At 47.2% G+C, this 57671-nt stretch carries 53 protein-coding genes (1 of these 53 running past the window's edge); 27 read left to right on the top strand and 26 right to left on the bottom strand.

All coding sequences use genetic code 11. The features are described 5' to 3' along the window. Positions 1 to 226: the 5' portion of a thioredoxin TrxA gene (trxA, locus tag NB504_RS08650; protein WP_010319293.1), read on the bottom strand. Its footprint begins 101 nt before the window's first position; only the first 226 of its 327 coding nucleotides appear in the window; the start codon lies at positions 224 to 226; its stop codon lies beyond the left edge, outside the window. Between the two features lie 111 nt (positions 227 to 337). On the opposite strand from trxA, the gene rhlB reads away from it, so the two are divergent. Together rhlB and gppA are read left to right on the top strand one after the other, a co-directional pair. Then, on the top strand, positions 338 to 1648 hold the full coding sequence (gene rhlB / locus NB504_RS08645; RefSeq protein ID WP_026027733.1) for an ATP-dependent RNA helicase RhlB: 1311 nt from the start codon (positions 338 to 340) through the stop codon (positions 1646 to 1648). 7 nt (positions 1649 to 1655) lie between these two features. Next, complete coding sequence (gene gppA / locus NB504_RS08640) at positions 1656 to 3149, top strand: guanosine-5'-triphosphate,3'-diphosphate diphosphatase (protein WP_017045714.1); 1494 nt, start codon at positions 1656 to 1658, stop codon at positions 3147 to 3149. Positions 3150 to 3254: 105 nt separating this feature from the next. Here the strand turns inward: gppA and NB504_RS08635 are convergent, their stop codons facing one another. Further along, complete coding sequence (locus NB504_RS08635) at positions 3255 to 3929, bottom strand: 7-cyano-7-deazaguanine/7-aminomethyl-7-deazaguanine transporter (protein WP_258428652.1); 675 nt, start codon at positions 3927 to 3929, stop codon at positions 3255 to 3257. A 391-nt stretch (positions 3930 to 4320) separates the two neighbouring features. On the opposite strand from NB504_RS08635, the gene gmk reads away from it, so the two are divergent. The 5 genes from gmk to NB504_RS08610 all read left to right on the top strand — a co-directional run bounded on the left by gmk (position 4321) and on the right by NB504_RS08610 (position 11381). Next, a complete protein-coding gene (gmk, locus tag NB504_RS08630) occupies positions 4321 to 4944 on the top strand; it encodes a guanylate kinase (RefSeq protein ID WP_258428651.1) in 624 nt (207 codons plus the stop codon). A gap of 103 nt (positions 4945 to 5047) precedes the next feature. Further along, complete coding sequence (gene rpoZ, locus NB504_RS08625) at positions 5048 to 5320, top strand: DNA-directed RNA polymerase subunit omega (protein ID WP_013855406.1); 273 nt, start codon at positions 5048 to 5050, stop codon at positions 5318 to 5320. A gap of 40 nt (positions 5321 to 5360) precedes the next feature. Beyond that, positions 5361 to 7481 carry a bifunctional GTP diphosphokinase/guanosine-3',5'-bis pyrophosphate 3'-pyrophosphohydrolase gene (spoT, locus tag NB504_RS08620; protein ID WP_017045712.1) on the top strand — a complete coding sequence of 707 codons (2121 nt, stop codon included), beginning with the start codon at positions 5361 to 5363 and terminating at the stop codon, positions 7479 to 7481. 207 nt (positions 7482 to 7688) lie between these two features. Then, on the top strand, positions 7689 to 9767 hold the full coding sequence (gene recG / locus NB504_RS08615; protein ID WP_258428650.1) for an ATP-dependent DNA helicase RecG: 2079 nt from the start codon (positions 7689 to 7691) through the stop codon (positions 9765 to 9767). Between the two features lie 219 nt (positions 9768 to 9986). Beyond that, entirely contained in the window at positions 9987 to 11381 is a 1395-nt protein-coding gene (locus tag NB504_RS08610) for a uracil-xanthine permease family protein (protein ID WP_088720728.1), read from the top strand. 103 nt (positions 11382 to 11484) lie between these two features. Here the strand turns inward: NB504_RS08610 and envZ are convergent, their stop codons facing one another. The 3 genes from envZ to NB504_RS08595 form a co-directional block, all read right to left on the bottom strand. Next, entirely contained in the window at positions 11485 to 12789 is a 1305-nt protein-coding gene (envZ, locus tag NB504_RS08605) for a two-component system sensor histidine kinase EnvZ (protein ID WP_013855410.1), read from the bottom strand. Positions 12790 to 12869: 80 nt separating this feature from the next. Further along, entirely contained in the window at positions 12870 to 13589 is a 720-nt protein-coding gene (ompR, locus tag NB504_RS08600) for a two-component system response regulator OmpR (RefSeq protein WP_010319303.1), read from the bottom strand. A 151-nt stretch (positions 13590 to 13740) separates the two neighbouring features. After that, entirely contained in the window at positions 13741 to 14727 is a 987-nt protein-coding gene (locus NB504_RS08595) for a DUF3187 family protein (protein ID WP_258428649.1), read from the bottom strand. A gap of 282 nt (positions 14728 to 15009) precedes the next feature. On the opposite strand from NB504_RS08595, the gene nfsB reads away from it, so the two are divergent. Together nfsB and NB504_RS08585 are read left to right on the top strand one after the other, a co-directional pair. Next, complete coding sequence (nfsB, locus tag NB504_RS08590) at positions 15010 to 15663, top strand: oxygen-insensitive NAD(P)H nitroreductase (RefSeq protein WP_258428648.1); 654 nt, start codon at positions 15010 to 15012, stop codon at positions 15661 to 15663. A 3-nt stretch (positions 15664 to 15666) separates the two neighbouring features. Continuing rightward, the gene (locus NB504_RS08585) at positions 15667 to 15957 is read left to right on the top strand and encodes a putative quinol monooxygenase (RefSeq protein ID WP_013855414.1); all 291 of its coding nucleotides are present in this window, start codon (positions 15667 to 15669) and stop codon (positions 15955 to 15957) included. Positions 15958 to 15964: 7 nt separating this feature from the next. Here the strand turns inward: NB504_RS08585 and NB504_RS08580 are convergent, their stop codons facing one another. Together NB504_RS08580 and NB504_RS08575 are read right to left on the bottom strand one after the other, a co-directional pair. Next, a complete protein-coding gene (locus NB504_RS08580; RefSeq protein ID WP_258428647.1) occupies positions 15965 to 16897 on the bottom strand; it encodes a LysR family transcriptional regulator in 933 nt (310 codons plus the stop codon). Then, complete coding sequence (locus NB504_RS08575; RefSeq protein WP_249929779.1) at positions 16881 to 17645, bottom strand: tRNA (adenine(22)-N(1))-methyltransferase TrmK; 765 nt, start codon at positions 17643 to 17645, stop codon at positions 16881 to 16883. Before NB504_RS08575 ends, NB504_RS08580 begins: the two co-directional genes overlap by 17 nt. Before the next feature lie 181 nt (positions 17646 to 17826). Here NB504_RS08575 and NB504_RS08570 point away from each other — a divergent pair, with 181 nt between their 5' ends. The 3 genes from NB504_RS08570 to NB504_RS08565 are packed head-to-tail and all read left to right on the top strand — an operon-like array spanning position 17827 to position 19334. Beyond that, positions 17827 to 18177 carry a GlpM family protein gene (locus NB504_RS08570; RefSeq protein WP_017048724.1) on the top strand — a complete coding sequence of 117 codons (351 nt, stop codon included), beginning with the start codon at positions 17827 to 17829 and terminating at the stop codon, positions 18175 to 18177. Continuing rightward, positions 18178 to 18282, top strand: a complete 105-nt coding sequence (locus NB504_RS18515) for an NUDIX domain-containing protein (protein WP_158513716.1) — start codon at positions 18178 to 18180, stop codon at positions 18280 to 18282. It abuts the gene before it with no gap. A gap of 11 nt (positions 18283 to 18293) precedes the next feature. Then, positions 18294 to 19334, top strand: coding sequence for an AbrB family transcriptional regulator (locus NB504_RS08565; protein ID WP_094149173.1), 1041 nt, complete (start codon positions 18294 to 18296; stop codon positions 19332 to 19334). A gap of 51 nt (positions 19335 to 19385) precedes the next feature. On the opposite strand, the gene greB is transcribed toward NB504_RS08565, so the two are convergent. Further along, on the bottom strand, positions 19386 to 19868 hold the full coding sequence (gene greB / locus NB504_RS08560) for a transcription elongation factor GreB (RefSeq protein ID WP_010319306.1): 483 nt from the start codon (positions 19866 to 19868) through the stop codon (positions 19386 to 19388). 343 nt (positions 19869 to 20211) lie between these two features. On the opposite strand from greB, the gene NB504_RS08555 reads away from it, so the two are divergent. Then, positions 20212 to 22542, top strand: coding sequence for a Tex family protein (locus NB504_RS08555; RefSeq protein WP_258428646.1), 2331 nt, complete (start codon positions 20212 to 20214; stop codon positions 22540 to 22542). Positions 22543 to 22691: 149 nt separating this feature from the next. On the opposite strand, the gene NB504_RS08550 is transcribed toward NB504_RS08555, so the two are convergent. Together NB504_RS08550 and bioH are read right to left on the bottom strand one after the other, a co-directional pair. Further along, entirely contained in the window at positions 22692 to 23162 is a 471-nt protein-coding gene (locus NB504_RS08550; RefSeq protein WP_094166042.1) for an ATP-dependent Lon protease, read from the bottom strand. 267 nt (positions 23163 to 23429) lie between these two features. Next, entirely contained in the window at positions 23430 to 24194 is a 765-nt protein-coding gene (gene bioH, locus NB504_RS08545; RefSeq protein WP_038148688.1) for a pimeloyl-ACP methyl ester esterase BioH, read from the bottom strand. Between the two features lie 146 nt (positions 24195 to 24340). Between bioH and NB504_RS08540 the strand changes: the two genes are divergently transcribed. From NB504_RS08540 to cysQ, 4 genes are all read left to right on the top strand, one after another. Beyond that, positions 24341 to 25042 carry a phosphoribosyltransferase family protein gene (locus tag NB504_RS08540; protein WP_088731488.1) on the top strand — a complete coding sequence of 234 codons (702 nt, stop codon included), beginning with the start codon at positions 24341 to 24343 and terminating at the stop codon, positions 25040 to 25042. A 99-nt stretch (positions 25043 to 25141) separates the two neighbouring features. Beyond that, on the top strand, positions 25142 to 25729 hold the full coding sequence (gene nfuA / locus NB504_RS08535) for a Fe-S biogenesis protein NfuA (RefSeq protein WP_013855425.1): 588 nt from the start codon (positions 25142 to 25144) through the stop codon (positions 25727 to 25729). 155 nt (positions 25730 to 25884) lie between these two features. Then, positions 25885 to 26430 (top strand): ADP compounds hydrolase NudE, encoded by a 546-nt coding sequence (gene nudE / locus NB504_RS08530; protein ID WP_013855426.1) that lies wholly within the window; start codon positions 25885 to 25887, stop codon positions 26428 to 26430. A 24-nt stretch (positions 26431 to 26454) separates the two neighbouring features. Continuing rightward, positions 26455 to 27282, top strand: a complete 828-nt coding sequence (gene cysQ / locus NB504_RS08525; RefSeq protein ID WP_010319313.1) for a 3'(2'),5'-bisphosphate nucleotidase CysQ — start codon at positions 26455 to 26457, stop codon at positions 27280 to 27282. Positions 27283 to 27363: 81 nt separating this feature from the next. On the opposite strand, the gene NB504_RS08520 is transcribed toward cysQ, so the two are convergent. Genes NB504_RS08520 through gspC form a run of 12 tightly spaced genes read right to left on the bottom strand, consistent with a single transcriptional unit; the run spans position 27364 to position 38587 of the window. Continuing rightward, positions 27364 to 28122 carry a type II secretion system protein N gene (locus NB504_RS08520; RefSeq protein ID WP_258428645.1) on the bottom strand — a complete coding sequence of 253 codons (759 nt, stop codon included), beginning with the start codon at positions 28120 to 28122 and terminating at the stop codon, positions 27364 to 27366. Further along, a complete protein-coding gene (locus tag NB504_RS08515) occupies positions 28119 to 28616 on the bottom strand; it encodes a type II secretion system protein M (protein WP_170907839.1) in 498 nt (165 codons plus the stop codon). The genes NB504_RS08520 and NB504_RS08515 overlap by 4 nt, the downstream gene beginning before the upstream one ends. Positions 28617 to 28626: 10 nt before the next feature. Then, positions 28627 to 29838, bottom strand: a complete 1212-nt coding sequence (gspL, locus tag NB504_RS08510; RefSeq protein WP_208891733.1) for a type II secretion system protein GspL — start codon at positions 29836 to 29838, stop codon at positions 28627 to 28629. Then, positions 29807 to 30826, bottom strand: a complete 1020-nt coding sequence (gene gspK, locus NB504_RS08505; RefSeq protein WP_258428644.1) for a type II secretion system minor pseudopilin GspK — start codon at positions 30824 to 30826, stop codon at positions 29807 to 29809. Before gspK ends, gspL begins: the two co-directional genes overlap by 32 nt. Beyond that, entirely contained in the window at positions 30813 to 31466 is a 654-nt protein-coding gene (gene gspJ, locus NB504_RS08500; protein ID WP_258428643.1) for a type II secretion system minor pseudopilin GspJ, read from the bottom strand. Before gspJ ends, gspK begins: the two co-directional genes overlap by 14 nt. Beyond that, on the bottom strand, positions 31453 to 31815 hold the full coding sequence (gene gspI, locus NB504_RS08495; RefSeq protein ID WP_013855433.1) for a type II secretion system minor pseudopilin GspI: 363 nt from the start codon (positions 31813 to 31815) through the stop codon (positions 31453 to 31455). The genes gspJ and gspI overlap by 14 nt, the downstream gene beginning before the upstream one ends. After that, positions 31799 to 32377: a type II secretion system minor pseudopilin GspH gene (gspH, locus tag NB504_RS08490; RefSeq protein WP_013855434.1), complete on the bottom strand. Its 579-nt coding sequence runs from the start codon at positions 32375 to 32377 to the stop codon at positions 31799 to 31801. Before gspH ends, gspI begins: the two co-directional genes overlap by 17 nt. A gap of 34 nt (positions 32378 to 32411) precedes the next feature. Then, positions 32412 to 32855, bottom strand: a complete 444-nt coding sequence (gspG, locus tag NB504_RS08485; RefSeq protein ID WP_010319321.1) for a type II secretion system major pseudopilin GspG — start codon at positions 32853 to 32855, stop codon at positions 32412 to 32414. 50 nt (positions 32856 to 32905) lie between these two features. After that, positions 32906 to 34126 (bottom strand): type II secretion system inner membrane protein GspF, encoded by a 1221-nt coding sequence (gene gspF / locus NB504_RS08480; protein ID WP_017045694.1) that lies wholly within the window; start codon positions 34124 to 34126, stop codon positions 32906 to 32908. Continuing rightward, a complete protein-coding gene (gene gspE, locus NB504_RS08475; protein ID WP_019282846.1) occupies positions 34126 to 35625 on the bottom strand; it encodes a type II secretion system ATPase GspE in 1500 nt (499 codons plus the stop codon). Before gspE ends, gspF begins: the two co-directional genes overlap by 1 nt. Further along, positions 35622 to 37652: a type II secretion system secretin GspD gene (gspD, locus tag NB504_RS08470; protein WP_094145036.1), complete on the bottom strand. Its 2031-nt coding sequence runs from the start codon at positions 37650 to 37652 to the stop codon at positions 35622 to 35624. Before gspD ends, gspE begins: the two co-directional genes overlap by 4 nt. Positions 37653 to 37690: 38 nt before the next feature. Then, positions 37691 to 38587: a type II secretion system protein GspC gene (gene gspC / locus NB504_RS08465; protein ID WP_235800280.1), complete on the bottom strand. Its 897-nt coding sequence runs from the start codon at positions 38585 to 38587 to the stop codon at positions 37691 to 37693. 337 nt (positions 38588 to 38924) lie between these two features. Here gspC and hslR point away from each other — a divergent pair, with 337 nt between their 5' ends. From hslR to NB504_RS08445, 4 genes are all read left to right on the top strand, one after another. Then, positions 38925 to 39311 (top strand): ribosome-associated heat shock protein Hsp15, encoded by a 387-nt coding sequence (gene hslR, locus NB504_RS08460; RefSeq protein ID WP_026028320.1) that lies wholly within the window; start codon positions 38925 to 38927, stop codon positions 39309 to 39311. Positions 39312 to 39342: 31 nt separating this feature from the next. Next, positions 39343 to 40218 carry an Hsp33 family molecular chaperone HslO gene (gene hslO / locus NB504_RS08455; RefSeq protein ID WP_013855441.1) on the top strand — a complete coding sequence of 292 codons (876 nt, stop codon included), beginning with the start codon at positions 39343 to 39345 and terminating at the stop codon, positions 40216 to 40218. A 337-nt stretch (positions 40219 to 40555) separates the two neighbouring features. Next, positions 40556 to 42184, top strand: a complete 1629-nt coding sequence (gene pckA / locus NB504_RS08450) for a phosphoenolpyruvate carboxykinase (ATP) (protein ID WP_013855443.1) — start codon at positions 40556 to 40558, stop codon at positions 42182 to 42184. A gap of 107 nt (positions 42185 to 42291) precedes the next feature. Beyond that, positions 42292 to 44226 (top strand): AsmA family protein, encoded by a 1935-nt coding sequence (locus tag NB504_RS08445; protein WP_258428642.1) that lies wholly within the window; start codon positions 42292 to 42294, stop codon positions 44224 to 44226. Here NB504_RS08445 and NB504_RS08440 read toward each other — a convergent pair. The 4 genes from NB504_RS08440 to typA all read right to left on the bottom strand — a co-directional run bounded on the left by NB504_RS08440 (position 44187) and on the right by typA (position 48469). Beyond that, positions 44187 to 45119, bottom strand: coding sequence for a bifunctional GNAT family N-acetyltransferase/hotdog fold thioesterase (locus tag NB504_RS08440; RefSeq protein ID WP_081245091.1), 933 nt, complete (start codon positions 45117 to 45119; stop codon positions 44187 to 44189). The two genes, NB504_RS08445 and NB504_RS08440, sit on opposite strands and share 40 nt — an antisense overlap. A 72-nt stretch (positions 45120 to 45191) precedes the next feature. After that, entirely contained in the window at positions 45192 to 45626 is a 435-nt protein-coding gene (dtd, locus tag NB504_RS08435; protein WP_013855445.1) for a D-aminoacyl-tRNA deacylase, read from the bottom strand. Beyond that, entirely contained in the window at positions 45598 to 46512 is a 915-nt protein-coding gene (locus NB504_RS08430; protein WP_258428641.1) for a virulence factor BrkB family protein, read from the bottom strand. Before NB504_RS08430 ends, dtd begins: the two co-directional genes overlap by 29 nt. Positions 46513 to 46645: 133 nt before the next feature. After that, on the bottom strand, positions 46646 to 48469 hold the full coding sequence (gene typA / locus NB504_RS08425; protein ID WP_010319743.1) for a translational GTPase TypA: 1824 nt from the start codon (positions 48467 to 48469) through the stop codon (positions 46646 to 46648). A gap of 500 nt (positions 48470 to 48969) precedes the next feature. On the opposite strand from typA, the gene glnA reads away from it, so the two are divergent. The 6 genes from glnA to add all read left to right on the top strand — a co-directional run bounded on the left by glnA (position 48970) and on the right by add (position 57484). Next, positions 48970 to 50379: a glutamate--ammonia ligase gene (gene glnA, locus NB504_RS08420; RefSeq protein ID WP_017043509.1), complete on the top strand. Its 1410-nt coding sequence runs from the start codon at positions 48970 to 48972 to the stop codon at positions 50377 to 50379. Between the two features lie 172 nt (positions 50380 to 50551). Then, the gene (locus NB504_RS08415; RefSeq protein WP_405054804.1) at positions 50552 to 51109 is read left to right on the top strand and encodes a DUF4124 domain-containing protein; all 558 of its coding nucleotides are present in this window, start codon (positions 50552 to 50554) and stop codon (positions 51107 to 51109) included. Positions 51110 to 51243: 134 nt separating this feature from the next. Next, positions 51244 to 52290, top strand: a complete 1047-nt coding sequence (gene glnL, locus NB504_RS08410; protein ID WP_026027507.1) for a nitrogen regulation protein NR(II) — start codon at positions 51244 to 51246, stop codon at positions 52288 to 52290. Between the two features lie 39 nt (positions 52291 to 52329). Then, a complete protein-coding gene (glnG, locus tag NB504_RS08405; protein ID WP_258428639.1) occupies positions 52330 to 53733 on the top strand; it encodes a nitrogen regulation protein NR(I) in 1404 nt (467 codons plus the stop codon). Positions 53734 to 53814: 81 nt separating this feature from the next. Next, positions 53815 to 56388 (top strand): EAL domain-containing protein, encoded by a 2574-nt coding sequence (locus tag NB504_RS08400; RefSeq protein WP_258428638.1) that lies wholly within the window; start codon positions 53815 to 53817, stop codon positions 56386 to 56388. A 91-nt stretch (positions 56389 to 56479) separates the two neighbouring features. Further along, the gene (gene add / locus NB504_RS08395) at positions 56480 to 57484 is read left to right on the top strand and encodes an adenosine deaminase (RefSeq protein WP_258428637.1); all 1005 of its coding nucleotides are present in this window, start codon (positions 56480 to 56482) and stop codon (positions 57482 to 57484) included. Positions 57485 to 57671 lie beyond the last annotated feature (187 nt).

Below are 57671 nucleotides of genomic sequence, written 5' to 3'. Positions count from 1 at the left end.
TGCCACGAATACCAAACTTAGGTGGAGTACCTGCGTTGTGGTCGATATTTAATTTACCGATAGTCAGTTTGCCTTCGTACTCGCTAGCGATTTCATCCAAAATTGGTGCAATCATCTTACAAGGACCACACCATTCCGCCCAAAAATCAACAAGAACAGGGCCTGCAGCTTTGATTACATCGTTCTCAAAACCATCATCTGTAAGCTGCAAAATCTTATCGCTCATCTTCCACTCCAATATGTTTTTCTGCACTGATTATAAGCTAACCAGTAAATAGATGCTCTATTGGAATGTATTTACTTTCGTATTGCAAGCTTAAGCTGATATTCTATGGCGATGAAAAAGACACATATCACAGAGCAAAAGTTCGCCGATTTGGGATTACATCCTCAAGTTGTTGAAGGATTGGAAAAAAAAGGGTTCGATTACTGTACCCCGATCCAAGCCTTGGCGTTGCCGGTACTGCTCACCGGCCAAGACATTGCAGGCCAGGCCCAAACAGGGACTGGTAAAACGCTTGCGTTTCTCGCTGCTACTTTTAACCACTTACTAACAACCCCTGAACATGAAGGGCGAAAACCGACGCAGCCGCGTGCCATTATTATGGCCCCGACTCGTGAGTTAGCGATTCAAATTTATAACGACGCCGAACCTCTGATTGCCAGCACTGGCATCAAAGCCGCGCTGGCTTACGGTGGTGAAAGCTACGATAAGCAGTTGTCTAAGCTGCAAGATGGTGTCGACATATTGATCGGTACAACAGGACGTATCATCGATTTCTACAAACAACACGTGTTTAACTTGAATAATATTCAAGCAGTTGTGCTAGATGAAGCTGATCGCATGTTTGACCTTGGTTTTATCAAGGACATTCGTTTTCTGTTTCGCCGTATGCCAGAACCTAAAGAGCGCCTGAACATGCTGTTTTCAGCCACGCTTTCTTATCGCGTTCAAGAGTTGGCGTTCGAGCACATGCATAACCCTGAGCACGTGGTTGTTGAACCAGAACAAAAAACTGGCCATCGCATCCAAGAAGAGCTGTTCTACCCGTCTAACGAACATAAGATGGCGCTATTACAGACACTGATAGAACAAGACTGGCCAGATCGCGCCATCATTTTTGCCAACACAAAACACCGCTGCGACTCTATTTGGGGTCATTTAGCTGCAGATGGGCACCGTGTCGGCCTACTAACGGGTGATGTACCGCAGAAGAAACGTGAAAAGATCCTTGAGCAATTTACTACCGGTGATGTCGACATTCTTGTTGCAACCGATGTGGCAGCGCGAGGCTTACACATTCCTCAAGTCACACACGTATTCAACTACGACTTACCTGATGACTGTGAAGACTACGTGCACCGTATTGGTCGTACAGGTCGCGCAGGAGAGAGTGGTCACTCGATTAGTTTTGCCTGTGAAGAGTACGCCATTAACCTAACCGCGATTGAAGAGTACACCGGGCACGCAGTTCCTGTTTCTGATTACGATGCATCGGCGTTGATTGAAGACTTACCACCGCCAATTCGTCTGCGTTCTCGTAATCCTCAGCAGCGCCGTACTAATAACAATGGCCCTCGTACTGGCAACCGTAAGCCACAAAGTCGTCGCCCACGTCAACCGCATCAAAGTAATAAGGGTTCGTAATCCATTTATGAGTAAAGCCGTTTCCTCGCCGCTCTACGCTGCCATCGACCTTGGGTCGAACAGTTTTCATATGCTCATCGTGCGTCATATTGATGGCAGTGTACAAACGATGGCCAAAATAAAGCGCAAAGTACGCTTGGCCGCCGGGTTAGATGATAACAACGCTCTTAGCCAAGAAGCGATGCAGCGAGGATGGGACTGCCTCAGTTTATTTGCGGAACGACTGCAAGATATACCCGCCAGCAATATCCGTATTGTTGGCACTGCCACACTGCGTACAGCCACCAACGTTGAGCTGTTTTTAACTCAAGCCAACCAAATACTCGGCCACCCCATTCAGGTTATTTCCGGTGAAGAAGAGGCGGCCACTATCTATAAAGGAGTGGCGCACACTTCAGGTGGCTTAGGACGACGCTTGGTTGTCGATATTGGTGGGGCCAGTACTGAACTCATCATTGGTGAAGGGTTCGATGCTAAAGCGTTAACCAGTTTAAAAATGGGCTGCGTCACTTGGCTTGAGCGCCATTTTAAAGACAGACAGCTTAACGCGGCTAACTTTAATCGAGCGATCGATGCGGCAAAACAGACGTTAGCGCCTATCCTTGAGCAGTACACACAGTTAGGTTGGGATGTGTGCGTGGGTGCCAGTGGCACAGTACAAGCGTTGCAAGAGATTATGCTGGCGCAAGGGATGGATGAGGTGATCACTCATACCAAACTAAAACGCTTGCAAAAACAAGCGATGCTCGCCGATCACTTGGAAGAGCTTGATATTGAAGGCTTAACTTTAGAGCGAGCGTTAGTTTTCCCAAGTGGCCTCTCGATTTTAATTGCCATCTTTGAACTGCTCGAGATTGAATCGATGACTTTAGCTGGCGGCGCATTGCGTGAAGGCTTAGTGTATGAAATGGTCGAAGAGCTGCGCCAAGATGACATTCGAACGCGTACCATCAATAGCGTCCAGGTGCGATATCAAATTGATGTTGACTACGCCAAGCAAGTGGCTCAACTTGCCCAATCGCTGCTCAAACAGTGTGGGGGGGAAGATTGGATTGCGGAACCGCAAGCTGAAATGCTGCTCACTACCGCTGCACAATTGCATGAAATAGGGTTAGCGATTGATTTAAAAAAAGGCGGTGAACACAGCGCCTACCTGTTACAAAACCTCGACTTACCCGGCTATACCCGTGCACAGAAACACTTTCTAGGCGAAATTGCTCGTCGTTATCGCGAGCAGCTCTCTTCATTGCCAGAGCAGTACGCTCTGTCGGGCAACAGCGCCAAGCGGGTGTTACGTTTACTGCGCCTTGCCGTATTGCTCAGCCATCGTCGTAACGAGGCACTACAGCCTAAATTTACATTACAAGCTCAAGGTGACCAACTGACTCTTCGGTTATCCGCCAAATGGCTAGCGGCCAATCCTCTCACCACCGCCGAGCTGGATATTGAAGCAAACCGTCAAAGCGACATTGGTTGGCCACTCATTATCGACCCATCATAGTTATAAGATGCAGACACATGAAAAAGCCCGAGCAGCACTTGCTCGGGCTTTGATTTTCTATCTTCCTAGTATAATGGCTTGCTACTCCACTACTGAACATTTCAACTACTGAGCATTGATCCCAACGGTTCGAAAATCAGGGTTGACCGCTGTCAGCTTGCGGATCAAGTAATTGAGCAGCACACCGTACATCGGCACAAACAGGCCTAAACTGATCACCAGTTTAAAACCATAATCAACCAAGGCAATTTCGGTCCAATGTTCAGCCATGAACGGATCGGGGCTTTGATAGAAAGCAATCGCAAAAAAAGCGACCGTGTCTAATGCATTACCAAATAACGTAGAACATGTTGGCGCAACCCACCACTGCTTCATCTGGCGCAGACGATTAAACACATGCACATCCATAATTTGCCCGAGCAAATACGCCATAAAACTGGCAGTCGCAATACGCGCAACAAACAGATTAAACTCATGAAGCTGAGCAAGCCCTTGGAATTGACCTTCAAAAAATAGTACCGAGAGTGCATAAGAAACAATCAAAGCCGGTAACATCACTAAGAAAATGATTTTACGAGCCAACGCTGCACCAAAAATGCGTACAGTGAGATCCGTTGCCAGAAAAATGAATGGGAAAGTAAATGCGCCCCAAGTGGTATGTAAACCAAAGACAGTAAAGGGCAACTGAACCAGATAATTGCTTGATGCGATAATGATCAAATGAAATAGCACTAAAAGTGCCAAAGCTTTGCGCTGCTGCGCAAGGGTAAAGTAACTCATTGTGTACCTTTTTAGTTTGTTTTGGGGGCGAGGGAACCCAAATCGAAGAATTAGTCTTACATTAATTTATAGGCTTACCTCGCGATCATATTCAAATCACGAGCTCAGCGGCGGGCGATTATACAGCAATAAACCCCCTCGACAAGCCTTGAAATAAGAGCAAACGTTTACCCATTGAAGAAAATATCACCGTTTTAAAATTCCCCTTTCACAGCTAAAGGCCGACCTTTTTGTTGTAGACATCCATGGGAACGTGCTACTCTTCGCCTCCATTTTTTCTGGCCTTATTTTCATTTTCTAGGATGAAACTCTCTGGGTCAGTGCTATCTTTTAACATGCTGATAGACGCAAATATCAGCATTCAATCCTAACCTAACGTGGAACAGAACAGATGGGCAAAGGTACTCTTTATATCGTCTCTGCACCCAGTGGTGCAGGCAAATCAAGCTTGATCTCTGCGATGTTGGAAACCAACCCAACCTATGCGATGAAAGTCTCTGTTTCACATACCACACGCGGCATGCGCCCGGGCGAACAAGATGGTGTTCACTACCATTTTGTGCAAAAAGAGCTGTTTGAAGAGTTGATGACTAAAGGTGAATTTCTCGAACATGCTGAAGTATTTGGCAACTACTACGGCACCTCTAAGGTATGGATTGAAAATAACCTCAACAAAGGCATTGACGTTTTTCTTGATATTGACTGGCAAGGCGCGCGTCAAATACGCGACAAAATGCCCGATGCAAAAAGTGTGTTTATCCTTCCTCCTTCAAAAGAAGAATTGGAACGCCGCTTGAATGCTCGTGGTCAAGACAGTGAAGCCGTCATTGCTAAACGTATGAATGAAGCTCAAGCTGAAATCTCGCATTACACCGAATACGACTATGTCATCATAAATGATGATTTCGATGTGGCATTAATGGATTTCAGAGCTATTTTACGTGCTGAACGATTGAAGCAAGACAAGCAAGCTGCTAAATATAACAGCATGCTCAACGCGCTACTGGCGGAATAATCACCCGCTCAAACAAGGCAAAGTCTATCGCTAGTATAAACAAAGATTAGACTGTATACTTTCTCGTCATTTAAAAATTTTTAGTTAACTATTTGGAGTTCTCATGGCACGCGTAACTGTTCAAGACGCTGTTGAAAAAGTGGGCAATCGTTTCGACCTAGTTCTGATTGCGGCTCGCCGCGCTCGTCAAATGCAAACTGGCGGTAAAGATTCATTGGTGCCAGAAGAGAACGATAAGCCAACCGTTATCGCTCTGCGCGAAATCGAAGAAGGTCTTATCACGAAAGATGTGCTTGATGCTCGTGAGCGCCAAGAGCAGAAAGAGCAAGAAGCCGCAGAATTGGCCGCCGTAAGCAGCATCGCTCACAACCGTTAATTTCTGCTATTCAAATTCAACAACCTTCCGGGCCTATAATTTGTATCTATTTGATAGCCTTAAAGACGTTGTCCAAGAATACCTAACAGAGCCTCAAATTGAGGCTCTGCGTCAATCTTATGTGGTCGCACGTGAAGCCCATGAAGGGCAAACCCGTTCTAGCGGCGAACCTTACATTATTCACCCTGTTGCGGTTTCTCGAATTTTGGCTGATATGCGCCTTGATTTGGAAACGCTACAAGCAGCGTTATTACATGATGTCATCGAAGATTGCGATGTCACTAAAGACGATCTTGAAGCGCAATTTGGTCACGCCGTGGCGGAATTGGTAGACGGGGTTTCTAAACTCGACAAGTTGAAATTTCGTGATCGTAAAGAAGCCCAAGCCGAGAACTTTCGTAAGATGGTGCTGGCAATGGTGCAAGACATTCGCGTTATTCTCATCAAACTTGCTGACCGCACACACAATATGCGTACCCTTGGCGCATTGCGCCCGGATAAAAAGCGCCGTATTGCCCGTGAAACGTTAGAGATTTACGCGCCTCTTGCTCACCGCTTAGGGATTCATAACATCAAGACTGAGCTAGAAGAGCTTGGCTTTGAAGCATTGTACCCGAATCGTTATCGCGTATTGAAAGAAGTGGTAAGATCCGCTCGCGGTAACCGCAAAGAGATGATCCAACGCATCCACAGTGAAATTGAAGGCCGCTTGCAAGATTTCGGTTTGAAAGCACGCGTGGTCGGCCGTGAAAAGAACCTGTTCTCCATCTATAACAAGATGAAAACCAAAGAGCAGCGCTTTCACACCATTATGGACATCTACGCTTTTCGAGTCGTGGTCGACACTGCAGATACTTGTTATCGTGCATTAGGCCAAGTTCATAGCTTGTACAAACCTCGCCCGGGGCGCATGAAAGATTACATCGCCGTACCCAAAGCGAACGGCTACCAATCTTTGCATACCTCGATGGTCGGCCCACACGGCGTCCCAGTTGAAGTGCAGATCCGCACTGAAGACATGGAACAGATGGCCGACAAAGGTGTTGCTGCTCATTGGTCTTACAAAGGTAATGGCGAACGCACTGGCACCACCGCGCAAATTAAAGCACAGCGCTGGATGCAAAGCCTACTTGAGCTACAGCAAAGCGCTGGCAACTCGTTTGAGTTTATTGAGAACGTTAAGTCGGATCTTTTCCCTGATGAAATCTACGTCTTCACCCCCAAAGGCCGCATCGTTGAACTGCCTGTCGGGGCAACTGCGGTTGATTTTGCCTACGCGGTACACACCGATGTCGGTAATACCTGTGTTGGAGCTCGTGTTGATCGAAACCCTTATCCGTTAAGTAAATCACTGAAAAACGGCCAAACGATTGAAATCATCAGCGCACCTGGGGCTCGCCCTAATGCCGCTTGGCTCAACTATGTGGTCACGTCTCGCGCTCGTACTAAGATACGTCAAGTGCTTAAAACCATGCGCCGTGAGGAATCGATCACACTTGGTAGACGTTTGCTCAATCACGCGCTGGGTGATCTTTCACTCAGTGACATCAGTGACGAGAACATTAAGCATGTGATTGGTGAGCTTAAAATGGCCACGGTCGATGATCTGCTGGCCGCGATTGGTTTAGGCGAACTGATGAGTATTGTCATTGCGCGTCGTCTGCTTGGCGATGCTGATGAGCTGACCGAAGTGGAAAGCAATGATGGCAAACCGAAAAAGAAACTGCCGATCCGCGGCGCTGAAGGTATTTTGCTCACGTTTGCTAACTGCTGCCACCCCATCCCAGACGATCACATCATTGCGCATGTATCTCCGGGTCGTGGTTTAGTGGTGCATCGTGAAACCTGCCCTAATGTTCGTGGCTACCAAAAAGAGCCGGATCGTTACATGGCGGTTGAGTGGTCTAAAGATTACGACCAAGAGTTCATCACCGAACTGAAAGTGGACATGCAAAACCACCAAGGTGCGTTAGCGGAACTGACGAATGTAATCTCGAAAACAGGTTCCAACATTCATGGCCTCTCCACCGAGGAGCGTGATGGACGTTTGTATACTGTCACTGTGCTGCTGACCACCAAAGATCGCATTCACTTAGCAAACATCATGAAAAAAATTCGTGTGATGCCTCATGCACTGAAAGTGCGACGCCGGAAAAATTAAACTATCCAAATAAATAAAACCCCTTGCGGCTAACCACTCATGGGGTTTTTTATTTTCCGACACCCTACCCCCATCTTACATTTTAGGCGTCACTATTCAAATTAGCCGATGGCCTGCCGCTTATCGACCATTACATGATTTTATGCTGTACAAAAAAACAGTTCGATGGTTGAATAATACATAACGATACTGTTAATGAGCCCTGTTATGTCACAGCTACTGTCCGCGATTCCTCTCACCTCACTCTCTGGCGTGGGCGCTAAAGTGGCTGAAAAACTGGAAAAGGTTGGCTTAATCAGTGTGCAAGATCTGCTGTTCCATCTCCCTTTACGTTATGAGGACCGCACACGGATCTACCCTATCGCTAAATTGCATCCCGGGCTTTGGGCCGCCGTGCAAGGTAAAGTCATGGCGGTGGATACGGTTTTTGGCAAACGCAAAATGCTCACAGTAAAAATAAGCGATGGTAACGGCACCATTACGCTGCGTTTTTTTAACTTTACTGCTGGGATGAAAAACAATTTCACTGAAGGTAAGTTAGTGCACGCTTACGGTGAAATTAAGCGTGGTGGATTCGGCCTTGAAATTGTTCATCCTGATTATAAATTTTATGCTCCTCAGCAACAGCCAGATGTCGAAGCTAACTTAACACCCGTTTACCCAACAACCGATGGCCTGCGCCAACTCACGCTACGCACACTCACTGATCAAGCATTAAGTTTACTCGACAAAGCCGCCGTACAAGAATTGCTACCTGCCGGGTTGTATGATCACCAAATTACGCTCTCTGAAGCGCTGCACATCATTCACCGGCCGCCACCGGGCATTAACCTGCAACTGTTTGATGAGGGGAAACATCCGGCGCAGGTTCGCCTAATTATGGAAGAGCTGTTGGCGCAAAACCTCTCCATGCTGGCTGTACGCCATCAAGGCCAGCAAGATATGGCATTGCCACTGGCTGGGTCTGGCACACTCAAACAACAACTGCTTGCACAGCTGCCTTTCTCTCCCACTAAAGCACAAACACGTGTTGTGACAGAGATCGAAGCCGATCTGGCACAAGCTCACCCCATGATGCGTTTAGTACAAGGTGATGTGGGCTCAGGGAAAACCTTGGTCGCTGCATTAGCCGCCGCACGAGCTATCGAACATGGCTATCAAGTAGCATTAATGGCACCGACGGAATTGCTGGCCGAGCAGCACGCGATTAACTTTGCCAACTGGTTTGAAGCAATGGGCATCCAAGTCGGCTGGCTGGCGGGTAAATTAAAAGGCAAAGCGAAAGAAACAGAACTGGCTCGCATTGCCAACGGTGAGGCAAAAATGATAGTGGGTACTCACGCTCTTTTTCAAGAACAAGTTGAATTTCATCACCTTGCGCTCGTCATCATTGATGAACAACACCGCTTTGGCGTCCACCAGCGTTTAGAACTGCGTGAGAAAGGAGCGAAGCAAGGCGCGTATCCGCACCAGTTGATCATGACCGCAACGCCGATCCCACGAACTTTAGCGATGACTGCTTACGCTGATTTAGAAACCTCCGTTATTGATGAACTGCCACCGGGACGAACGCCCATTCAAACTGTCGCAATCCCAGATACAAAGCGTGATGATATCGTCGAGCGCGTACGTCATGCCTGTTTGAGTGAAGGAAAACAGGCTTATTGGGTCTGTACTTTGATTGATGAGTCTGAGGTGCTAGAAGCGCAAGCCGCCGCCGACACAGCGCAAGAACTACAACGCACTCTGCCCGATGTCAAAATCGGTTTGGTGCATGGCCGAATGAAGCCAAGCGAAAAACAAGCGGTGATGCAAGCCTTTAAAAACAATGAACTGCACTTGCTGGTTGCTACAACGGTGATTGAGGTTGGCGTTGACGTGCCGAATGCGAGCTTGATGATCATCGAAAACCCTGAGCGTTTGGGCTTAGCACAGTTGCACCAATTACGCGGCCGCGTAGGGCGAGGCTCTGTCGCCAGCCACTGCGTATTGCTCTACCATGCACCACTATCGAAAACCGCGCAAAAGCGCTTGGGCGTACTGCGTGAGAGCAATGACGGTTTCGTAATTGCTCAGCGAGACTTAGAAATTCGCGGTCCGGGTGAGCTGCTTGGTACCAAACAGACCGGCCTCGCGGATTTCAAAATTGCGGATTTAGTCCGTGACCAAGGTTTAATTCCTGAAGTACAGCGCATTGCTCGCTACTTACACGACCATTATCCAAGCCACGCGACCGCCATTATCGATCGCTGGTTAGGAGAGAAGGACATCTACGCCAAAGCATAAGATTGTTCGTTCTGTATTCCCCTCTCCCTTACACAGCAAAGCAAACGTTTGCTTTCTTGCGTAAACCATCTATAATTTCGCCAATTTTTTTTAGTGAACTACTCACTTATCCAGTCCGAGCAGATTCTGATTAACAGCAATCACAGATGACGTGTCTGCTCCACTTAGTGCTCCCACTCAGCGAACGCTAAGACAACAACGCACCATTAGGAAAACAGTATGACTATCCACAACGCTTCGCGTAAGTCTGATTTGGTTTATCAACTCAACGATAGGCCACCGCTACCCCAAACCATTTTCGCCGCTTTACAACATTTGCTAGCCATGTTTGTTGCGGTCATCACCCCTTCGCTCATTATTTGCCAAACACTTGGGGTTTCTGCCGAACAGACCAACACCATCATCAGCATGTCGCTGTTTGCATCTGGCTTATCCTCCTTTATCCAGATCCGTACCATTGGCCCGATTGGCTCCGGTTTACTTTCTATCCAAGGCACCAGTTTTAACTTTCTTGGGCCAATTATTGGCGCAGGCTTGTCATTAAAAGCGGGTGGTGCAGATATCAGCACTATGATGGCGGCGATCTTTGGCACCATTTTAGTCGCTTCTTTTGCTGAAATCCTATTATCACGAGTGCTGCAATACGCGCGCCGCGTGATCACGCCGCTGGTGTCGGGCATTGTGGTCACCCTGATAGGCTTAACACTGGTACAAGTTGGTTTAGTTTCTATGGGTGGCGGCTATGCTGCGCTCAGCGATGGCACTTTTGGCAGCTTAGACAAACTGGCGCTGGCGGGAACCGTGCTTGGACTTATCGTGCTGCTCAACCGCTCAAGTAACCCATACATTCGCGTAGCATCGATTGTGATTGCAATGTTCGTCGGTTATATCATGGCTTACTTGATGGGGATGGTGAACACTGATTCACTGAGTGAAACCGCCCTGATTGCTCTACCAATACCTATGCAGTTTGGTTTAGGTTTTGATTGGTCACTCTTTATTCCCCTGGTACTGATTTTCTTGATCACCGCATTGGAAGCGATTGGTGATATCACCGCCACTTCTGAAGTGTCGGGCGAGCCTGTCAAAGGGCCGATTTACATGAAGCGTATTAAAGGTGGTGTGCTGGCTGATGGTTTGAACTCCGCGCTGGCGGCGGTCTTTAACAGTTTTCCCAACTCGACCTTTAGCCAAAACAATGGCGTAATTATGCTCACCGGGGTTGCCAGCCGTTATGTGGGTTACTTTATTTCCGCCATGCTGGTGTTGCTCGGCCTGTTCCCAGGCGTGGCAAGCTTTGTACAATTGATTCCTGAACCGGTACTTGGCGGTGCAACCATCGTCATGTTCGGCACCATTGCAGCCGCGGGTGTGCGTATTATTTCCCGTGTGGATCTCGACCGCCGCGCGATTTTAATCATGGCACTGTCGTTTTCGATGGGGTTAGGCATTGCGCAAAAGCCAGAGATTCTGCAATTTATGCCCGAGTTCATTAAGAGCATTTTTTCATCCGGCGTAGCGGCTGGCGGTATCACCGCCATTTTGCTCAACTTGCTACTGCCAGAAAAATTGCCACGCGAAGAAGAAGAACTCGACGAGCTCAAAACCAACTGATTGCATGGATGGGCCCAAAAACTTCGGTCAGCAGCCGAAAAGACATAAACCGCAAACACAATGGGCTCAGTTGAGCCCATTGTGTTATTTAGTGAATAAGCCCCTATTTGGTCGGGAAGCTCAGCTGCGCTTTGAGTCCACCTTCACTGCGGTTACTCACCACAACGCTGCCATGATGCTGACTAACAATCCGTTTCACTATCGCCAAACCAAGCCCTGTGCCTTCACTGCCGCGCGCGGTATCACCACGCGTAAAAGGTTCAAACACTTTACTCACTTGGCTAGGATCAATACCCGGGCCATTATCTTCGACGCAAACCCAAGCCATTTTGTTATCTGCGGTACTGCCCGTGCTCACCTTAACCCAACCATTGCCATAACGAATGGCGTTCACCACTAAGTTGCTCACCGCGCGTTTAATGGCGATCGCATTGCCAAAGGCTGGCTGCATTGGTAAATGCAGCGCGACATCGATTTTGATCTCGTAGCCCCCTTCGGCTGTGGCGACATCATTGGCGATCTCATTGAGATCAACGGCGGTAAAGGTCTGTTTATTGACGGGTTTAAGGTAGTCCATAAACTGACTGATGATCTCGTTACACTCTTCCGTATCACTGATGATCCCTTCGGCGAGATAACTTTCTTCTGGAGACATCATTTCCGTGGCTAAGCGAATACGAGTCAGCGGCGTACGTAAGTCGTGGCTGATCCCCGCCATCAATAATGAGCGATCCTCTTCAAGCGCTTGGATCCCTTTCGACATTTGATTAAACGCCAACGTCACCGCGCGAATTTCAGAAGCGCCTTTGAGCGGCAATGGTGGCGGGTTCTCGCCTCGGCCAACGGCTTTGGCGGCTTTTTCTAAGGCAATTAAGGGACGATTTTGTAGACGAATAAACAGCCATCCCCCTAAGACGATCAGTAACGCCATCACCAAACTATTGTGAAATAGTGGCGCAAAATCCTCTTTTTGCAACTCAGAGAGAGGGATGCGTATTAATGACCCCGGAAAAGAGTCCACTTTCATCCATAAAATATAACTCTCTTTACCCAAAATCATCCGCACATCGGTCGGCGAGCCGAGCTCATTGCTCATCTCCTCGCTCATCAAATCAATGCTGATGGCATCGTGATACTCTTGGGCCATCTCACTCTCTTCACTATGAATGGTGACGCCCAACTGTTCTAACACTCGGCGGCGCTGTAAGGCGTCCATTCCCAGCTTCGATGTATTGTTCGCCGCATCGTCCAGCATTAGGTTGATCTCATGGCCCAAAATCTTATTGAACTGCTGCAAACTGGGCATCAAAGCATAGTTAAATACGGCGTAATAAGAATACACTTGGCTGGCGATCAGCAATGAAAAGAAGAGCAAAATCGATTGAGTAAAGGAACTGCGAATGCGCATAGGAAAACCTGCGATGAACGTACTATCAAAAAGGCGACAAAAAAGCTCCTGTGGGTTAACCGACAGGAGCTGATTGAAATTTAAGACTCTTTACCATCTGGAACGAAGACGTAACCTAAGCCCCATACCGTTTGTATGTAGCGTGGTTTGCTTGGATCTACTTCAAGCATGCGACGTAAACGCGAGATTTGCACATCAATCGAGCGCTCCATTGCGGAGTATTCACGCCCTCTTGCCATATTCATCAACTTATCGCGCGACATTGGCTCACGCGCATTGGTGACTAAGGTCTTCAATACGGCAAATTCACCGGAAGTGAGCGGCATTGGCTCATCACCACGGAACATTTCGCGGGTACCTAAATTCAAGCGAAACTCACCAAACTCAACCACCGATTCTTCAGCACTTGGCGCGCCGGGGGCTTCAATCACTTGGCGGCGCAGCACGGCTTTGATTCGCGCCAGTAGTTCACGCGGGTTAAACGGTTTGGGCAGGTAATCATCCGCACCCACCTCCAAGCCAACAATACGATCCACTTCGTCGCCTTTAGCTGTCAGCATTAAAATCGGCAACATGTTATTGGCGTTACGCAAGCGGCGGCAAATAGACAAACCATCTTCACCCGGCAACATCAAATCCAGCACCATTAGGTGGAAGTTTTCACGAGTGAGCAGGCGATCCATCTGTTCGCTATTGGCGACACTACGCACCAGAAAACCTTGCTCTGACAAGTAACGCTCAAGCAATGCACGTAAACGCGCATCATCATCCACCACTAAAATTTTATAGTTTTCTTGCATCTAAGATCCCACCTAATTCTGAGCTTCAGCCAATATCAAACCGAGCGAGTAAAATGTAACACCGTTGCGGCTAAAATCATGCAAAGAATTGTTAACGTTTATGTCTTTTGTCGCGCTTCGTTGTTAGACACTAAGCGGATGACATCGTTTGTCAGTTCGGCTCTTTATCAAAGCGGCCAAAACGATAGCGATAGCCTAAACCAAAGGCAATATCGGTGCTGTTGTTGGCATTAAACATATTTTCGACCACAGTAACTTCAATCGCTGAATGGCTCATTTGATAACGATACCCCAAAATAAACTCGGTCGATGGTTTAGAAAAGTCATCCTCCCCCGTTGAAAGGCCTTGATAGAATGAGACCTGCCCAATCAGATAATGGCGTTCTAACCACTGATATCGATAACTGGTACCCATCGACCAAGTACTCGAATGATACTGTGTTTGGCCTGGTACATTGGTCGGGTTGCGAAAGGTGATAGCCAACAGCGTATCAAGTGCATGCTTACCTCTTCGGTAGCCATAATTAAGCTGCACCGCTTGTTCAAACTCGGATAGGTTGAATATTCCATGGTGTGGATCGTTGTAATAGAGTGAAACTCCCAATGACAAACCGTGATGAGGCTTATCCACCAGCTGGTACTGTAAATAACTGGTCAACGCACGGCTCAATGTCTCGCCTCGGAACGCTTCCTGATCAATGCCGTACTCTGGCATTTGAATGATGAAGCGATCGTTATCGACATCCTCACGCCCATTTTGATCAATGCCAAACCAGTCATGAAAAGCAAGTGTTAAGCCATCTAAATGATTATTGGCAGCAAAGTTCCAACGATAATTAAACTCAACCTGCCACTTCGAAGTGAGCTGCCATTTACCGCCCATTGCAAGCTGATTCTGGTAATAATCCAAACTATAGTGGGGAGTGATCGCCCAAATGCTGGCGATAGTCGCGCTGGTGTAGAGCTCCACTTCTTCCTCTTGCATCGAAAAGCCGGAGCGAAGTTGTGCAGAAAGGCTATTGGTATGCAGTGGCGATTGCACATAGCTTTGCGCAGGCCCGTAGTCAATGTCCGCCCACGCCGAGTGGATGGGAAGAGAAAAGAGAATAAACCAACAAATGCACTTACACTCCGTCATGCATACTCTCCGGCCAAAGCAACCTTTTGAATATATTAGACAATCATTAACGCTTAGTGAGTGACCATATCCCTTAATGATGATCTACCGTACACATTAAGTGTATGCGCTAATTCAGAAATATCATGAGATAGTGCTAACTTTTTCCGCAAGCTAGAGCGTTTTCAAATTCGGATTATCAAATTTTTTTTGAAAATGAATTAAGCAAGAGGCGGTTTCTTGTTTGGACTCAGTCCGTTATCTTAGCGCCATCTCGAATGTTATCTTCCCTAGGAGGGAAAAATGAATATTGTTCAAGCATCGCAAGCGCGCTATTCCACCAAAGCGTTTGACACCAACCGTAAACTGACTGAACAGCAAGTCGCTGATATTAAAGAACTGGTACGCATGAGCGCCTCTAGCGTCAATTCGCAGCCTTGGCATTTTATTTTGGCGGGTAGCGAGGAAGGCAAAACGCGTATCGCCAAAGCGGCGCAAGGTCAATTTTCCTTTAACGAACGCAAAATTTTGGATGCGTCTCACGTGATGGTGTTTTGCGCCAAAACCGATATTGATGATCACTACTTATTGACGCTGCTGGAAAACGAAGAGAAAGATGGCCGCTTTGCCAATGAAGAAGCGAAAACAGGCATGCACGGCGGACGCAGCTATTTTGTTAACTTGCATCGAGAAACGCTCAATGACGCCGAACACTGGATGCAAAAACAAGTTTATTTAAATGTTGGAACACTGCTGCTCGGAGCGGCTGCGATGGGCATTGATGCTGTCCCCATTGAAGGGTTTGATGCCGAGGTGCTCAACCAAGAATTTGGCCTGACTGAAAAAGGGTTCACCAGCTTAGTAATTGTACCGCTCGGTTACCACAGCGAAGAAGATTTCAACGCCAAGCTGCCGAAATCTCGCTGGCCAGAGCAAACCGTCTTTACTGAGTTATAAGCCATGATCCACTTATTAGCCGAAATCAAAGCCCTTCCCGACTCAATAGAGCGAGTGCAAGCTATGCTTGAAGCGCTGCTTGAACCGAGCCGCAACGAAACAGGCTGCTGCCAATATGAGCTCTATCGTGATAACTCGATTGACGGGTTATTCTTGATGCAGGAGATTTGGTGCTCAGAGGAGAGCTTGCAACAACACCAACAGAGTGCACATTTTCAGCACTTTCAACAACAGCTTAGCGAGCAAGAGGCATTGGAATACCTACAAATCCGCCCGCTAACGTTTGTTGGCTAATGCAGGATTAACTCTCACGCTGTTTGATGGCTGTCAGTACCGCTTGTCGTTGCTGGCAGCCTTTTCCACGAATAAATGCCTGAAAAGCGCGAATGGTTGGAGTGATCAAACGTCGGTCTGCGCACACGATATAAATTGGCACTGGCCCACTTTCCCATTGCGGTAAAATACGTACTAAGCGCCCATCAATAATATCCTGACTGATATCCATTAATGACTTATTGGCAATGCCTTTGCCTTTAACAGCCAATCGATGTACCACGTCACCATCGTTGCATGCGGGGTTTCCTTGCACTACCACACTCTGCGTTTCGCCCTCTCGGCTCAAAACCCACTTATTATGCAGGGTGTCGGCCAGCATATAACAAAGACAATTGTGATGTTGCAGATCGTCAGGATGGAGGATAGGTGGATGCGTTGCCAAATATTCTGGCGAGGCGCACAACACGCGCTCGTTTGATTCACACAGCGGCATTGCAACCAAATTGGAATCAGCAGGATGGCCATAACGAATCGCAATATCCATCGGGTGAGCATACATATCCGCTAAGCGATCGGAGAGATCCAGTTTAATAATGACGTTCGGGTGCAAGGCAATAAATTCATCGATCCAATCCAGCAGTAAATTGCGCCCCAAATCCGAAGGGGCACTGAGGTGCAGCTTCCCCGCCAGTTGACCGCGCGCGCATGCTATCTGATCGAGCCCTTCTTGCAACGTGGCAAGGGCTGTCTGAGTTTTGGCGAGGAAAATCTCCCCCTCTTGGGTTAAGCGCATATGACGTGTCGAGCGGACAAAGAGCGGAAACTGCACCTGCTCTTCTAAACGGCGAATGGCGGCACTGACCGCGGCCGTGGTCAGCGATACGCTGTTGGCCGCCTTAGAAAAACTGCCTTGGCGTGCGGTTTCGACAAACAAGTTCAGATCATTGAGTGCTTTCATATTCTCCGCCTATTGGGCTATTTCCATCGCGAAAATTTCCATGACAAGTGATATTAATCGGCTGATAGGCTTGCCAACACTTTTGCGCGCTAACATCGCCGCCTTGCGCTTTACGCTGATAATGCTGTTGCAATTGCGTCAGATAACGCTGGGCAATCATTTTTTGCTCATCATTGGCCACTTGCCAGATCGATTCGCCGGCCAAACTAAGGAGGGGTAATGTTGGTTCTTTGCCTCGTACTGCAGGCGGATTAATCTGCACGTTCAGCAGCTCGTAGATACGCCGATTCTCTTCCACCAGTTGTTCCTGTTGTAATCTCGCGCCCAGTGTCATCAACTGTTCACGTAAGGTATAGCCGTGATGCACAGGACAAAGCAGAAAATCGAACGAGCGATGCGGATAACGCTCAACCAGCGCGGCAATGAATTCACTCATTAAATCACCGCCAACCCCAGCGATGATCAGTAGATGCGAGCCAGAATGGCTATCAAGCGGCAAATCGCGCACATCAAGGCAATGTGTACGCCAGCGCGGTAACGCCGCCGTTGCAGGGAAATAGCGCGTTAAATCAAGCGTCACCTTTTCAATCAACGCTGGCACAATATCTACAAAATGCACCACACTATTTGGACAGCGCTTCAGTAACGCCGCGCCAAGCAGACCGTGATCGCAGCAGCAATCCCAAATATGATCGTAGTGGCGGTTGATCTGCTGTACTAACTGCGTGAGCCGTTTTCCTAATTTCATCTTTGCCCAACCAAGCCGCATGATACAACACGCCGCCGAATAAAAAGAGTGGCGGCCATTTTACTTGGATTTGAAGAAATGTTGCATAGAAAATAACAAACCCATCAATGAACATTTCTAGTTAACCTGTCAGTGATTTATAGTGAGCAACACTTAATCTATTCTGACAAAAGGAAATGTCATGGCAGCTCTGTTTTTCAAGTGCCTGCTTGGTGCGCTTGCCGTGTTGATCATCGCCCTGCTCTCCAAAAGCAAAAGCTTTTTTATTGCTGGTCTTGTACCGCTGTTTCCTACCTTCGCTCTGATTGCGCATTACATTGTCGGCACCGAACGCACGATGGAAGACCTGCGCACCACCGCGTTGTTTGGCCTTTACTCGCTTATCCCGTATGCGGCATACCTGTTGGCAGTATACTACTTCAGTTATTGGCTACCTCTCACCAGTACACTGGTATGTGCCACTTTGGTGTGGTTGGCATTCGCTGCATTATTGTTAGTAAGCTGGACACGTTTAAACCCTGCGATGGCCTAAATCATCATCCCCGACGGTCATATCGATACGGGAGAAAGCCAAACGCAAGCACTGCAACGTGAAGTGCTAGAGGAACGATGGCATTTACGCTGCACAATTTATTAAGGAAAGGCATAATGTTCGAAAGAGCTTCTTTTACTCTGTTTATTCACATTGTGGTGATCGCAGCTGTTGCGGCAAGTGTGGGAAGCCTGCTCGCCATTCCGCTTTCTGAAATGTTTATTGCCGCAGCTTTAGTCATTGTGCTGCATAAAAAACACCTCTTATCCATTCGCGTTCCTAACGGGTTATTGTTGACGGTGCAAATTGTGCTCGGCATCAGCGTTGGGGCGACCATCAGTTTAAGTCAATTGGGCGAAACCTTAACCCTACCGGTGATTATCGGTTTGGTTTGCTGCTTAAGCTTGCAGATCGCCAGCAGCTTTCTTTGGCTCCGCAAAAGAGAAGGTTGGTCACCGTTTGAATCTCTACTCGGTGCGGTACCGGGCGCGATGGCAGCGATTTTGGTGATCAGCGAATCAAGCCAGACTCCTTCAACCAAAGTGGTTTATTCGCACTCGGTGCGCTTGATGATCCTCACTTTACTAGCTCTTTTTATCTCCAATAGCACGCCCGACGTTGCCCCCGTTGAGAGCAGTTTAACGATTTACGCGTGGTTGATTTTCTTTGCGCTTGCGCTGCTTAGTCTACTGCTGGGCAAAGGCTCGACCTTGCTCGGCATTCCCGCGCCATATATGTTGGCGGCACTGCTGGTCACGGCCAGTTTCAATAGTTTTTCGACAGGCATTGCGCTACAACTTCCAACATGGATGGTAGTATTCGCCACCGCACTGCTGGGCATTTTGATTGGCGCACGCCTTGCCGATACCACATTGCGCGAAGCCATGGCTTATTCGCGCGCGGGTGTGATGGTTACACTGATTGGTCTGCTGGTCGCCGTCGCCGTGTCTGGCTTGTTTGCGTTACTGCTGGATAAATCTTGGGTGGTATTACTTTTAGCTTGGGTCCCCGGCAGCGTAGAAGCGATGACCGCCGTCGCCCTACTTCTGGGCATGGAACCCGCGTTTGTGATGATCAACCACGCCCTACGGCTACTACTGCTCTACTCGCTACCCGCAGTGTTGAAAAAGCCGTTAGAGGCGTTGCGAAGCAAGTGAGATGAGAAAAATGAGCGACCGAGGAATATTTTGGATAACCGAATACTCCGTTCACTGCCCTTTTTCATACTCAATCGAGTTAATAAACCACTCTTTGATACCGGTGGGTGTGGGCACTTGCACCTCGTCATCAACCTCTTTTTTCAGCAGAGCACGCGCCATCGGTGAATCGATGGAGATGTAATCTTTCGCGTCACCGTAAATCTCTTCTGGGCCCACAATGCGAAAGCGCTTTACATCACCCGCTTCATTTTCAATTTCCACCCAAGCACCGAAAAACACTTTCCCCTCTTGTTGAGGCGAATAATCAACTATCGTCACTTCCGGTAAAAATTTTCTCAAAAAACGAATTCGGCGATCAATTTGGCGCAGTAAACGCTTATTAAAGGTGTAGTCTGCGTTTTCAGAGCGATCACCGAGGCCAGCAGCCCAAGTGACTATTTTGGTAATTTCTGGCCGTTTTTCATGCCAAAGATGGTCATGCTCTGCCTTTAATTTATTGTAGCCCTCACGGGTAATCAGTTTGGTCTTCAAGATCTTTTCCCATTACACAGCGCCGCACATTCAAGGTAGCCGCGGGTTATACATTCATCACGATGGCTTGCTACTATACTGTCATTTTCGCTCGGCACCAACTGACTGAACTTATCTTTAGCTACCAAACTCATCTTCAGTTTTAGCGCTGCCAACGCTGAAAAATGACATCAAAATCACACGTGTTACGTGACCTCTTCGGCACAATCGGGTAGAAGGTTATCTCACTAATCTCATAACAGCGCGCCGTTAGACTAGAAATAAGTCTAACGTGCCCCAATAGTTACCCTATTCAAACCACCCTGAGTGGTGGTGCTACTGAACTACAAAAGAGAAACCACGGATGAGCCAAGCTATCTGCAAATTGATCGCACAAGAGCTAAATGTGCGTCTTGAGCAAGTGACAGCGACTGTCACACTTATTGATGACGGAAACACCGTTCCTTTTATCGCCCGTTACCGTAAAGAGGTCACGGGTGGGCTAGACGACACCCAATTGCGTACCTTAGACAGCCGTTTATCCTATCTGCGCGAGCTCGATGATCGCCGCCAAACCATTCTGAAATCGATTCAAGAACAAGGCAAACTCACCCCCGAGCTGGCACAAGAGATCAACCAAGCGGATAGTAAAACTCGCCTTGAAGATCTCTATTTACCCTACAAACCTAAGCGTCGCACTAAAGGCCAAATTGCGATCGAAGCCGGCCTTGAACCACTGGCAGACAAGCTGTGGAATGAAGCGCAAACCGATCCTGAAACCGAGGCCGCACACTATGTGAACACTGAGAAAGGGATCAGTGATATCAAAGCAGCACTGGACGGTGCACGCGCCATTATCATGGAACGCATTGCTGAAGATGCCAACCTGCTGGACAAAGTGCGCCGCCATTTAACGCGCAGTGCCGAATTGGTTTCTCGCGTGGTCGAAGGCAAAGAGCAAGCTGGGGAGAAATTTAAAGATTACTTCGCGCATAATGAAACGCTCAGTAAAGTGCCTTCACACCGCGCATTGGCCATGCTTCGCGGCCGCAATGAAGGCTTTTTAAGCTTGAGCATGAATGCCGACCCAGAGCAAGAAGAGGGCGTGCGCCAATCGTATTGCGAAACGCTGATTGCACAACACTATGGCATTCACTTAAGCAGCGCCCCTGCCGATGGGTGGCGCAAACAAGTGATCAGTTGGGCGTGGCGCATTAAAGTGTCAATGCACATGGAAACCGAACTGATGGGCGCAATGAAAGAGCGTGCCGAAATCGAAGCGATTGAAGTGTTTGCCACCAACTTAAAAGATTTGTTGATGGCCGCACCGGCTGGCCCACGCGCCACTCTCGGCTTAGATCCTGGTTTGCGAACGGGTTCGAAAATTGCGGTAGTGGACGCCACGGGTAAGGTACTGGCGACCGAGACGATTTATCCGCATCAGCCACATAACCAACATGACAAATCAGCGAAAATTGTTGAGCAGTTGGTACGCCAATTTAACGTCGATTTGATTGCGATTGGCAACGGTACCGCATCGCGCGAAACCGATACTTTTGTCGCCGATGTCATTAAGCGCGGCAACCTGAAAGTGCAGAAAATCATTGTCAGCGAAGCGGGGGCCTCGGTCTATTCAGCCTCTGAACTGGCAGCCAAAGAGTTCCCCAATATGGATGTGTCGCTACGCGGCGCGGTGTCGATTGCTCGCCGCCTGCAAGACCCACTTGCCGAGCTGGTGAAAATCGATCCGAAATCGATCGGTGTGGGCCAATACCAACACGATGTCAGCCAGTCGATGCTCGCCAAACGCTTAGATGCGATTGTTGAAGACTGCGTCAACGCGGTAGGCGTGGATGTGAATACTGCCTCTGCCGCGCTGTTAACACGCGTGGCTGGCTTGTCTAACGCACTGGCGCAAAACATCGTTGATTATCGGGATGAAAATGGACGCTTCGCCTCACGCGCTACACTGAAAAAAGTCACGCGCTTAGGGCCAAAAGCATTTGAGCAATGTGCGGGCTTCTTACGCATTATGGATGGTAAAAATCCACTCGATGCCTCTTCGGTTCACCCAGAAGCTTATCCAGTGGTGAAAGCCATCGCCGAAAAAAATAGCAAAGAGATCAAAGCACTGATCGGCAATAGTGAGTTTTTGCGCAATTTACACGCCGTCGATTATACCGACGAGCATTTCGGCCTGCCGACTGTCACTGACATCATCAAAGAGCTCGATAAACCGGGCCGCGATCCACGCCCTGAGTTTAAGACCGCGACCTTTGCTGACGGCGTGACTGAAATGAAAGATCTGGAAATTGGGATGATTTTGGAAGGCGTGGTATCGAATGTGGCCAACTTTGGTGCTTTTGTCGACATTGGCGTTCACCAAGATGGCTTAGTGCATATCTCTGCGTTGACTGATCGTTTCATTGCCGACCCGCGTGAAGTGGTGAAAGCGGGCGACATAGTCAAAGTCAAAGTGATGGAAGTCGATGTACAGCGAAAACGCATTGCACTCTCGATGCGCTTAAACGATGAGCCGGGGCAAGATAACCGCAGCCAACGCTCTGGCGCAACAAGTGGCAACACGCGTTCGCATCAAAACAGTGGCCAACCGCAACGCCGTCGTGAAGAGCCACAACAAAACGCGGCAATGGGTGGAGCTTTCGCCGCCGCCTTTGCTAAAGCGAAAAAATAGCGGCGATACGTAACTTACTGGATAAACGAATCACAGTGAAAAGCACCTAACCGCGTCGCTCATATCAGAGCCGCAAAAAACACAAATCCCCACTGCAGCCAACGCCTAAGTGGGGATTTTATTTATCGCGATAAGTCGCATTCATCGACCTACAACACCGCAATCACTTCAGAAGGCGTATTGGGGGCAACCGCGTGACCATAATAGTACTTAATTACAGTTCGCCGGCGCGCCATTTTGCCTTCGGTTATCGCAGCATCAATAATGTGTTTAGGTAACCTAAACCGCATCGTATAGCTTTTACCTTGATCCTTGCTGTAGGTGGCGAGAGCGAGCAAGTCAAACAGCCTTTCGAGCTCGCTTTTCTGCTCCTCTTGATAAGAAGTCGATGTTTCGTATTCGGCGCCAACCTCATAGCTTGGATGCTCTGAAGGGTCCCATGACGACTGTTTTCGTCTTTTATCATCCGCCTTTACCTTACGCTCAGCGTTGGTTTTAGCCAGTTCGACGGTTGGCATCACAGGGGCGCGGATCCGATTGTCACGCGCGGCCTGTTCCGTTTGCACATTAACCGATGGGGCGATAAGTGGCACACTTACGTTCGTTGGTGACACCATCATAGCCGAAACCTCCTCAGTATCGCCCGCCCCGATAGACCTGCTTTCGCTCAGCACTACTGGGTTAGACTTTATATCGACCAGATTGCTCAAACTTTTAGCAAATTTATTTTTAATTTAACATTTGCACCCAACGACTTGACGTTTCAGGATGCTGCAGATAAAGACAGCAAGCGGGCGAATCCCCATGAGAGAGATCAACGATGTGATTGAGGTGAGCCAACACAGCTGTAGCTTTAAGTAGAAAGACATTGCATGGGTATCAATGCCTTAACGTGCAAAGGCGATGAGCTGCTGGCAAAAATCGTCCAGTTCAGTGATGAACGGTGCGTGGGAGGAATTGCCAAAAATGTACTGCTCGCTATTGGGCAAGGTTTTTTGCAACTCTTGCGCCACCTTAACCGGCACCAAACCATCAAGCCGACCATATAGACGAAGCATGGGAATCGAGAGTGCTGTCAACGGCTGGCGCAAATCCACCTCCGCCAACATGACCAAACCCGCTAACAATGATTGTGGGTTCGGCGCGGGCCGTGATAACACCGCTTGTTTTAGGTATTTGACATCTTGCTTTGCCTGAGGGCTGCCCATCGCTTGCAACGCCATAAAGCGCTCAACAGTAGCCTGAAAATCGTCCATTAACTGTTCAGTAAAGGCACTGAGCACTTGAGGGAGAATGCCACGCCACGGTTTCTGTGCCGCAAATTTGGGAGAGCTCGCCACAGTGACCAATTTGCTCACATAACTTGGGTGATGCAGTGCCATATGAGTCGCCACTAACCCACCCAAAGACCAACCGACCCAAATGGCTTGTTTAGGCGCTTGCATGATTAGCGCTTGCGCGATCTCTTCTAGATCAGCGGCGTGGCTAGCGGCGCTGTGACCATAACCAGGCAAATCAACCACGTGCACACGAAAATGTCCTTTAAGCACATCGACCGCTTGCTGCCATACTGCACCATTCATCCCCCAACCGTGCACCAAGACAAGATCATCGCCCTCGCCTGAGGCTTGCCAATATAACGCTGTGGCCATGCTCACAAATTCTCCCACTAAATTCACACTTCTTCGCTGAAAAAATACCGATCATACACTCACTGACTTGAAATCACGGTCAACACAAAGACTGATTCAAGTTGCAAGAGTATAACCATACTTCGTTTCACAGCTTTGGTTGAGTTATGTTATCGCATTGGGTTCAAAAAACCATCACTCGCTTGGTAAGCCGTCAGTGTCTACTGTGTCGTTTACCGATTGAAACTCACCAAACTGGGGCTTGGTGTAAGACCTGCCTAACCTATTTTTCACCGCAACCTCGCTGCCAACAGTGCGGCCTGCCAACGCTTATTACCGTGCCTCAATGCGGGCAATGTTTAGCGAATCCTCCGCCTTGGCAACGCCTATACTGTGTCGGCGACTACATTTTTCCGCTCAGTCACACCATTCATCAACTCAAATATGAAGGTCAATTTTGGCAATCTCGCCATTTGAGTGCCTTACTGACGCCACGTATCGACACTCCCGCCCCGCTCATCACCAGCGTTCCGCTGCACTGGCAACGGCGCTTAAAACGCGGCTTCAATCAAAGTGCACTACTTGCCTCTCAATTAAGTCAACAACTGGGGGCTAGCTGCGATAACCAGTTGATCAAACGCAATCGCGCAACGCCCCAGCAGCAAGGGCTTTCTAAATTACAGCGCAAACAAAATCTCAAACATGCATTCACACTACGGCACCGTCCCACGCACAAGCACATTGCACTTGTTGATGATGTAGTGACCACGGGCAGCACCGTGCAGCAAATCTGTCAATTACTGCTTGAAGTCGGTGTCGAAAGGATTGATATTTACTGCATATGCCGCACTCCTGAACCTAAAGATTAACCAACACGGTTTTATTTAGCGCGTAAAAAGGACTGGATCCGCCGTGTTTCAGGAGTAGAATGGCAAGTAATAACCTATAAATTTACTCAGGTATTCGTCGTGTCAAATTCTATTATTATTACCGAAACAGCCCAAACCCATTTCGGCAAGTTGCTTGGGCAACAGCCTGATGGTACTAACATCCGAGTTTTTGTAGTCAATCCAGGCACTCAAAATGCAGAGTGTGGCGTCTCTTACTGCCCACCCGAGGCAGTGGAAGCGACTGATACTGAAATTGCCTTTGAAGGTTTTTCTGCGTATGTCGATGAACTGAGCTTGCCGTTTTTAGAAGACGCAGAGATCGATTTCGTCACTGATAAAATGGGTTCACAACTGACACTTAAAGCTCCGAATGCGAAGATGCGTAAAGTGTCTGATGACGCAAGCCTGATTGAACGTGTGGAATACGCAATTCAAACTCAAGTCAACCCGCAGTTAGCTGGCCATGGTGGCCATGTCAGCTTGGTTGAAATCACCGAAGATGGTATTGCGATTGTCGCCTTTGGTGGCGGCTGTAACGGTTGTTCAATGGTCGATGTCACCCTCAAAGAAGGCATTGAAAAAGAACTGCTTCAACAATTTGAAGGCGAATTAACCGCGGTGCGCGATGCTACTGAACACGATCGTGGTGAGCACTCTTACTACTAGTGACTCGCTAGATACGTGGATTACAGAAAAACGAAGCCGAGATGAGATTCTCGGCTTTTTTATACTTAAAATCATTTGCCGCGCTCAAGTCCTTTTCAATTAAGGTCATTTTCTCATATAGTTAGAAAAGTCATTTGCCTTACGGGAATTAGTGTATGCCAACCAGAAAACTGCCCGAAATTTTAGCCCAAAGAACGGCAGCTCAATCGACCCTGTTTACCATCGAATCATTAGATTTACGCTTTTCTAACGGCGAACAGCGCACCTATGAACGAATGAAACCGAGCGGCCGGCATGCAGTTATGATGGTGCCAGTAACGGCACAAGGAGATTTACTGCTGGTTCGAGAGTATGCCGCTGGCACTGAACGCTATGAGCTCGGATTCCCTAAGGGTTTGATTGACCAAGGAGAAAGCCCGCAACAAGCAGCAAATCGTGAACTCAAAGAAGAAATTGGTTTTGGCGCAAGCACCTTAACCCCCTTAAAAGAAGTGGTACTTGCCCCCTCTTACTTTTCGAGCAAAATGACACTCTTCTTAGCACAAGATCTATACTCAGAAGTAATGGAAGGCGATGAACCCGAACCTTTAGAGGTCATTCGCTGGCCTCTGGCCCAAGCAGAAGAGCTACTGACTCACCTCGATTTCTGTGAAGCCCGAAGCATTACCGCACTACTGCTTGCTCTGCGCAGCCTAAAATAACAAAGTAGAGCTATAGGATTGATGATGCCAACAGCCAATAATTTATCTTACTTACTGCCTGACGTAATTGAAATCGCTCGCTCTGCCGGGCAATTGATTCTCGATATCTACGAAAAGAAAAACTACGAAGCGTTCACCAAAAGTGACCACACCCCAGTCACCAGTGCCGACCTTGCTGCGCATAAACTGATCTGCGAACGACTGAGTGAACTCACGCCAGATATTCCTGTTTTGTCGGAAGAGGCGGCGGACATTAGCCTAGAAAAACGCAGCCAATGGCAGCGATACTGGTTGGTTGACCCGCTTGATGGTACGCAAGAGTTTATTGCGCGCAGTGGTGACTTTGCCACCATTATCGCACTGATCGAAGAAAACCAACCAGTGATGGGCGTCGTCTATGGGCCCGTTTCTGGCGTGACCTACTACGCCTACGCAGGCAAAGGCGCATGGAAGATCCCCGACATGTCTGAAAGCTTGCGTATTGAAACACACAAGCACGAAACCGTTGGGCAATCCATTGCGATTGCGATCAGTCGCCGCCAAGATATTAACCGTATTACAAGTTGCATGAGCAGCGCATGGAATTATGAGCTAGTGCCGCTGGGCTCGGCAGCGCTGAAAGCGTGTTTAGTCGCAGAAGGTGCTGTCGACTGCTATTTGCGCCTCGGCCCAACCGGTGAATGGGATACCGCCGCCACGCAATGCATCGTAGAAGAGGCGGGCGGACGCATCCTCAACACGCAACTGCAACCGCTGTCCTACAATGAGCGTGAAACGTTAGAAAACCCCAACTTTATTGTGTTAGGGGATGCCGATTTGCCTTGGAATACCATTTTACAAGTCAAACCATAACGGCCATTACCAATAAAAATGCTGATCAATAAACTCAGCATTTTTATTGGGGGTATGAAATGATTACGGTTAAAAAACCAATCAAAGCTGGCCTTGATAATTAAACTGATATTTACCTTGGTTGTCTGGCGCTCCAATCCACTGTAATTGCTCCGCCATTTCGGGTGGGAATTGCGCTTCAGGTTTAAACCATGCTTTCGCACTGTAACTCATGTCTGGTTGCAGCTGCAGGGTAAACTCACTGCTCATTTGCTCACTGTTTTGCTGACCGTTCAATGTCATCTGATTGCTTTGACATTGCAGATCTGCCACTACCGGACCAAGCGAGAGATCTCCTAAAGGTGAGTCAACTCGGCCATGAGTCCACGCAAGTGAGCCTTCGGCAGATTCACACCACGGGCTATCATAGCGGTAATGGTTCAGGGACAACTCGACTTGCCCCTGAAAAGTCACTGGTACAGGCAGCGGAAACAGCGTCGCTAATTTATTAGCCGCGACAGAAACCACAACCTTGTCCGCATAAGGGCCAGAAAACCCCAGACCAAGATTGCCTTTGCCACGAACTCCCATATCACTACCACGTCCAAAGCGTACCGCCACTTCAAACTTGGCCATCAGCAGTTGCGATACTTGGATGTCCCAGCTGAGATCGCCGACATTTTGCCCTTGCCAAAAGAGTTGTTGAGCACTACCAGACCACACCGTACCGTCAACACCAGTGACACGCATGACTTCGGAAGAGGAGAGTTGATTCATCACCAAGGAGGCAGGAATATGCGCGACCACACTGATGAGAAAAACCATTACAAGGAACCCGCTATAGAGCAATTTCTTTTTCACTCACCACCTCGCTTCAGTTGTAAGCGTTTTACTTCGACAACGCCACTTTGCTGAGCACGGTTGATGTCCATAAACTCGACATCGACACCTTGCTGCTCTTTTAGAAAAGCAAGCCAATCCACCAATTTAGAGAAAGGAAGTGGTTGTATCCAAACCTGCATCATTTCATCACGCGGTTGAATACGAATAAGCTCAATTTGAAAACGCTGCACACTTGATGAGATGACTTGATTGAGCGGTTGCGTCGTTGCCACCCCACCACCTTGTGCGCGTAATTGAGTAATGGCATCAGCCTTATCCGTCACCCAATTAAGCAATTGTCTTTCACTGATAATCCGGGCTTGCGCAAGCTCGGTTTTCTGATTAAGTGGCGCTAAAATGCCCCAATAAATGATCGCAACCACACACAACGATACACCACCTAACAGTAATTTCTGTTCACGAGGGGAAAAGGCCGCCCATCGTTGTTGAAGTGCTCTCAGGCTATTTTTCATGTCACTCACCTCACTGGCTTTTCAGTATGAAGGTACCATTGACTACAGAACCCGAGCGGTTTAACTGCCCTTGCTCAACCACAAACTGTTTTTCCAATTTAAGGCGCGCTTGTTCAAAGCTTTCAAAATCATTACTTTGAACTTCAAGGCGAATTTCACCCCGATTGCCATCATATTTAACACTTTGCAACTGCATGTTCGGTACGCTGCCGACACTGCTGGGCAACTTCGACAACCACTCCAACATCGAACCGTTGGCTTCGCCGCCAGAGAGCCGAGCCGCTTCATCATTCATCAGTCTTTTCAGGTAACTGATGGTGGGTATTTTCTGTTTATCAGGGAAAACCGCGCGAAAAACACGTTCACTCTCCGCTCGATAAGCATCGGCTTGCGCTTCGTAGTGCCCTGCTTGCAAAAGATGGTGGCTGGTTGAAATTACAATCAACACCGCGGCCGCTAATGCGCATTTTTGCCATACTTGCCAATGCTTCAAAAACGAGGACTTGGTTTTAAAACTTCCCGTCAGTAAAGTCACTTTGCTCGCTATCGCTTGCTGAGTCAGCAGCGCCATGACTAAATGAGGCTCGGCTTGTTGCCAATGTTGTTCTTCAGCCAGTGTCAGCTCAGGGAGCTGGGTATACGCCTCTAGCGGTAAATAGTGCCCCTCTTGCTTGACCCACTCTGACGCACTAAACAGCGTTAACCACTGCGGTTCAATGCTCACCCCCAAATACTCACCTTTACGGATTAACCATTCTTGGCCGATCTGCAGTGCCGACAATCCCTCTGATGCCGGGATAGCCAACACATCCGGTAATACCTTTTTCACGTCAAAACCCGCGGCTTTGAGCTCATCTAAGCGGGTACGCAACCAAGCACGATCCACCCCGACAACGTAAGCAGTGGAAGCGGTTTTATGCAAAATTGAAAAATGCAGCTCATCCACATCTTGTGCGATCTCATCTTCGATTAGATAAGGCAACATTGACTCTAAGCGACGAGCCGCCCCTGATGGAATCGCGACCTCAGTCAGAACTAAATCACTGGCAGCGAGCAGCACAATCGTGGCGCGTTCAGCCGCATAGCTAGAGAGCTGAGATAGCTGCTCCCATCCGGATATTTCACCACTGGCAATCACTTCTTGCTGCTGTGTTGACCACACCAGCCAAGGTATTTCAGCGTCTTGTTGACTACTCAGCCGAACGGTCAGAAACTCGCTCACTGATCCCTCCAAAGCGACGGCGTATGACCGTTGCGGTTTCTCTATTATCACTAAACAATAAACTGCGAATACGAACTCGCGAGTCATCAACCAAGATTTGAGCATCCAGTTCAAAATAAGCACTATCGACAGCTAGGTACTGTTTCGCTTCTTCTTTCACTTTGCTCTCCACAGCAGCCAATGCGGCCTCTGCGAGAAAATTGTCTACCGAAGCCCAACCATCAAATGGTCGGCTCTCGAGTAAGTTTTTTGCATCCCCTTCACTTAAGTGCGGGCTGAACATCGCCACCAATAACTTGGCATGATCGGGTTCCAATGTATTGATATTCAAACGCCAATCATCAGTGGGGAGAGTGCAGATATAAGGCGCTATTTTATTCATTACATCACCGCTCACCAGCTGAACCGCGCGCAACTCACTGTTATCCGCAAGTAAACTATTCGCCGCCAGATAAGCAGGAGACATTGATTCATACTGGCTGTCTTCTACGCCATAAGAGGACTGCACATCTGAATCGCCATCAATATACTCCCAAGCCGAATCGGCAATCACTTCGGCTTGATAGCTGTCGACCTCAAGCTCTTCCAATAACCGTTGCAACACTTGCACTAAATAGGGTTTTTCGACACTCCCTGCCGCAGGTCTGGCTCTCGAGAGTACATTCAGGTTAAAACAAGCCTGTTTATCAAGGATGCGCCCTTTCAAAGTGCCGTAATCCAATGGATACGTTTGCTCTTTCATCGCCCAAGGTTGACTTAAGTTAATCGTTTCGTTGTCTTTGTAGCTCTGCTCGATAGCGACTTTGGCTAAAGCTTCACTACCCACACTATACCAATAGGCTTGCTGGTAACTAATTTGATTATTCGCTCTTTGAAACTGTGTGAATAAACGTTCAGACATGGTTGCGGCAATCGACACCATAATCGCCAACAACAGCAAGATAACGATTAACGCCACACCGCGTTGGGCTCGATTAGGGTGCGCCATTATTATCAGCCTCTTTGTTGGTCGAATTGATGCCACCACCAGCAGTAAGGTAGATACGCTCAATCTCGCCATAATCTTTCAGCGCCAATTTCACGGCCACCGCCTGTGGGATTTTCAAGGCATCACTCCACTCTTCACTCCATTTATCTTGGTTATAAAAGCGCAGCGATAGTGACTCAACATCATGTAACAATGGCGTGATGATCCCTTCTTGCCCTGCAGGAGTATCAGGATAACGCCACCATATACGCTCTAACACGCCCTCTTTAATTCGGTAGCCGACCTTAGTGACTTCCCCGCGTGGAAATTGCTGCTGTGGGTTATGCCAACCTAATCGTGCAAACAGCACTCCTTTTTGATCGGAGTCGAGCAAGTACTCTTTCCAAATCAGCATCTGTTGACTTGGCTCTTCACCATTGGTGCGAAATTGACGCATTGCCATCTGCCGAAAATCGCCATCCATTAACACCATGGCGCGCTGCAATTCGTTCAAACGCTGGCTACGTTGGGCTGAAATCTCATTACTGCGTTGGACTTGGTTCAATACTTGGTAAGCACCAACGCTCAAACTAGCGAAAATCGCAATCGCCACCAGCACTTCAATCAGGGTAAAGCCTTTGCTTTGTTTATTTGGCGACATAACTTCTCACTGTCACCAAAGGTGATCCTTCTTTTTCACTAGCCACGCTAACATCAAAAGCTTTCAATAAATTATCCGCAGTGGGTACTAAAGTGACTTTCCAATACCAGGTTCGACCCGCCAATACTTCACTGCCATTTTTCGCTTGTACGTTTTTAGGAGTAAGCATCACTTGCGCCATCTGGTTATCGACCACCATGGCGGCAAACGCTTTTTCTTCCAAATAACTCACGGTATTGATGTGTTGGCTGACCGAACGGATCACACTGATGGAAGCGGTGGCAAAAATAGCCAGCGCCACCAAGACTTCTAACAGCGTCATCGCTTTTTGTTTACCCATCGATCGCATCTCCCGGAGCGAACAACGTGATTTCCCCGTTTTCTTTCACTACCACTCGCCAGCCTTGCTCTGCATCTTGCTGATTAAGATGGATGCTCAGGACAAAAGGAGTCAGCTCACCACTCGATAAAATAAACACTTGTGGTGGTAGCTGCTTTTTCTGTTCGTTTTCATCAGCAAACTTATCGTCATCAAACAGACTGCCCGGTTTGAAAAGTCGATCGTCGTTTTTCCATGCACTTCCTCCCAGCTCAAACTGGAGAGATAACCCCTCCGGCAACTGGAGCTGTGAAGCCATTTTCTTGCTCTCTAGCGGCTGCCATCCCTTGTCCTCCATCGATAGGAAAACCAGATGCGATTTTTTTTCATCGACCCGCAAACCAAAATCTTTGCCACTGAGAATGGCTTCTTCATTGCTCAGCTGTAGACGCTGATAGAGGCTCATCGCGTACTGTTTCGCATCATCGTTGTTCGTGCTAGGTAGCGTCGATATAACGGCCACAGCACTGAGCGAGAGCAGCACGAGCACCAGCAGTATTTCGAGTAGGGTAAAACCGCGTTGAGATAGCATCAGATAAATGGGGCGGCTAAGGCCGCCCTCTCTCTTATTGGAAATCTTGCATGTTCCAGTTGCCTATGTCGGCACTGGCGCCTTCGCCACCCTCTTGACCATCAGCACCTAGCGTGAAGATATCAATCGTACCGTTATCACCAGGGCTTAAGTATTGATAAGGGTTGCCCCAAGGGTCATTTGGCAAACGGCGAATATAACCGTTATCGCGGTAGTTGCGTGGCTCAGGATTCGACGGCTTGGTCACTAGCGCTTCTAAGCCTTGATCTGTCGTTGGGTACACGCTGTTGTCTAATTTATACATATCCAACGCATTTTCGAGTGCGACAATATCGGTAATCGCTTTTTGTTGGTCAGCTTTTTCTTTATTACCGAGCAAATTAGGCACCACAAAACTCGCCAAAATACCCAAAATAACCACAACTACCATCACTTCAAGCAAAGTAAAGCCCGACTGTTTATTTGTTTTTGTTCTCATTCCAATCTCCAACATAGTTTGGTCGTTATCATTGCAGAATTCAGTCATGATCAACGACTCATTAAATTATTCATTTCTAAAATCGGCATCAAGGTCGCCATCACGATAAACAGTACCAACCCAGCCATCAATGCAATCAATGCCGGGGTAAAAATACCTAATGCGATGTTGACCGTCGATTCAAAACTCGCGTCTTGGTTATCGGCCGAGCGCGTCAGCATACTTTCGAGCTCACCACTTTGTTCACCACTGGCGATCATATGCAGCATCATCGGTGGAAATAACTTGGTTTGCTCAAGCGCTTTACGCAAGCTCGACCCTTCGCGAACATTGTCAGCCGCCAACAACACTTGTTGCTTAACGTATTTATTGGACATCACATCCACCGCTACACGCATCCCATCCAAAATAGGAATCGCACTGGAGGTACAAATAGACAAAGTTCGCGCAAAACGCGCAGTATTGAGACCGCGAGTGATTTTGCCAATCAACGGCATGCCGATGATTTTTTTATCCCACTTCAACCGCAAGTTCGGCTTGCTTAGCAACCATCGGACGAGATAAATCAAGATCACCAATAGCACCAGCAATTGGACACCCCAATGCTGGATAAAATCACTTGAGGAGAGTAAAAATTGAGTCGACTTCGGTAATTCTTGCCCCATTTGGACAAATTGTCCGACGATTTTAGGCACCACAGCCGCCAGCAAAAAAGCCACAATACACACCGCGAACACCACCAACACCACTGGATAAATCATCGCTTGTTGTAACTTGGAACGCATTTTTTGGCGATTCTCAGCATAGTCCGCTAAACGCTCAAGCACCGAATCCAAATGACCTGATTTTTCGCCCGCTTCAACCATCGAACGAAACAGGTCATCAAAGATATGTGGGTAATCACCTAAGCTGTCTGACAAGGTATACCCCTCAGTCACTTTGGAACGAACAGCGGCCAACATGGTGCGAATACGCGGCTTTTCCGATTGTTCAGATACGGCTTTCAAACACTCTTCTAATGGCATGCCTGACTGCACTAAAGTGGATAACTGGCGAGTAATGAGCGCTAAATCCGGTGTACTGATACCGCGCTTAAAACTCAAAGGCGATTGCTCACGCTGAGCCGCTTTCGCTTGCGTCTCAATGAGTTCAATCGGTATAAGCCCTTGCTCTTTTAAGCGCTGGCGAACCTGCCGAGCATGGTCCCCCTCAATAACACCCTTTTTTTGTTTGCCTTTGGCGTCGAGCGCTTTATATTCAAATGCCGCCATTATGCTTCCTTCGTCACTCGCATCACTTCTTCAAGTGAGGTAATGCCTTTCAGCACTTTATCGAGCCCGTCATCACGAATGCTCGGTGTTTTCGCCCGCACCGCTTTTTCAATCGCTTGCTCTCCGGCTTCGCTATGAATTAAGGCTTGTACCTCATCATCAATCAGCAACAATTCATGTATACCCGTTCGGCCTCGATACCCTTTGTGATTGCATTTGTCACAGCCCTTCGGACGATACAGTGTCAGCGACTCTTTTTTCTTACAATTGAACAGTTTTTTCTGCTCATTATCAGCTTGGTAGGCCTCTTTGCAATCTGGACATAAGGTACGCACTAAGCGTTGTGCCAATACGCCAAGCAGCGATGATGAGATCAAAAAGGGTTCAATTCCCATATCGCGCAAACGTGTTATCGCACCGATGGCGGTATTGGTGTGCAAAGTCGACATCACCAAGTGCCCAGTTAAAGACGCTTGCACCGCAATCTGCGCGGTTTCTAAATCACGAATTTCCCCAACCATGACCACATCCGGGTCTTGACGCAAAATAGCACGTAATCCTCGCGCGAAAGTCATGTCCACTTTAGGATTGACTTGAGTTTGGCCGATACCATCAATATCGAACTCAATCGGGTCTTCAACGGTTAAAATATTACGTTCGTTGCTGTTGAGCTCTTGCAGGCCAGCGTACAAGGTGGTGGATTTTCCTGAACCGGTTGGGCCCGTCACCAAAATAATGCCATGCGGTCGTTTGATTAATTGACGGAAGCTTTCGTGGTTGGCGGCCGTCATTCCTAGACTGTGCAGATCTAAGCGCGTGGCGTTTTTATCTAGCAAACGCATCACCACACGCTCACCGTGAGACGAAGGCATGGTTGACACGCGAACATCGACCGCTCGGCCGCCAATGCGCAATGAAATGCGTCCATCTTGTGGTACACGTTTTTCAGCGATATCAAGCTTAGCCATTACTTTGACGCGTGAAACCAGCAACGGCGCTAATTTACGACTCGGCGCTAACACTTCACGCAGTACCCCATCGACACGAAAACGAATCGACAAGATTTTCTCAAAGGTTTCAATATGAATATCCGACGCACCCTCTTTGATCGCTTCGCCAAGCATGGCGTTGATCAATTTGATGATGGGCGCATCGTTTTCTGACTCTAACAAATCTTCATTTTGCGGCAGCTCTTCGGCTAATGAGAAGAAATCATCACTGTCAGCACCGATATCTTCCATTAATTGTCGCGCTTCTGACGAGTCTCGTTGGTAAGCTTGGGTTAACTTACTTTCAAACTCGGCCAGTGAAATTTCAACCAAGTTGAGCGGCTGTTTCACGACTCGTTTCACTTCGACCAATGACTCGATAGCCAACGGAGCGACATAAAATAACGTCGGTAGCTCGTTGTCTTCTACCAGCTCTAATACCAATTTAAAGCGATTGGCAAAGCTAAATGGTAAACGACGGTAGTGAGGTTGCGACAAAACTTCGGTCATTGCTGTTTTTCCATTTGTTCGATAAAGGCTTGTACTTCCGCAGAATGGGTGCGCTCATCGCCAAACTTAGGCAGCACAGGAATATTGTCGTTCGCCATCAACTTCAAACCGCGATCAGCGTTATAAAGCTGCTCTGCACGAATGTAGTTGTACTTACGCTGAGTGATGCCATCGGCCGTCATGCCATCACGAATGATGGTCGGCTTAATAAAGACCATCAGGTTTTTCTTCTCAACTTGGGTACTGGTCGATTTGAACAAATAGCCTAAAACCGGTATATCGCCTAATAGTGGAACTTTGGATTCACTTTCGACCGCGCGCTCATCAATCAACCCCCCCAGAACTAACATTTGCCCGTCTTGAATGATGACCGATGTGTTTAATTGACGCTTTGCAAAACGCACATCGACGGCACCATTCGCTCCTAATACGTTGGATACCTCCTGTTCAATTTTCAGTTGAACTGAGTCGCCTTCGTTGATTTGTGGTACCACTTTCAGCTTGATACCGACCTCTTTGCGTTCTACGGTTTGGAAAGGATTATCGTTATTTGCGCCCGCGCTCGAACCCGTCAAAACAGGCACCTCTTCGCCCACGATGAAGGAGGCTTCTTCATTATCCATCACCGTAATACTCGGTGATGACAAGATGTTCGAGTTGGAGTCACTCGACACAGCGCTGATAAGGGCCGTCCAGTCGCCCATCACTAAGCTCATGGCTGCACCATTGACCGCACCGAGCGCTGACGCCAAAGTAGAGTAATCCCCTTTGGTGGTAGTGTTTTCATTACGCAAGAAAGTACCATCAGAATTATAAACCGCTTTACTGGTGGTGGTATCTTTGGCTTCTTCTAAACCAATCATTACCTTACCGATTGGCGCGCCCGCGTTGCCATACTGAATTACAGAGCCGTTATCGAGTGAGCCCCATTGCACGCCTAAGTTGATGCCATCCCCTTCAGCCATTTCAACAATCAGCGCTTCAATCAATACCTGAGCGCGACGAATATCCAACTGCGCAACCACATCTTCTAGCTCTTTCATAATGTCTTGCGGAGCGGTAACAATTAAGGAATTGGTCGGCGCATGTGCTGAAATCATCACTTCAGTGCGTTGTGAACTTTGCCCCGTTTTTTGCCCAGACTGTTTTTCGGCCTGCAAGTTGTCAGACACTCCTTTCAGCACATCAACCAAATCTTCCGCTTTCGCATTCTTTAGATAAATGACGCGGTTATTGCCTCTTGTTGCCATCTCAACATCAAGCTGAGTGATCAATCGCTTTAGGCGTTCACGGACTTTAGGATCACCTGAGATCAAAATCGAATTGGTACGATCATCGGCCACCAGCTTAGGCTGCAAAAACTCTGGGGTATTTTTAGCATCCGTAGTTTTGTTTAATGCCTCCACAATACGCACCATTTCAGCGGCAGATGCATTACTTAGTTCCACAACCTCAATGTCTTTGTCACCGGCTTGGTCAACTCGTTTGATGATATCGGCTAAACGGTTGACGACCGCAGCACGACCTGTAATCAAAATGATGTTCGCCGGATCATAATGCACTACGTTGCCCGCTCCTGCGTTATCGATCAACTGGCGTAGCAAAGGTGAAAGCTCTCGTACCGAAACATTCCGCACCGCAACAACGCGCGTGATCACGCTATCACCATTCTCTTTTCCTTCATCGCCAACCACAGGAATCGCAGACGTTTTGGCATCTTTCGACTTGATCACTTTGAGCACACCGTTGTCCATCTCCACCACGGCAAAACCATACACTTCCAATACATTCAAAAAGAAGCTGTAGTATTGCTCTTCATTAAGCGTGTCATAGCTGCGGACATCAACCTTCCCCCGAACTGAAGGATCAACAATGATTGTTTTTTCAAGATTACGGCCCACGATATTGATGAATTCTTGAATATCAGTGCCTTTAAAGCTGGCACTAAAATCGTTTGCCATGACTAACGGCGATGACAACAAGCCACCCATCAATAACCACGTCGTTTTGTTTAACCAATGCTTCACGTCTTACTCCCTAAACTCATGCTCATGCATCAGTCTGTCTAAAATTGGATATAAATGTCATGGGATTGCCCGTCTCTTTCGACTGTTAAGTTCATTTCGGTTAACTCAGAGACTGACTGAAAAATCTTATTCATGGCGTCCGGGTCCGTTAAATCCTGACCGTTTAACGCGATTGCGACATCGCCATCTTGTAGCCCTACCGACTCAAACAACTCAGGAGATTGCCCAGGGCTCACTCTGTATCCAAGCACTTTGTCATCACGTTTCACTTGCGACAGGCGTACATATTTAAAGATTTCTTGCGGATTGCTGGCAATAGCGGCGCGAATGTCATCCAACTTCTCTTCTGCAGACGCTGGGTTATTACCACGCACATTCGATGCAACAACGCGCTCAGGCGTTGCTACACTCGGTTTATGATAGTCAATTCCATCCAACATCAAGGTTTCATCGCGCCCTGAGTTGTCAATAATGACGCGATCATTGAACACCGCTTTCAATTTGACACGGGTTCCTTCAATGACTTCGTTAACACCATAGGTCGCTTGGCTACCGCGATTTGCGATTACCGCTAGACTCTTACTCGGTTCATTGCTAGCCACCACCCCAACCAATAATAAGCTAAGGCTGGTTTTAGGTGCATCTTTGACCACAGGCTGTGCGGCTTCGACCTTCTGCTCGCTATAGCGACCAAATAAACTTCCTTGTTGTAAAGAAGAGAGATCAAGCGAACGCGTCGCATTCGGCGTTGATGCGATTGCTCTTGGAGACCAAGGCGTTATATCAACCGCGTTTTGCTGAATCAGCCACACCATTTTTCCTAGAATCCAAGCCGACGTGACCAGCAATACTAAGGTAAGAAATTGGCTGATTTGTTTCTGCCATTGCGGTATTTTTTGTAGCAAACCTGCTTGCCATAAGCGAGATGAGGTCATACTGCTAAAATCGATTCGCCTCAAAAGATGTCCTTACTGATATTTTCTTACTTCAACCATGATATTTCACATTCATGAGCCGTTAGCCAGACGAAAACCGGCGGATTGGCCTCAAATTATACTTCCATTTCATTTAAACTATGCTTCCATTTAAATGGAACAGATACATAAGACCGCGAAGATCGCGCTACAAAAACACATTAATATATCATAGGAGACATTCTCGTCATTTTTACTGACATTATTTTGTCGGGTAGCTTGAAAATCTGGAACCAAAACACCATTGTAAAGGCCATAAAACGTACAAGACTAACTCCCTTTGAGGCACATTTGTAGTATGAGTTCTGCGACAGAGCAAATAAGATTGGATAAATGGCTATGGGCAGCACGATTTTATAAAACGCGGTCGATCGCACGCAGTATGGTCGATGGTGGTAAAGTCCATTATAATGGCCAACGCACCAAGCCAAGCAAAATTGTCGAGCTTGGGGCAACGATTACCTTGCGCCAAGGCCAAGAAGAGAAAATCGTCACTGTGATCAATCTGTTAGGGCAAAGGCGCAGCGCGCCAGAAGCACAAACCCTGTATTCGGAAACCGCAGCAAGCATCGCCAAACGTGCCCATCATGCCGAGCAACGTAAGCTCAACGCACACAACCCAAGCCCCGAACGCAGACCAGACAAAAAAGAGCGTCGTGACATCATTAAATTTAAACATCAATAAAAGCTGGACCATGTTCCGAGGAAATAGCTAAATGGCAAATAACATTTTAAATCGCTACTTATTTGAAGATCTATCCGTACGTGGCGAGTTGGTACAATTAGACGACGCGTATCAACACATCCTTTCGAGCCAGGAATATCCAGCCCCAGTACAAAAACTTTTGGGCGAACTGCTCGTCGCAACGACCTTGCTAACCGCAACGCTGAAGTTTGAAGGCTCAATTACCATGCAATTGCAAGGCAATGGCCCAGTTTCCTTAGTCGTTATCAATGGTGATAATGAACAGAAAGTGCGTGGTGTCGCACGCTGGAAAGGCGATATTGCCGATGATGCCGACCTACACACTTTGATGGGTAAAGGTCATTTAGTTATCACTATCGAGCCCAAGAAAGGCGAGCGCTACCAAGGTGTGGTCGGTTTAGAGGGTGACAACTTAGTGGAAGTGCTGGAAGGTTACTTCATCCGCTCTGAACAGTTGAAAACACGCCTTTGGATACGCATTGGTACGCAAGATGGAAAAGCCTGTGCCGCTGGCATGTTGCTGCAAACCATTCCGGACGGAACGGGTACGCCCGATGATTTTGAGCACTTAGAGCAGTTAACTAACACCGTAAAAAACGAAGAGCTGTTCACCTTAGAAGCCACTGATCTGTTGTATCGCCTGTATAACCAAGAGAAAGTTCAGTTGTTCACCCCACAACCCGTGGAATTTCATTGTGGTTGTTCACGTGAACGCAGTGGGGCAGCCATCATCACAATAGGCAAAGAGGAAATTTACGACATTTTATCGTCTGAAGGATCCGTTTCTTTACATTGTGACTACTGTGGCACCAACTACTCATTTGAAGAGGCTGAGATCGCAACACTCTACGCACAAGCCTCCTCAGGAAGCGACACAATTCATTAATTTGCATGAATTAACAAGCACGAAGAAAACGTATCAGAGCCAGCTTTATGCTGGCTTTTTTTGTGATCAAAACCCAGCAAAATCAAGCCTTAAACAAACAGAATGGCGTACTTATTTTTTTAAAAGTATTAATCTTATTGATCTAGCGCAAAGGTTTGCGTACGCGATAAAATAGTTGCGCCAATATGTGACGGGACACCTAAAACCACAGGAGTGTCATGGGCAATTTTTGAACTGTGTCCCTGTTTTATCCCCCACCCGTTGCTAGCATGGTGAGCAGATAACAATTACAAACATTATTACAAAATCCCTACAAAATCTCTTACAAGGAGCACCTATGACCGTTATGGAACATACAAAGGCTGCACAACTAGACCTGACCAAATACGGAATAACCAACGTAGTCGAAGTGGTTCGCAACCCAAGCTATGAACTGTTATTTGCCGAGGAAACTCGCCCAGACCTTGAAGGCTACGAAAAAGGCGTCGTCACTGAACTTGGCGCTGTTGCCGTTGATACTGGCATTTTTACAGGCCGCTCACCAAAAGATAAATTCATTGTCAAAGATGACACCACACGCGATACCCTATGGTGGACATCTGAACAAGCGAAAAACGATAACAAACCGATTAACCAAGAAGTATGGAATGATCTAAAAGCACTAGTGGGTCGTCAACTATCCGCTAAACGTCTATTCGTTCTTGACGGTTACTGTGGTGCCAACGCAGATACGCGCCTTTGCGTGCGCTTCATTACTGAAGTGGCGTGGCAAGCGCACTTCGTCAAAAACATGTTCATTCGTCCAACAGAAGAAGAGCTAGCTAACTTCGAACCTGATTTTGTGGTCATGAATGGTGCCAAATGCACCAATGACAAATGGCAAGAGCAAGGCCTGAACTCAGAAAACTTCACTGTGTTTAACTTAACGGAAAAAATGCAGTTGATCGGCGGTACTTGGTACGGCGGTGAAATGAAGAAAGGGATGTTCGCAATGATGAACTACTTCCTTCCACTGCAAGGTATTGCTTCAATGCACTGCTCAGCCAACATGGCTAAAGATGGCGATGTGGCGATTTTCTTTGGCCTATCTGGCACAGGAAAAACCACACTCTCTACCGATCCAAAACGCGCGTTAATCGGCGATGACGAGCACGGCTGGGATGATGATGGCGTGTTTAACTTTGAAGGCGGTTGCTACGCGAAAACCATCAAGCTCTCCAAAGAAGCCGAGCCTGACATCTACAACGCGATCCGCCGTGATGCGCTACTGGAAAACGTCACAGTACGTAGCGATGGTTCGATTGACTTTGATGATGGTTCTAAAACCGAGAATACTCGTGTTTCTTATCCTATCTACCACATCGAAAACATCGTTAAGCCTGTATCGAAAGGTGGTCACGCCAATAAAGTGATCTTCCTATCTGCGGATGCATTTGGTGTGCTTCCACCAGTCTCTAAATTGACTCCAGAACAAACCAAGTATCACTTCTTGTCTGGCTTTACGGCAAAACTAGCGGGTACTGAACGTGGCATCACCGAACCAACACCAACCTTCTCAGCCTGTTTTGGCGCAGCGTTTTTAACGCTCCACCCAACACAATATGCCGAAGTGCTGGTAAAACGTATGGAAGCAGCTGGTGCTGAAGCTTATCTAGTCAACACTGGTTGGAACGGCAGCGGTAAACGCATCTCGATTCAAGATACCCGCGCCATCATTGACGCTATCTTAGATGGTTCGATTGAGAAGGCAGCAACCAAGCATATTCCAATCTTCAATCTTGAAGTACCAACCTCACTACCTGGTGTGAACCCAACCATTCTCGACCCACGCGATACTTACGTGGATCCTCTACAATGGACAAGCAAAGCTGAAGATCTCGCCTCGCGCTTTATCAATAACTTTGCCAAGTATACTGATAACGCAGAAGGTAAAGCATTAGTGGCCGCAGGCCCACAACTCGACTAAAACTGATAAGTCAGTAGCAAGCCCCTTTGATAAGGGGCTTTTTTTGTTGCTGCGTGAGGTAATTTGTTTCACTCTGTCGCAGGTAACGATTTACGAGTAAGGACACCATGAACAAGGCTTTGGCATTGCTGATTGCGATCATCGCGCTATTTCTCACTTTCATGCTAGGTATGTTTGCACTGCTACATACCTCTTATGCTACTCCCGTTGCTCAAACTCTCGTTGAACGACTTTTGAAAGGAAACGTGACGTTTCAATCTCTTCAATACCAGTATCCTTTGCATTTTCAGTTCAACCAATTAACACTGCGGCAAAATAAGCAGCATATCCCGATAGAGCAAGCCGATATTTGGCTCAGCCCACAGCTCATTCGCGACCAAAAAATCGCCGTTGATAGCGTGCTACTTAGTGGTATCAGTCTACAAAATGGCCTTCCTACCGATTTGCGATCATGGCCCATTTCGGTGAGCCAAATCGCGCTCAATCACGCAGACATCGCCCAACAAGGTTGGCTAGCGCGCGGTGTTAACCTACAGATTAAAAATCCACATTGGCCGGATGCTCCAACAGCTCTGCCTTTCGGCGAGATACAACTCTCAGCTGAACAATTTTATTGGCAAGGAGAAGCGCTGAATAACCTACTGCTCGATATGGATTACAAACCTGCCAACAGCACCGTCTATGGGCTCTCGTTGTCATGGCGCGGCGCGGCTATTTCAGGTCAAGCCGAGCAGTATCCTCAAGGTTGGTCGCTGATCAATGTGACACTGGAAAAACTCAATCTTAGCCGAGATATGAGTCATTCCTTACGCCAATCGGGTTGGTTTCAGCTCTTTGACAAAATAGACCATATCAATAGCTTAGATATTTTAAACAGTCAGATCGAGCTTGCGGATATCAGCTTGCGTAACGTCGATATTTCGCTGGAGAACATTTATCCACACAGCAATATTTGGCAGCAGCAACAAGGTAAGTTCTCGCTGCAAGCCGACGATGCAACTTGGCTAGGTCAGCAGTGGGTGGAGCCGACCTTTAGCCTGCGCACCGAGCCGGGTAAACTGATCATTGAGGATTTTAGTAGTGAATTTAAGCAAGGTGATATTCAATGGGCGGGTGTTATCACCCCAACCTCAGCATCGCTGCAACAGCTCACTATTCGCGGTGTAAAATGGGTGAGCGAAAGCAAAGATGATTTTACGTCGCTGAGCCAGCATTGGCCGTGGCTTGATAACCTCACCATCGAGCAACTCACCATCGCCAATAGCCAACTCATTCAATTATTTGCGCCACCTTATTGGCAATTGTCTGGTGTCCATGCCAAAGGGAAGCAGTTAACTCTCGTAAAAGAAAAACGCTTGGGATTGTGGCAAGGCACGCTCAATATCAGCGCAAACAGCGCCAGCTACGATTCACTATTGAGCACGCAAAGCGTCGTTGAGATGCGCAGCGAGCAAGGCCAATGGTACCTAGATCGTTTATTCATGCCGTTAGAAAACGGTTATATCGATGCCACTGCGCGTTGGAATTTCCAAACGTTAAGTCAGCCTTGGCAAACCAACATTCATGCCGATGGGCTACCGCTAGCGGTGCTCAATAAAGTCACCCAGCTTCCCTTTACCATAGAGGGTCTCAGTGAATTGGAAGCGCAGGTCAACGGCCTCGCCGGAGACTACGCCACCTTCGCCCACTCCCTCACAGGTGAAGCAACGCTCAATATTCGACAAGGCATATTAACGCTAAGCGATCCTGAGCAAAACCTCAACCATGAGCCGTTTACGCTCGAAGGTTTAGTCATTCACTCAGACAGAGGGCGGATGATGATTAATACAACGCCGCTGGTTGGAAAGACGCTCAAGGCAAACCTTGATGGTCACGTGGATTTGGTCAAGTTGGAGAAAGGACAACTTAACCTTAACCTCCAACAGATGTGCCGTGAGATGCACTTCGAACTGCTCCACAACACACAGCACACCATCTATTCGTGTGATCCAGAAACCGACACTTACTCAGCCGATGATGCGGCGGCTAACAATGCCTTGTAATTGGGGATCAACATATAGGTTCCCGTAAATTCAACGGCGGGTTTACCGCCACTGGTGATAGTGACATTGACGACGATACGCGCTTTACGTCCACTGGCTAAACGATCTAAATCGCCACTAATGCCATCCAATGAAGTGAAGGCTAAAGGGTTATGCACCACAGGGTGACGATAGCGGATGCGGCTATCAACCAAAACAATATCGCCATTCAGGCTTCGCTCACGCATCAGCAACCATGCCATTCCCCATCCGGTCAAGGTGGCAAGGGTAAATGCCGAGCCTGCAAATAAGGTGTTGTGTGGGTTCAAATTCGGATTGAGCTGAGCGCTGCACTCAAATTGGTAGCCCGTATATTGAGTCACCTTAATGCCCATTTTTTCGCTGATAGGAATGTGCGTGGCCCAGCGTTCTTGCAGTTCAGTACACCATTCAGGTTTGCGAATCACATTGGCCATGGGATCAAGCGGTTTGATCATTTGTTGATGTCGAACCGGACCGCGTTCATCATTGAGCGAGCCCCGGCGTTCAAAACCGTTCTTTTCATAAAATGCAATCGCATCTTCACGGGCGCTACAGACTAGGCGCTTTGCACCTTCTTGACGAGCCAGCGACTCTAGCGCCACCAGCACCAAAGAGCCCATACCTTTATTGCGACGGCTACTTTTAACCGCCATATAGCGAATTTGCCCTTCGCAATCTGGCGTAATGTACAAGCGACCAATAGCAATCGGTCGGTTACGACCATCGACAATCATCCTGTGGTGGCTCATGCCATCATACTCATCACGCTCCGAGCCGATCGGTAAATGCCATGGCTCACGCAGCATTTGCCAGCGAAAATGGTAGTATTTATTCAGTTGGTTGTCGGTACTTGGCGTAATCAGTTTAAACATTTGGTTATCCCTAAATCACAGCCTCTCATACTCCGCATGATCCCAACGAAGGAGGCTCTATCCATTTCTTTATTAAACTTGAAGCCAGAATGTTACTGGGCCATCATTAATCAGCGAGACTTTCATATCTTGTGCAAAGCGGCCACGCTGAGTTGGCAAAATGTGCTCACACAAATCCGAAAAGTAATCATACAGACGCTCAGCATCAGCAGGGTGTGCACCTTTTGAAAATCCGGCACGCGTGCCCTTTTTGGTATCGGCTGGCAATGTAAATTGAGACACCACTAAAACCTGACCGTTCACTTGTTGCACGTTCAAGTTCATTTTTCCTTCTTCATCTTCAAACACGCGGTACTGAGTCACGCGTTCGACTAGACGTTTGGCCTTTGCCTCATCGTCATCTCTTTCGACCCCAAGTAGCACCAGTAAGCCTTGATTGATTTCGCCAACCACTTCCCCATCAACACGTACCGCCGCTTCACTCACTCTCTGGATCAACGCTATCACTCTGATTTCCCTTTATCATTTGCTCGGAGATAGGCAATGAGTTTAGCATTTTTTGCTCATTGCTCCAGTGCTCTTTTTCACCCAAAGTCGCCGTCACCTCCGCCCCAACGAGCACAATCATCCAGCATAAGTAGACCCACACAAACAGGATAGGGATCGCCGCCAGTGCGCCGTAAATCAGTTGATAGGAGGGAAACTGAGTAATATAAGCAGCAAACCCTTTTTTACTGAACTCAAATAAAATAGCCGCCACCATTGCCCCGACCAAGGCGTGTGAAAGATGCACTTTTTTATTCGGCACCAGCAGGTACAAACCGACAAAAGCAGAGAATGACAAAATAAAAGGTAGCCAGCGCAGCAACAAATTATAAGCACCAGAGAGTGCTTCGCTGTCAATAATCTTGAGTGAGGTAATATACGAGGTTGCCGCAATACTCGCGCCGACTAAAATTGGCCCGAGCGTAAGAACCATCCAATACATTGAAAAAGAGAGCACCATGCGCCGTTTGTTTTTAACTCGCCAAATGTAGTTCAAATTCTTGTCAATATTGGAAATCAGCATTAAAGCTGCAACGAATAAAAATGCCCCGCCCACGGCCGTCATCTTACCTGTATTCGCGATAAATTCGAGCAACGCCTCTCGCACTACATCGCCTGCGGCAGGCACAAAATGGGTGATCACAAAATCTTGAATAACCATACCGACATTGGCAAAAATAGAAAATGAGGAGAGAATTGATAACAGCACGGTAAGCATAGGTACGATCGACAACAACGTGATATAAGCCAAATAGCCCGCATTAACATTGACGCGGTCATGATCCATCCGGCTGAGTAAATAACGCGTAAACAGTAAACATTGTTTGCCAAGCTTTTTAATTTTCAAATGCCTTCTCCCTGCTTATTTTTATCATCAATCACCATTCTATACCTAAAACTGACTATATTGCAGATAAGCAAAGGGCGAGAAGTACACTCCTCGCCCTTAGATTAACTCGTTAACTTAGACCATGACGGTATTAGCCACGGCTTGCACGTTTACGATCATTTTCAGTCAAATGACGTTTACGGATACGAATGCTCTGCGGGGTCACTTCCACTAGTTCATCGTCGTCAATAAACTCAAGTGCTTGCTCAAGTGTAAACTTAATTGCAGGTGACAATACTTGCGCTTCATCAGTACCAGAAGCACGAACGTTTGTCAGCTGCTTGCCTTTCAAGCAGTTCACTGTTAGGTCGTTAGAACGGTTGTGGATACCGATCACTTGGCCTTCGTACACTTCATCTGCGTGCTCAGTAAATAGGCGACCGCGCTCTTGTAGGTTGAATAGAGCGTAAGTCAACGCTTTACCTGTCGCGTTAGATATCAACACGCCGTTGTTACGTTGACCAATGTTACCGCCTTTGTGTAGGCCGTAATGATCAAACGTATGGTAAAGCAAACCTGAACCTGAGGTTAAGGTCATGAATTCTGTTTGGAAACCAATCAAACCGCGAGAAGGCATCATGAAATCAAGACGCACACGGCCTTTGCCGTCTGGAGTCATGTTCGTCAGCTCACCTTTACGTAGGCCGATTTTCTCCATCACGCCGCCTTGGCTCTCTTCCATCACATCGATCGTTACGGTTTCGAACGGTTCCATTTTCTGGCCGTCTTCTTCCTTCAAAATAACTTCAGGACGAGAAACCGCAAGCTCAAAGCCTTCACGACGCATGTTCTCAATCAGGATTGATAGGTGAAGTTCACCACGACCTGAAACGCGGAAGCGATCTGGGTTGTCGGTTTCTTCAACACGCAATGCTACGTTATGAACAAGCTCTTTTTGCAGACGCTCAAGGATATTACGTGAAGTCACGTATTTACCTTCTTTACCTGCAAACGGTGAGGTATTGACTTGGAAAGTCATGGTCACTGTCGGTTCATCAACGGATAGCGGCACCATGGCTTCAACACAGTTTTGATCACAAATGGTGTCTGAAATTTTCAGCTCACCTAAACCTGTTACCGCAATGATGTCGCCAGCGTTAGCTTGTTCAACTTCGTTACGCTCAAGGCCAAGATAACCCAGAACTGTACCAACTTTACCGTTACGTTTCTTACCATCAGCACCGACAACTGTTACTTGTTGGTTCGCTTTTACGCTACCACGAGTCACACGACAAACACCGATCACACCAACGTAAGAGCTGTAATCAAGTTGAGAAACTTGCATTTGTAGTGGGCCATCAAGGTCAACTTGTGGTGACTCTACATTGTCAACGATCGCTTGGAACAAAGGTTCCATGTTTTCGCCAACTTCACCTTCGTTAAGTGTCGCCCAACCGTTCAGTGCAGAAGCATAAACCACTTTAAAGTCGAGCTGCTCATCCGTTGCACCAAGGTTGTCGAACAGGTCGAACACTTGATCCATAACCCAATCAGGGCGAGCACCAGGACGGTCAATTTTGTTAATAACAACGATTGGTTTCAAACCGTGAGCAAAGGCTTTTTGTGTTACGAAGCGAGTTTGTGGCATTGGGCCATCAACCGCATCAACAATCAGCAAAACAGAGTCAACCATTGACATGATACGTTCAACTTCACCACCGAAGTCGGCGTGTCCTGGAGTATCTACGATGTTGATACGGAAATCATTCCAGTTAATGGCTGTATTTTTTGCAAGGATAGTGATACCGCGCTCTTTCTCGATATCGTTCGAGTCCATGACCCGCTCTTCCGTATTACCGCGAGACTCTAACGTACCTGACTGTTGCAGCAGTTTATCAACCAACGTTGTTTTACCGTGGTCAACGTGTGCGATGATCGCGATATTTCTTAATTTATCAATCTGTGGAGTAGCCATGGATTTTGCTTCACTTATTAAGGGAGTAACTCGCTTCGGCATGAGGCCGCAACGAGCATAGAACTTGATTAAAAAAACGGTCAATAATGTACCAGATTTTGGCGAAAAACCTAGAAATATGTGATCTATCGCGCTGATTTTCGCTCACCACAAGCTTAGTCCGCTACTTGCTTTAAAACAAATTGCATCAAAATGGACTAAATCAGCATTGACAAGCCTAGTAAACCTAGGCTGAATAGTGTGCGCTTTGGTAGTTAATGGTGCAACATAAAACTCAAGGCACCAAAATAGTGCAAATAAGGATCTTTTTGGTGCAGAGAAGCATTTAAATTCGACAAAGAACAACCAAAGCAATTGAAATTAAAGGATTAATTTAATTGGCACGAATTTAGCTTTATTAGAAACAGCATCGATTAATAAGTTTAGAATGAAATTAATCAATGCTAGTTTCAATTCGATTCGGGCCATTACCGCTTTAATAACACTGGAGGTTATCCAAGATGTCAGTAGAAAACGTTCTATCGCTGATCCAAGAAAACGAAGTTAAGTTTGTTGACCTGCGCTTTACCGACACGAAAGGCAAAGAGCAACATATCTCTATTCCTGCTCATCAAGTCGACGCAGACTTCTTCGAAGAAGGTAAGATGTTCGATGGTTCATCCGTTGCTGGCTGGAAAGGAATCAATGAGTCTGACATGGTGATGATGCCTGATGCATCAAGTGCAGTTCTTGACCCGTTCACAGAAGACGCAACACTTAACATTCGTTGTGACATTCTAGAGCCTGCAACCATGCAAGGCTACGATCGTGACCCACGTTCTATCGCAAAACGCGCAGAAGATTACATGCGTTCAACAGGGATCGCAGACACCGTTCTTGTCGGTCCAGAGCCAGAGTTCTTCCTTTTTGATGACGTGAAATACACCAACAATATGTCTGGTGCCTCATTCAAAATTGATGATATCGAAGCGGCTTGGAACACTGGCGCTGAAATTGAAGGTGGTAACAAAGGTCACCGCCCTGGTGTGAAAGGTGGTTATTTCCCTGTTGCACCGGTTGACTCATCACAAGACATCCGCTCAGCCATGTGTTTGATCATGGAAGAGATGGGCCTCGTCGTTGAAGCTCACCACCATGAAGTAGCGACCGCAGGTCAAAACGAAATCGCCACTCGCTTTAATACGCTAACCACGAAAGCCGATGAGATCCAAATCTACAAATACGTGGTGCACAACGTTGCGCACGCCTTTGGTAAAACAGCGACCTTCATGCCTAAGCCTCTTGTTGGCGACAACGGTTCAGGTATGCACGTTCACCAATCTCTTGCAAAAGATGGTGTAAACCTATTTGCTGGTGACAAGTACGGCGGTCTATCTGACTTAGCGCTTTACTACATTGGCGGTATCATCAAGCACGCGCGTGCCATCAACGCATTTGCTAACCCATCAACAAACTCGTACAAGCGCCTTGTCCCTGGGTTTGAAGCACCGGTAATGCTAGCTTACTCGGCTCGTAACCGTTCTGCGTCTATCCGTATTCCAGTAGTACCAAGCCCGAAAGCACGTCGTATCGAAGCTCGTTTCCCAGATCCAGCAGCAAACCCATACCTAGCGTTTGCCGCTCTTCTAATGGCTGGTCTTGATGGTATCAAGAACAAGATCCATCCAGGAGAAGCGATGGATAAAGATTTGTACGACCTACCAGCAGAAGAAGCCGCTGAGATTCCAAAAGTAGCCGAGTCACTTGAAGTGGCACTAAAAGCACTGGATGAAGATCGTGAATTCCTGACCGCTGGCGGCGTATTCTCTGATGATTTCATCAACTCATACATCACGCTAAAAGCAAAAGATGTAGAACGCGTCAACATGGCCGTTCACCCACTAGAATTTGAATTGTACTACTCGGTATAATTCTTAGCTTTAGTACAAAATGTAACTTAGGTTATGGATTTATTAGGCTCGCCTCGCAGGTGAGCCTTTTTCATATTTGGGGTTAATTCCGGACATCGTAACATTAGCGTTACAACAATAACGGCACTCAAAAGCCGATACCCTTAACGTGAAAATATCTCTATATAGGGGGATGACTGTGAATCTGATCCGAACTTTACTCCTAACACTCATCATGCTTTATTCCGCGACTTCAATTGCACAAAACGTCTATACGTGGGTGGATGCGAACGGCGTGTTGCATCTTAGCGATGTCCCACAGGATAAGAGAGCAAAGCAAATTTCGATTCCTGATTTTCAGGCCGATGCGCCTGAGCCAACCTTTGAAACCTCTCACCCCGTCACTAACCTCACCAAAAATCTGCCACTGGAAAAATCCGCAACCAATATCAACAAAATGGAACCGCTGACCATTGCAATTCGCTCTCCGGCTGACGATGAAACCTTACGCAGCAATGCGGGCGTTATTTCAATCAACGCCGAACTCAATCGCAACTTAACCGTCAGTGAACAGTTGCAATTGGTCATGAATGACAAGGCCTATGGCGCTCCCACCACTCAACCTACTTGGACGCTGAAAAATCTAGATAGAGGAACGCATCGCTTTTTAATTCAAGTAGTTGTAAACGGCAAGATTATTGCATCGTCTAACCCTGTGACGGTGCATTTACATCGAGCCAGCATCAAGTGATGAACTCTTCGCCAATAAGCTCGATATAACAACAGGTTTCACTTTTTCTTCTGACACCGATGCGCCATACTTAGCCATGCAATGCACCAAAGTTGTGCATTGCATCATTTGGGAACACGGACAAGGATGAAAACGTGAATTGTGAGCTAAGCCAAACGATTTTAAATAATATCGTTACCGCCACCTTGATGCTCGATGAGTCTCTTTGTATCCGTTATGCCAATCCAGCGGCTGAACAACTCTTCTCCCAAAGTGCTAAGCGAATTATCAACCAACCACTGTCAAAACTCATCCAGCACGCTTCTCTTGATTTAGCGCTGCTTTCTCAGCCGTTGCAAAGTGGCCAAAGTATTACTGATAGCGATGTTACGTTTGTGGTCGATGGTAAGCCACTGATGCTGGAAGTGACCGTGAGCCCTATATCTTGGCAACGCGAGCTGATGCTTTTGGTCGAAATGCGCAAAATTGGTCAACAACGACGGTTAACACAAGAGCTCAATCAGCACGCCCAACAGCAAGCGGCAAAACTCTTAGTTCGCGGGCTGGCGCATGAAATTAAAAACCCATTAGGTGGGCTACGCGGCGCAGCGCAACTGCTAGAAAAGATGTTGCCGGACCACAGTCTCACTGAGTACACCCAAATTATTATTGAACAAGCCGATCGACTGCGCGCGCTCGTTGACCGTTTGCTCGGCCCACAAAAACCGGGCAAGAAGTGCTCTGAAAATCTCCATGTAATTTTGGAAAAAGTCCGCCAATTGGTTGAGCTAGAAGCCAGCACACACTTGGTGATTGAACGAGATTATGACCCCAGCTTGCCCGATATTTTGATGGATACCGATCAAATCGAGCAGGCATTACTGAATATCGTCAGCAATGCGGCACAGATTTTATCTCATGATCCGCATGGTAAAATCACACTGCGCACCAGAACAGTGCACCAAGCCAATATTCACGGACAGCGCCATAAGTTAGTGGCACGCATAGAAATCAGCGATAACGGCCCAGGCATTCCTACCGAATTACAAGACACACTGTTTTATCCCATGGTCAGCGGCCGTGAAGGTGGAACGGGGCTGGGTCTTTCTATCTCACAAAACCTGATCGATCAGCACAATGGAAAAATCGATGTTGAAAGCTGGCCAGGTCGAACCACATTTACTATTTATTTACCCATTTGACCGATGTCTGATTGGGTTTGCTGCTAAGGAATAAACATTATGAGTAAAGGATACGTTTGGGTGGTGGACGATGATAGTTCGATCCGCTGGGTGATGGAAAAAACGCTCTCATCAGCCAACATAAAATGCGAAACGTTTTCCGATGCCGAAAGTGTGTTACTGGCGCTAGAAAGAGAAACGCCCGATGTACTCGTTTCCGATATTCGCATGCCGGGCATGAATGGTATTGAGCTGCTAAACCAAGTTCATTCACGATCTCCTGAGTTGCCCGTCATAATCATGACTGCCCACTCAGATCTTGATGCCGCGGTGAATGCCTATCAAAAAGGTGCCTTTGAGTACCTGCCTAAACCTTTTGATGTCGATGAAACCCTCACCTTGGTTGAACGTGCCATTGCGCATAGTCAGGAGCAGCGCAAAGAACAATCCAATCAACAGATTGGCGTTGATAGTACACCGGAAATCATTGGAGAAGCCCCTTCAATGCAAGAGGTATTTCGGGCGATTGGCCGTTTATCACGTTCCTCAATCTCAGTATTGATCAATGGTGAATCAGGAACCGGGAAGGAGTTAGTCGCTCACGCGCTTCATCGCCATAGCCCACGCGCCCAAAAACCGTTTATTGCCCTCAATATGGCCGCAATTCCAAAAGATCTCATCGAGTCAGAACTGTTTGGTCATGAGAAAGGAGCATTCACTGGTGCAAACAGTGTCCGCCAAGGGCGTTTTGAGCAGGCCAATGGTGGCACCCTATTCTTAGATGAAATTGGCGATATGCCGCTCGACATTCAAACTCGGCTACTGCGTGTTTTAGCCGATGGTCAGTTTTACCGTGTAGGAGGGCATTCAGCAATCAAAGTTGATGTACGCATTGTCGCCGCCACTCACCAAAACTTAGAAAAACTCGTTCATCAAGGAAAGTTTCGTGACGACCTTTTTCACCGTCTCAATGTCATTCGTATTCATATCCCAGCACTGCGTGAACGAAGCCAAGATATAGAAAAACTGACCAAGCACTTTCTCGCCTCTGCAGCAAAAGAATTAGGCGTAGAAATGAAAACGCTGCATCCTAAGAGCATTGAAATTTTGAATCGTCTTGAATGGCCGGGAAACGTACGACAACTTGAAAATATGTGTCGCTGGTTAACTGTAATGGCCAGTGGCAGCGAGGTGCTACCCAGTGATCTTCCTTCCGAATTATTGTCGGAAAAGAAAAATAGTGACTTTGATGGTGCTATAAGTTGGCAACAACAACTCGCAAGTTGGGCTAAATCTTCATTAGCTTCAGGAGAAACAGAGCTGCTTTCTTATGCACTTCCTGAATTTGAACGTATACTTTTGGAAGCAGCACTTCATCACACCAATGGTCACAAACAAGACGCAGCTAAGGTGCTTGGGTGGGGGCGCAATACGTTGACAAGGAAGTTAAAAGAACTTTACTGATAATTTTTTAATGATCAGGTGCAGTGATTCACTTTCTGGCACAATGCAATCACCCACCACCTTGCGTGTTTTACCGATAATTTGTATGGATGCAGAAGACACGACATGTCATTTACGAATCAAATAACGTTGAAAACAGCCGTTGTTCTACCATTTGTTATGATTTTCCTCATAACGATTGGAGTGATTGTGGGTGTACAAAAATACAGTTATGAAGAGATGGTTGATGACATTAGCAGCAAGCAGCTTTCATCATTAAATGCCAATGTAGAGCAGCGGCTGATCAGTTTTCTCGATGAACCTTTTCAAGCCAGCCTCGCTTTAAGCCACACGATCGGCTTTAGTCAGTTCTATTCTGCGGACGATGTCAGTAAAATAGAAGGATATCTGCTTGCCAGTTTTGAAACGCTTTATCGACCGCTAGAACAAATTGATGTGATCGGATTTGGTGGCGAACAGGCGGAGTACGTGGGCTTTCGCAAAGAGATTGGTGATAGTTTTACCTTGATGGTGAAAGATAATCGAACTCAGCAAAACTTGGTGATCTACTCAGGAAAAACCATCAATCAAGATATTCGCTCCACCATTGCCGATTATGATCCAAGAACTCGCCCCTGGTATACTCCAGTTGCACAAAGTTTAAGCCCAAGTTGGTCGCCAATCTACACTAATGTTGATGAACGCCAAGAGATCACGCTCTCTGCTTTAGCACCCGTTTTCTCTATGAACAAATTCATCGGTGTTTTGGTGACTGATGTGAAAATCGATACGTTCAATGCGTTTCTGGCCTCACTGCAACAAAAAACTCATGCCAACGTGTATATTATTGATCCAGAAAAAAGATTGGTGGCTCACTCCAATACCAGCACCGTTGTCTCTTGGGGGACCGAACTGTCGGCAAAAGGAGAGCGACTACTGGCTATCGAAAATGCCAACCCAGTGATCCAAGCCAGTGCACATTATATTGATAACCATGACAAAATGCTGTCAGCAACACTCAACAAATTCGAAACGGTAGTTGATGGCACCCGCTATTTTAATCATCTCACTCCCTTTAAAGATAAACATGGCATCGAATGGTTTATTGGCGTCTCGATTTCAGAAACCGATCTACTTGGTCGATTGCCAGAAAACCAACAAAACAGTTGGATTATTGGCGGTATTGTCAGCCTTATCGGCATCGGTATAGGGCTCATTGCCTTTAATCGAATCACCACTCCAATTACCGCTACCGCTGCTGCTGCTCAGCATCTAGCACAAGGGGATTGGGAAAGTAACATGCCGAAAGCTGGCAATATTTATGAAACGAGTTTGCTTGTTTATTCATTCAATGAAATGGCCAATAACCTAAAAGCCTCATTTAAGGCACTGCATTCCCAATTGATCTACGATTCCCTAACCAAGCTCTATAGCCGTGAAGGTTTAATTGATAACTTTAGCCAATCAAATCAAATTAATGGCAGCCTATTGCTTATCGGCATCGATAAATTCAGAGATATTAATGACAGCTTGGGACATCAGCAAGGTGACTTACTATTACAAATTATTGCTGAAAAATTACGCACACTATTTGCAAGCACCTCATGTATTGCTCGTACAGGTGGTGATGAATTCGCTATTTACATCCCCTCTTTACAACAAAAGAATGAAGCCCAATCCGCGGCTAACAGCATATTACAAATGTTTGCTGTCCCATTCTCAATGCATAATGAAAAAGTGGTCGTCAATGCCTCCATTGGCATCGTACTCCCTAATGACACACTCCATACTATGGCGCTATGGTTACGTAATGGTAGCATTGCACTCAGCCACGCCAAGCAAGAGCGCTCAAGGATCTGCTATTACTCTCCAGAGATGGACGATGTTTCTCGTAAACGTACGCAAATGCTCACTCAAATTAAGCTTGCCATAGAGAACAAAGAATATATCCCGCATTATCAACCAATTGTAAACTTATCAACGGGAGATATCATCGGAGCTGAAGCCTTGGCACGCTGGGTGACACCAAGCGGTGATATCATTCCCCCCTTGGAATTCATTCCTATCGCTGAAGAAAGCGGCTTCATTGGCCTGATTGGTGAGCAAATCTTGTATCAAGCGTGTTTTGACACAATGCAAGGCATCAAGATGGGTAAATGGGGATCGACGTTTAAAATGCACGTCAACCTCTCAGTGAACCAGCTATCTCAACCTCAGTTTGTTCATGAACTCAAAGCGACTTTGGAAAGAACGGGGCTTGAACCCAATAACCTCGCTTTAGAGATCACAGAATCAAGAATTGTTGATAACGACCCAGTTATTTTAGCAAACATGAACAAACTCAAAGAGCTGGGCATCCATATCGCGATAGATGATTTTGGTACCGGATACAGCTCCCTTTCTTATTTACATCAACTTCCATTCGATTGTCTAAAAATAGACAGGGCGTTTGTATCGCAGCTCGAACAGACAAATCTCAGTAGCTCAGTCGTTGCGGCAATCATCAACATGACTCGTGGGTTTAATGTCGAAATTGTAGCAGAAGGTATTGAAACCAAAGAGCAAGTCCATCTCCTAACCATACTTAACTGCACTCAGGGGCAAGGCTTTCTGTTTAGTAAAGCCATCCCTTTTAACGAATGGTCAACAGATATGGTAAACATAAAAGCCAAATAAACAGAATTGGGTGATTTAATACTCTTTGCTAGCTGACACTGACCACATTGATTTTTATACTTGATGCCATACACACTTTCGGAAAAACATAATGATAACTAAAAATCTACCGCTTACTGATTTGCATCGCCATCTTGACGGCAACATTCGAACCAAAACTATCTTAGAACTAGGGCAACAATTTGGTGTAGCGCTGCCAGCTGGCAACATAGAAGAGCTCACACCTCATGTACAAATCGTCGAAGCAGAGCCATCATTGGTCGCTTTTTTATCAAAACTTGATTGGGGAGTTGCCGTATTGGGTGATCTCGATGCTTGCCGAAGAGTCGCCTACGAAAATGTCGAAGATGCCTTAAATGCTCAAATTGATTATGCCGAGCTGAGGTTCTCTCCTTACTATATGGCTATGAAACATCAACTGCCTATCGCTGGCGTTGTTGAGGCTGTAGTTGATGGGGTACAAGCGGGCGTTCGAGACTTCGGTATTCAGGCTAACCTAATAGGAATTATGAGCCGCACTTTTGGCACCGATGCTTGTCAGCAGGAGCTAGACGCTATTTTGACTCAAAAGCAGCACATTGTTGCAGTCGACTTAGCGGGCGATGAACTTGGTCAGCCGGGCGAGCGATTTATTTCTCACTTTAAACAAGTACGAGATGCAGGACTAAGAGTTACAGTACATGCTGGAGAGGCGGCGGGGTCAGAAAGTATGTGGCAGGCAATTAAAGAGCTAGGTGCAGAACGCATTGGACACGGAGTAAAAGCCGTCCATGACCCTAAGCTAATGGATTATCTTGCCAAACATCGTATTGGCATTGAGTCTTGCCTAACGTCAAACTTCCAAACGAGCACAGTAAACTCTCTTGCTCATCATCCTATAAAACAGTTTTTAGAGCATGGGATACTTGCTTGTTTAAATACTGATGACCCAGCGGTTGAAGGTATTGAACTTCCATATGAATATGAAGTTGCAGCACCTCAAGCGGGTCTTTCTCAAGAGCAGATCAGACAAGCGCAAATTAACGGATTAGAATTAGCCTTTCTTTCAGACTCAGATAAAAAAGCACTGTCAGCCAAAGCCGCTTTGCGTAGCTAAATCTCCTGAACCATGTCTCTCTAGCCGATGTTTAATACATCGGCTTTTTTATACCTAAGACATAGAGACCGAAAAGAATAAGAATAGATTGAACAAAGTGTAGCTACCACACGACGGTCCTGCGAGTGATAAAAAATAAAATGCTCTTTTGCTCAAACGAAAAAAGCCCTGCTATTACTAGCAGGGC

Origin of the sequence: Vibrio sp. RM-69-4 (assembly GCF_024743775.1) — a bacterium.
GTDB classification, from domain to species: domain Bacteria; phylum Pseudomonadota; class Gammaproteobacteria; order Enterobacterales; family Vibrionaceae; genus Vibrio; species Vibrio anguillarum.
This window is presented reverse-complemented; position numbering and strand designations above follow the sequence as displayed.

Bases quoted from the DNA above. Each gene is read 5' to 3' on its own strand.
- rhlB (WP_026027733.1), top strand. From the start codon at position 338: ATGAAAAAGACACATATCACAGAGCAAAAGTTCGCCGATTTGGGATTA.
- gppA (WP_017045714.1), top strand. From the start codon at position 1,656: ATGAGTAAAGCCGTTTCCTCGCCGCTCTACGCTGCCATCGACCTTGGG.
- NB504_RS08635 (WP_258428652.1), bottom strand. From the start codon at position 3,929: ATGAGTTACTTTACCCTTGCGCAGCAGCGCAAAGCTTTGGCACTTTTA.
- gmk (WP_258428651.1), top strand. From the start codon at position 4,321: ATGGGCAAAGGTACTCTTTATATCGTCTCTGCACCCAGTGGTGCAGGC.
- rpoZ (WP_013855406.1), top strand. From the start codon at position 5,048: ATGGCACGCGTAACTGTTCAAGACGCTGTTGAAAAAGTGGGCAATCGT.
- recG (WP_258428650.1), top strand. From the start codon at position 7,689: ATGTCACAGCTACTGTCCGCGATTCCTCTCACCTCACTCTCTGGCGTG.
- NB504_RS08610 (WP_088720728.1), top strand. From the start codon at position 9,987: ATGACTATCCACAACGCTTCGCGTAAGTCTGATTTGGTTTATCAACTC.
- envZ (WP_013855410.1), bottom strand. From the start codon at position 12,789: ATGCGCATTCGCAGTTCCTTTACTCAATCGATTTTGCTCTTCTTTTCA.
- ompR (WP_010319303.1), bottom strand. From the start codon at position 13,589: ATGCAAGAAAACTATAAAATTTTAGTGGTGGATGATGATGCGCGTTTA.
- NB504_RS08595 (WP_258428649.1), bottom strand. From the start codon at position 14,727: ATGACGGAGTGTAAGTGCATTTGTTGGTTTATTCTCTTTTCTCTTCCC.
- nfsB (WP_258428648.1), top strand. From the start codon at position 15,010: ATGAATATTGTTCAAGCATCGCAAGCGCGCTATTCCACCAAAGCGTTT.
- NB504_RS08585 (WP_013855414.1), top strand. From the start codon at position 15,667: ATGATCCACTTATTAGCCGAAATCAAAGCCCTTCCCGACTCAATAGAG.
- NB504_RS08580 (WP_258428647.1), bottom strand. From the start codon at position 16,897: ATGAAAGCACTCAATGATCTGAACTTGTTTGTCGAAACCGCACGCCAA.
- NB504_RS08575 (WP_249929779.1), bottom strand. From the start codon at position 17,645: ATGAAATTAGGAAAACGGCTCACGCAGTTAGTACAGCAGATCAACCGC.
- NB504_RS08570 (WP_017048724.1), top strand. From the start codon at position 17,827: ATGGCAGCTCTGTTTTTCAAGTGCCTGCTTGGTGCGCTTGCCGTGTTG.
- NB504_RS08565 (WP_094149173.1), top strand. From the start codon at position 18,294: ATGTTCGAAAGAGCTTCTTTTACTCTGTTTATTCACATTGTGGTGATC.
- NB504_RS08555 (WP_258428646.1), top strand. From the start codon at position 20,212: ATGAGCCAAGCTATCTGCAAATTGATCGCACAAGAGCTAAATGTGCGT.
- NB504_RS08550 (WP_094166042.1), bottom strand. From the start codon at position 23,162: ATGATGGTGTCACCAACGAACGTAAGTGTGCCACTTATCGCCCCATCG.
- bioH (WP_038148688.1), bottom strand. From the start codon at position 24,194: ATGGCCACAGCGTTATATTGGCAAGCCTCAGGCGAGGGCGATGATCTT.
- NB504_RS08540 (WP_088731488.1), top strand. From the start codon at position 24,341: ATGTTATCGCATTGGGTTCAAAAAACCATCACTCGCTTGGTAAGCCGT.
- nudE (WP_013855426.1), top strand. From the start codon at position 25,885: ATGCCAACCAGAAAACTGCCCGAAATTTTAGCCCAAAGAACGGCAGCT.
- cysQ (WP_010319313.1), top strand. From the start codon at position 26,455: ATGCCAACAGCCAATAATTTATCTTACTTACTGCCTGACGTAATTGAA.
- NB504_RS08515 (WP_170907839.1), bottom strand. From the start codon at position 28,616: ATGAAAAATAGCCTGAGAGCACTTCAACAACGATGGGCGGCCTTTTCC.
- gspK (WP_258428644.1), bottom strand. From the start codon at position 30,826: ATGGCGCACCCTAATCGAGCCCAACGCGGTGTGGCGTTAATCGTTATC.
- gspJ (WP_258428643.1), bottom strand. From the start codon at position 31,466: ATGTCGCCAAATAAACAAAGCAAAGGCTTTACCCTGATTGAAGTGCTG.
- gspI (WP_013855433.1), bottom strand. From the start codon at position 31,815: ATGCGATCGATGGGTAAACAAAAAGCGATGACGCTGTTAGAAGTCTTG.
- gspH (WP_013855434.1), bottom strand. From the start codon at position 32,377: ATGCTATCTCAACGCGGTTTTACCCTACTCGAAATACTGCTGGTGCTC.
- gspG (WP_010319321.1), bottom strand. From the start codon at position 32,855: ATGAGAACAAAAACAAATAAACAGTCGGGCTTTACTTTGCTTGAAGTG.
- gspF (WP_017045694.1), bottom strand. From the start codon at position 34,126: ATGGCGGCATTTGAATATAAAGCGCTCGACGCCAAAGGCAAACAAAAA.
- gspE (WP_019282846.1), bottom strand. From the start codon at position 35,625: ATGACCGAAGTTTTGTCGCAACCTCACTACCGTCGTTTACCATTTAGC.
- gspC (WP_235800280.1), bottom strand. From the start codon at position 38,587: ATGACCTCATCTCGCTTATGGCAAGCAGGTTTGCTACAAAAAATACCG.
- hslR (WP_026028320.1), top strand. From the start codon at position 38,925: ATGAGTTCTGCGACAGAGCAAATAAGATTGGATAAATGGCTATGGGCA.
- hslO (WP_013855441.1), top strand. From the start codon at position 39,343: ATGGCAAATAACATTTTAAATCGCTACTTATTTGAAGATCTATCCGTA.
- pckA (WP_013855443.1), top strand. From the start codon at position 40,556: ATGACCGTTATGGAACATACAAAGGCTGCACAACTAGACCTGACCAAA.
- NB504_RS08445 (WP_258428642.1), top strand. From the start codon at position 42,292: ATGAACAAGGCTTTGGCATTGCTGATTGCGATCATCGCGCTATTTCTC.
- NB504_RS08440 (WP_081245091.1), bottom strand. From the start codon at position 45,119: ATGTTTAAACTGATTACGCCAAGTACCGACAACCAACTGAATAAATAC.
- typA (WP_010319743.1), bottom strand. From the start codon at position 48,469: ATGGCTACTCCACAGATTGATAAATTAAGAAATATCGCGATCATCGCA.
- glnA (WP_017043509.1), top strand. From the start codon at position 48,970: ATGTCAGTAGAAAACGTTCTATCGCTGATCCAAGAAAACGAAGTTAAG.
- NB504_RS08415 (WP_405054804.1), top strand. From the start codon at position 50,552: ATGACTGTGAATCTGATCCGAACTTTACTCCTAACACTCATCATGCTT.
- glnG (WP_258428639.1), top strand. From the start codon at position 52,330: ATGAGTAAAGGATACGTTTGGGTGGTGGACGATGATAGTTCGATCCGC.
- add (WP_258428637.1), top strand. From the start codon at position 56,480: ATGATAACTAAAAATCTACCGCTTACTGATTTGCATCGCCATCTTGAC.